Below are 45913 nucleotides of genomic sequence, written 5' to 3'. Positions count from 1 at the left end.
CCGACTTGGTCCGACCCACCGGTCGCCGGGCCGACCGGGTCCGGGCCGGCGCTCGTCGCGGGCCGCGCCGGGGCGACGGGGTCCGGGTGGGCGCTCGCCGCGGGCCGCGCGGGGCCGACCGGGTCCGGGACGAGGGACGGCCGGCCGGCCACCGGCAGGTCGGTCTCGGCGGCCAGCGCCGCCCGCAGCAGCGGCTCCGCCTCGGCGGCGGTGAGCCGCCGCCACGGGTCGCGCTGCAACAGGCCGTTCAGCACCGGGCCCAGCGGCCCGGCCCGGCGCACCGGGTCGGGCGGCTCGGTGGCCAGCGCGCTCAGCGTCGCCATCGCGGTCGCCCGCGCGTACGGGGCGCGCCCCTCGACGGCCGCGTAGAGCGTCGCGCCCAGCGACCACAGGTCGGTGCGCGGGTTCGAGACGCCGTCGCGGGCCCGCTCCGGGGCGACGAACTGCGGCGAGCCGAGCACCAGGCCCGGCCCGGTCATCAGCCCGTCGCCGCCGTCGAAGGTGGCCAGCCCGAAGTCGGTCAGCACCACCCGCCCGTCCTCGGCGACCAGCACGTTGGGCGGCTTGACGTCGCGGTGCAGCACCCCGGCGGCGTGCGCGGCGCGCAGCGCGGCCAGCACCGCCAGGCCGATCCGCGCGACCGGCCCCGGCTCCAGCGGCCCGTCCGTGGTGAGGATCTGCTGCACCGACCGGGAGGGGACGTACTCCATCACGATCCACGGGCTGTCCCGGTCGTGCACCACGTCGTAGATGCGGACCACGTTGGGGTGGTTGAGCCGGGCCGCCGTCCGGGCCTCGCGCAGCGTCCGCAGCCGCAACTCGTCGCGTTCGGACTCGGCCAGCCAGTTGGGCGGGACGATCTCCTTGACCGCGACGTCGCGGTGCAGCATCTCGTCGCGGGCCAGCCAGACCCGGCCCATCCCGCCGGTGCCCACCAGGTCGAGCAGCCGGTACCGTCCGGCGACCAGCAGCTGCTGCACGGCGTTCCCCCTCGGCTACCCCAGGTACACGATATCGAGCCGGGGGTCGTTTCTCAGCCGTGGCGGGACGTGGCGGGCGGGCGGCGGTTCAGGTCGGGGCGACCTGCTCCGACCCGGTGCCGCGGAAGCTCTTCCGGGCCACCTCGAACTGCCCGGCTGCGGCCGACCAGTCGTGGTCGGCGGCGCTCCAGCCGAGCAGCGCACCACCGGCGCCGCGCCCCGGCAGCAGGCGCAGCGCGTGGGCGCGCTCCTGGAACGGGGTGGTCCACCGGCACTCCCACCGGGCGCCCCCGCCGTCCACCGTGGCGAGCCGCACCTGGTCGTAGCCGGGGAGGGTGCCGGCGGCGAGCTGCCGGCGCTCCTCGGCCCGCAGGTACGCGGAGGGATCGCCGACGTCGGCGAGGAGGGGCTCGACGCTCAGCGTCCGGCGGCTGCCCGGGTCGCGGAAGCAGTCGACCACACCCTCCCGGGCCCGCAGCCAGCCGACCGGCACGGCGACCCGGTAGCGCTCGGAGACGTACCAGGTCCACCCCGACGGTGGCCGGAAGCCGTCGTCCTCGGTGGCGGGGCGGATGGTGACCGGCTCGCCGACCGGGTCCGGCCGCAGGCACGGGAACGGGGGCGGGATCACGCCGGGACCGCCGAGGGGTGGGCCGGGCCGGTTCGGGTCGTAGCCCGGGGGCGGTTCCGGGCGGGCCACCCGGGGATCGCCGGTCGCCGCCACCTGCGGCTCGGAGCCGTCGGGCCGGGTCACCGCGAGCGCGGTGCCGACGCCGGCCGCCACCGCCACCACCAGCGCCGCGCCCGCCAGTGCCCACCGCCGGGCGCCGCCGCCGAGGTCGCGCAGCGTACGCGCCGCGCGCGTGCCGAAACCACCTCGACCCGGGCCGGCCACCCCGGCGCCGCCGGACGCGGTGTCGAGGTCGACGAGGCCATCGTCGTCGACGGCCCGGCCGGCGTCGGGTCGACCGGGCGGGCCCCAGTCGAGGTCGGCGTCGCCGGCCCCGCCGGTCGGCCCGTACAGCGGCTCGGTCGCGGACCGGTGCCCGGTGCCGCCGGTCGATTCCGACCCGGTCGCGCGGCCGGGCCCGGAGGGCGACCGGCCCCCGGCGCCGGCCGCCGGGGCGTCGGTCCGGTCGATCCCGGCGGTGGTCGGAGAGGGGCCCGGCCAGGGCGGCGGCGGGGCGATCACGGCCGCCGGACGGACCGCCGACGGCAGCACCGCGGGCGGTTCCGGGGTCGGCCGGGTGACCGCTGTCAGCAGCCGCTCCGCCTCGTCGTGGCCGATCCGCTCCCGATGGTCACGCCGTAGCAGCCCCTCCAGCACCGGCCGCAGCGGCCCGGCGTGCGGCGCCGGGTCCGGCGGCGAGGAGCCGAGCGCGGCCAGGGTGGCCATCGCGGTGCTGCGGGCGTACGGGGAGCGCCCCTCGACGGCGGCGTGCAGGGTGGCGCCGAGCGACCAGAGGTCCGCCTCCACACTGGACACCCCATCGGCGGCCCGCTCCGGGGCGACGAACTGGGGCGAGCCGAGCACCAGGCCCGGGCCGGTCATCAGCCCGTCCCCACCGTCGAAGGTGGCCAGGCCGAAGTCGGTGAGCATCACCCGTCCGTCGTCGGCGACCAGCACGTTGTGCGGCTTGACGTCGCGGTGCAGCACCCCGGCGGCGTGCGCGGCGCGCAGCGCGGCCAGCAGCGCCAGGCCGATGTCGGCGGCGCGGCGCGGGTCGACCGGCCCGGTGGTGTCCAGCACGGCCTGCAGGGAGCGGGAGGAGACGTACTCCATCACGATCCAGGGGCGGTCGTCGACCCGGATGACGTCGTAGATGCGGACCACGTTGGGATGGTTGAGTCGGGCCGCGGTACGGGCCTCGCGCAGGGTGCGCAGCCGCAGCTCGTCGCGTTCGGCCTCGGCCAGCCACTGCGGCGGGACGACCTCCTTCACCGCGACCTCGCGGTGCAGCACCCCGTCGCGGGCCAGCCACACCCGACCCATCCCGCCCCGGCCCACGAGCTCCACCAGGCGGTACCGACCGGCGATCATCACCTGCTGCACTCTGCTCCTCACCATCGGCCGACGTACACCGTAGCCAATGGATCGGGGCGGACCTATCGGTTGCCGGGTGCCGATCGGTCAGCAGGCCGCGCCGTCCAGCGCCAGCAGGTTGCCCTCGGGGATGGCGATCCGGGTCCGTCCACCGACCAGCTGGGCGGCCGCCAGGCGGGCCTGGAACGAGCCGTGCTCCCGCCGGGCGGTGGCGTAGCTGCCGGCCGTGCGGGCGGCGATGGCCGACCAGCCGTACCGTCGGCTGACCATGGTGCGGGCGCGGCGGGCCACCCGGCGGGCGAAGACCTCGTCGCCGAGGAGCTGGTCGACCGCGCCGGCGAGGGCGTCCGGGTCGCTGTGCGGGAAGGTCACCCCGGTGACGCCGGGCTCCACGATCTCGGCGAGGCCGCCGGTGCGGGCCACCGCGAGCGGCGCGCCGGCCGCGGCGGCTTCGAGGGCCACCATGCCGAACGGCTCGTAGAGGCTGGGCACCACGGTCGCGTCGGTCGCGGCCAGCACCGCGGGCAGCTGGGTGGAGTCCATGAAGCCGGCGAAGCGGACGGTGTCGCCGAGGTCCAGCCGCCGCGACTGGTCGACCAGCTCCTCCCTGTACGGCCCGTCGCCGGCGATCACCACCCGCAGCCCGGGGTGCCGCTCCCGCAACCGCGGCACGGCGTGCACGAGGTGCTGGACGCCCTTCTCGTAGACCAGCCGGCCGGCGTACCCGACCAGCGGGCCGTCCCCGGCGTAGCGGGCGCGGGCGGAGGCGACTGCCCGGGGACGGGCGTGCCAGGCCCGGTCGTCGACGCCGTTGGGCACCACGTCCACCCGGGCCTCGGGCAGCTCGAAGAGCCGGGTGACCTGCTCCCGCATGTAGCCGGAGCAGGCGATGACCCGGGCCGAGGCGTTGCTGAGCCAGTGCTCGACGCCGTGGATGGTGCGGTTCATCTCCTCCGGCAGCCAGCCCTGGTGCCGGCCCGCCTCGGTGGCGTGGATCGTGGTGACCAGGGGCAGGTCGAGGTGCTCGGCGAGGGTGACGGCGGTGTGCGCGACGAGCCAGTCGTGGGCGTGGATGACGTCGTAGGCGCCGGAGGCGACGGCGCGCAGCGCGGTGCGGGTCAGGGTGTGGTTGAACGCCATGGTCCAGGCCAGCAGCGAGTTCGTGGCGAGCGGGAAGGTCACCGGGTCCTCGGCGGCGCGCAGGATCCGCACGCCGTCGGCGTACTCCTCCAGGGCGGCGCCCTCGGCGTGCCGGGTGACCACGGTGACCTCGTGCCCGGCGGCGGCCAGGGCGGCGGAGAGGGCGTGCACGTGCCGGCCGAGCCCACCGACCAGCACGGGGGGATATTCCCAGGAGAGCATCAGCACGCGCTGGTGCCGGGCGGGGTGGATGTCGATCACGTCGGCGTCAGGTGACATGAAGGCCCCCTCTGGGTGGTGTCCTGGGCGCACGGCGGTCGACACCGTGAGGGGTGCCCGTCGCGTGCCCGGGGTCGGGGCCAATCCTGCCGACCGCTGGATAACCAGCGGAGACGCCGTCGTTGCCAGTGTGTAACGCGTTCCTAGCGGGACCGCCGGACGCGGAGCAGCTCGGCCACCGACCAGGCCTGGAAGGGGCAGCCGGTGGCGGCGTGCGGCGCGGTGCCGTCGGCCGTCTCACTGACCGATCCTAGTCCGTAATCCCCCAAATGTCCGTCAAGTCCGACCAAAAGGTCATCGGTGGGTAGGCCGGCCTTCCGGTACGCCTCGACGAGCGGCCCGGTCAGCCACGGCCAGACGGTGCCCTGGTGGTAGGCGCCGTCCCGCTCGGCCGGCCCGCCCCGGTGCCGGCCAGTGAAGCCGGGCGAGTCGGGGGAGAGGCTGCGCGGGCCCAGCGGGGTCAGCAGCCCGGCCGCCACCCGGCGCAGCGCCGCCGGATCCGGCTCCAGCGGGGCGTACGGCAGCGACCAGGCCAGCAGCTGGTTGGGGCGGAGCAGGTCGTCGTCGTGGTGCGCCGCCCCGCCCAGCGGGTACGCCGGAGCCGGCCCGTCCACCACGTCGTGCAGCCAGCCGGTCGGCGCCGGGAAGCGCTTGCGGAACGCGTCCCGCGCCCGGCCGTGCAGCCGCCACAGCTCGCCGGCGTCCCGCCCGGCCAGCTCGGTCAGCTCGGCCAGGCCGGCCAGCCCGTTCACCCACAGCGCGTTGACCTCCACCGGCTTGCCGGTGCGCGGCGTCACCGGGGCCCCGTACACCCGGGCGTCCATCCAGGTCAGCGCGGTGCCCGGGGTGCCGCCCTGGGTGAGGAGCCCGTCCGCCGGGTCGACCGCGATGCCGTACCGGGTGCCGGCCACGTGCGCCTCGACCACCCCGTGCAGCGCCGGCAGCAGCTCGTCGCCGAGGTCGGTGTCGCCGGTGACCGTCACGTGCCGGCTCACCGCGTGCAGGAACCACAGCGTCGCGTCGACGGTGTTGTACTCCACCCGACCGGTGTCCGCGGTGTTCGCCAGCATCCCCTCCGACAGCGTCGCCGCGTACGACCGCAGCAGCTCCCGGCCCTCGTCGGCCCGGTGGGTGCAGAGAAAGAGCCCCTCGTAGGAGGTCATGGTGTCCCGCGACCAGGCGCCGAACCACGGGTAGCCGGCCACCACGTCCGGGCCGGTCGCGGTGCCCACCACGAAGGCGTCGGCGGCCAGGGCCAGCGTGGCCTCGACCGGGTCGGCCGGCTTCGCCGCCGCCACCACCGCCCGGTGCCGCCGCCGGGCCGCCGCCACCACCTCGGTCGCCGGTGGCGGCTCGACGGCCAGGTCGTCGGCCCAGGCGAGCACAGAGACCGTGTCGCCGGGGCGGTCCAGGGCGCCGGCGAAGTGCCCCGCGTACCAGAGGTCCTCGTCCGGGTGCAGCCCGCGGGCCGCCTCCTCCCGGTGGTGCACGCCGAGCCACCACTGCCCGGCCGGCGCCCAGTCCGGCCCGGCCAGCCGGAACGCGCCCTCCACCACCACCCCGTCGGCGACCGGCTCCATCCGCGGCTCCGGGCCGTCCGCGCGGCGCTCGCCGTGCGCGTCCCGCCAGGTGCAGGCCGCCGCCAGCTCCAGCCGGACCGGCCCGCCGGCCACCAGCCGGTGCACCACCGACACGAGGGGACGGCCGTGGGTCATCGCGATCTCCCGCTCGATCACCACGTCACCGATCCGCCAGCGCCAGCGCGGCAGCCCGTCGACCAGGTCGAAGCGCTCCAGCAGCTCGAAGCCGCGCGGGTCGACCACCCCCGAGGACCACTCGTGCGCGCCGAGCCGGACCCGCTCCCCGGACGGCCACGTCACCGCCGGGTCCAGGCTGACCAGCCCCACCGAACGCGACGCCGGCGTCTCGCCCGAGACCACCAGCAGTCCGTGGTACCGCCGGGTCCGCAGCCCGGCGACCGTGCCCATGGCGTACCCGCCGCGGCCGTCGGTGACCAGCCACTCCCGGGTCGCCCCAGCGGTCAGCTCACCGCAGACCTGGGGGCCGAAACCGATCTCGATCAACTACTTTCCTCCTGCGGCCGCGGGGTGGAACGCGCCACGACGACAATGGGCGCTGTGGTCAAGTACCCCGGCGGCGTCGAAGATGTGCACGTGTTCACCGACAGATCGCCCTCCGACGCACCGTCTCCCGACGCCGAACGGCTCCGGTTGGCCCAGGCCGACGCCGGGGAGCAGGACTGGCGCGCATGGGGTCCCTATCTGTCCGAGCGGGCATGGGGGACAGTCCGGGAGGACTACAGCGAACACGGTACGGCCTGGGACTACTTTCCCCACGACCACGCGCGGTCCAGAGCCTACCGGTGGAACGAGGACGGCATGGCGGGCGTCTGCGACGACCGGCAGACGTTCTGCTTCGCCCTGGCGCTCTGGAACGGCAGGGATCCGATCCTCAAGGAGCGGATGTTCGGCCTCGGCGGGGACGGTGGCAACCACGGCGAGGACGTCAAGGAGTACTGGTGGTACGAGGACTCCACCCCCACCCACTCCTGGATGCGCTGGCGCTACCACTACCCGCAGGCCGCCTTCCCGTACGACGAGCTGGTCGCCGTCAACGCCCTGCGCGGCCGGGACGAGACCGAGTACGAGCTGGTCGACACCGGGATCTTCGACGACGACCGGTACTGGGCGGTGACCGTCGACTACGCCAAGGCGTCCCCCACCGACCTGTGCGTGGTGGTGACGGTGGCCAACCGGGCCGCCGAGGCGGCCACCCTGCACGTGCTGCCGCACCTGTGGTTCCGCAACACCTGGGCCTGGGGGCCGCCCGGCGCGGACCGGGTGCCCCGGCTGGTGGGGGAGGGCTCCCGGCTGGTCGGTGAGCACGGGGTGCTCGGCCAGATCCTGCTGGAGGGCGACGGCGACCCGGTCCCGCTGCTCTGCGACAACGACACCAACGCCGAGCGGCTCTGGGGGCTGCCCGGCCGGTCGCCGTACCCGAAGGACGGCATCAACGACCACGTGGTGGCCGGCGCGGCGACCGTGAACCCGGACCGGGAGGGGACCAAGGGCGCGCTGCACTACGTCCTCGACGTGCCGGCCGGCGGGCAGCGGCAGATCCGGCTGCGGCTGACCCGCACCGCCCCGCCGCCGGCCGCCCCGCCGCCACCCCCGGCCGACCTCGGCGCCGGGTTCGACGCGGTGGTCTGGGCCCGGCGGGCCGAGGCGAACCGCTTCTTCGCCGGGGTCATCCCGCCGGCGGCCAGCGCGGACGAGGCACTGGTCGCCCGGCAGGCGATCGCCGGGCTGATGTGGGGCAAGCAGTTCTACCACTTCGACGTCAAGCGCTGGCTGGAAGGCGATCCCGGCTCGACGCCCCCGCCGGCCGGGCGGCGGCACGGGCGCAACAGCGCCTGGCGGCACATGAACAGCTTCGACGTGATCTCCATGCCGGACCCCTGGGAGTACCCCTGGTACGCGGCCTGGGACCTGGCCTTCCACTGCGTGAGCATCGCCCGGGTCGACCCGGGCTTCGCCAAGGACCAACTCCTGCTGCTGTTGCGCGAGTGGTACCTGCACCCCAACGGGCAGATCCCGGCGTACGAGTGGGCGTTCGGCGACGTGAACCCGCCCGTGCACGCCTGGGCGGCGCTGAAGGTCTTCGAGATCGACGGGAGCCGGGACCACCAGTTCCTCGCCCGGGTGATGCACAAGCTGCTGCTCAACTTCACGTGGTGGGTCAACCGCAAGGACACCGGCGGCAACAACGTCTTCGAGGGCGGCTTCCTCGGGCTGGACAACGTCGGCCCGTTCGACCGCTCCGCCGCGCTGCCCGTGGCGGGGGTGCTGGAGCAGTCCGACGGCACCGGCTGGATGGCGATGTACGCGCTCAACATGCTCGACATGGCCATCGTGCTGGCCGAGCACGACCACGCCTACGTCGACACCGCCACCAAGTTCTTCGAGCACTTCGCGTACATCGCGGCGGCGGCCTACGAGCAGGGGCTCTGGGACGCCGAGGACGCGTTCTTCTACGACGTGCTGCGGCTGGCCGACGGTAGTCAGGTGCCGCTGAAGGTGCGCTCGGTGGTGGGGCTGCTGCCGCTGGCGGCCACCACCCGGCTCACCGCGAAGACCCTCCGACGCCTGCCGGAGCTGGGGGCCCGGCTGCGCTGGTTCCTCACCCACCGCCCCGAGTACGCCGACGTCATCGGCGCCCGCCGGCTCGGCCCGGACGGCCGCCAGCAGCGGCTGCTCTCCATGGTGGGCCCGGAGCAGGTGGTCCGGTTGCTCGCCCGGATGCTCGACAGCGACGAGTTCCTCTCCGACTTCGGCCTGCGGACCCTGTCCCGGGCCCACCTGGACAAGCCGTTCGCGGTGACCCTGGGTGGGCAGGAGTTCTGCGTCGGCTACGAGCCGGCCGAGTCGACCAGCGGCCTCTTCGGCGGCAACTCCAACTGGCGCGGCCCGATCTGGATGCCGACGAACTTCCTGCTGATCAGCGCGTTGCGGGACTACGCCGCGTTCTTCGGTGACGACCTCCAGGTGGAGTACCCGACCCGCTCCGGGCGCAAGTGCACCCTGGACCAGATCGCCGACGACCTCTCGGCCCGGCTGATCTCGCTGTTCACCCGGGACGACTGGGGTCGGCGGCCGATCTACGGCGCCGCCCAGCTCTTCCAGACCCACCCGGACTGGCGGGACCTGATCTCCTTCCCGGAGTACTTCCACGGCGACAACGGCGCCGGGCTCGGGGCCTGGCACCAGACCGGGTGGACGGCGCTGGTCGCCGACCTGATCCTCACCCTGCGCCGCTGACGCCGCCCGCGCAGTCGCCAATCCGTCACCAGACGGATGCGGAAGGTGACGTTCACTAGCATCCACCAGGTGTCGTCAGCAGCCGAGGGAGACGCCGAACCGGCCGGGCCGGCCGGCGTCGTCGCCGCGGCCCGGCGGTTGGCCGAGGCCGAGGGGTGGTCGGCGGTGACCCACCGCCGGCTGGCCGAACGCACCGGCACCGAGATCGAGCTGCTGTACCGCCGCTTCCCGGGCCCGGCGTCGCTGCTGTCCGCGGTGGCGCTGCGCGGCTTCGCCGATCTGGCCGCCGCGCTCGCCACCGCCCGGGCGGGCGCCGGCGGCGGCGCCTGGCCGGCCGTGGTGACCACCTACCTGGACTTCGCCTACGCCAACCCCCAGGTGTACGACGCCATGCTCGCCCACACCTCCGACCTCACCCTCGGCCGTGACCCCGCGCCCGGGGCGCCCCGGGCCGCCTTCGCCCAGCTGCGCGCCGCGTTGGTGCCGCTGGCCGACGGCCGTGACCTGGACACCCTCGCCGAGGTCGGCTGGTCGCTGCTGCACGGCGTCGTCATGCTGACTCGGGGCGGGCGGCTGCGGCCGGACCGGCAGGAGCAGCGGGAGGAGATGATCGCGCTCGGGCTGCTCGCCGGCCCGGTCCCGCGACGCGGTGACGGCCGTCGCCGCCGTAACCCGGATGATCCCGCCGGCGGCGCGCAGTAGCGTGTCCCGAGCGAGACCGGGAGGGACCGATGGGGAAGCGTACGGACACCAGCGTGCTCATCTTCGACGCCGACGACACGCTCTGGGAGAACAACGTGGTCTTCGAGCGGGTGATCGACGACTTCCTGGAGTGGCTGGACCACCCCACCCTGGACCGCGCGCAGATCCGGGCCGTCCTGGACGACATCGAGCGGGCCAACGCCGTGGCCCACGGGTACGGCAGCAAGGTCTTCCTGCGCAGCCTCGGCGAGTGCCTCGAGCGGCTGCGGGAGCGGCCGGCCACCGAGCGGGAGCGCCGGGAGATCGACGAGCTGGCCACCGCCCTCGTCGCCCACCAGGTCGAGCTGATGCCCGGGGTGGCGCAGACGCTGGCCGCCCTCGCCGGCCGGTACGACCTGCTGCTGCTGACCAAGGGCGACCGCGAGGAGCAGCAGCGCAAGCTCGACGCCTGCGGGCTGCTGCCCCACTTCCGCGCCGCGCACATCGTGCCGGAGAAGGACGCCGACACCTACCGCTGGCTGGCCGGCGAGCACGGCTTCGACCCGGCCGCCGCCTGGATGATCGGCAACTCCCCGAAGTCGGACATCCTGCCGGCCCGGGCGGTGGGGATGCGCGCCGTCTTCATCCCCAATGACAACACCTGGATCCTCGAACACGACGACGTCGACCCGGACGACGAGGGCGTGCTCCGCCTGACGGAGTTCACCGACCTGCTCCGGCACTTCTGAGGGCCGCCGGGCGGGTAACGTCGCAGGCGTACCCGTGGTGGTTTCCGGCCCCCGAGCGCCCCGACCCGGCGACGGGCCGGCACCGGGCGCGGCCCGGGCCGTCGATCGACCGTCGGGCGAGAAGTCGTTCCGACAACGAACAGCGCCATCCCGGCGGCGCGTGTTACGCGGACATGCCGCAATTCATGATTGGTTTGAATCACATTCAGCCGGGCCCCGAAATGCTTGTCCCGCTCCGGCCGGGCTGCCTAATCTGGGCGCGCGTTCACGGCTCTTCGGGGTGAGTCGGGAACGCACCGAAGTCCGGTGGTGGGGCACCGTGGAGCTGAGTGCAAGCGGGCCGGCTCGCCGTGCTGGGCCGGCGTGAGCGGCGTGCCACGTCCCGCCGTGCCCGCGCAGGCGAATTCCGCTGCCACCCCGGACGGCTGGGGGTCAGGACCGGGGAGTTGCGGACCCGGTCCTGACCCGGCCAGCGAAATTGCCGGCCGGATCGGTTCCTCATCTCCAAATGATGTGAAGCGTCTCGTGCGCCATTTTCGTTACATGCCTGAGCCGTCATTCCCGTTACCGGTTCCGGTGCTGTTTCCCGGGCCGCCCGGCGGGGCCGCCCTCAGGAGACCTCGCGGACGATCGCGACCGCGACCCGGCAGAACTCGTCCATGTCCGGGTTGAAGCCGGCGGCGATGTCCGGGTGCAACCCGGACCGGGTCTCGTCGAGCAGTCGTTGGCAGACCTGCTCGACCGGTTCACCGGCGTAGCTGGCCCGGATCCGATCGGTGGCCGCCTGCAGGGCCGAGGTCAGCTGGTCCTCCAGCGGGCCGCGCAGCTTCTGCTGCACAGGGTCCAGCCCGCTCGGGTCGAGCGTGACATGTGGCTCCGACATCGGCGCTCCCTTCGTCGGCGTCCGCGGTACCCCACCACGGGCGTCGGTCAAACCACGGTCGGCAGGGCGGCCACCCGTACCTGGTAGGAGAAGTCCTCCGCGGGCTCCTCCCCGTACGACAGCCGGCGGATCTGCCGGTCGTCGCCGTAGAGCGCGACGTCGACCAGCACGCCGAGGTGGGCCAGGCCGATGTTGGCCACCCGCTTCTTGTCCTGGAGCACCGCGCACACCCCGCCCAGCAGGGTGCTGGCGTCGGAGGTGCGGTGCCCCGGCGGGCAACGCAGGGTCAGGTCGACCTCGATCGGCCCGGACAGCGGGGTCCAGCCGGTGCGCTGGGCCGCGGTACAGGCCGCCTGGAGCAGGGCGCGGACCCTCGTCGCCTGCCGATGCCCGGCGGCGAAGATGGACAGCGCCTCGGTCTTGACCGGTGGCAGGCCGCTCACCTCGAACGTCAGGGCGAGAGCGCGGGTGTCCTGCACCACGGAGCACCTCCTCCTTGGGGACGATCCTGCCCAACCGGCGATCCGGCAGAGGGGAGTTCGCGCGAGAACCAACCGATCGGGCGGGCTGGGGTCGGCCGGAGGCGTATCGACTTCGACGGCGACGCGCCGGCGGGGAGCCCCTCAGACGCTAGTCGACGCGGCGGGCGCAGGACAGTCCCGCCGCGTCCACCTCCTGGGACGCCTCCCTCAGGCCGCCCGGCGGGGGGCGAAGGCGCAGAACTCGTTGCCCTCGGGGTCGGCGAGGACCCACCAGTCGACGTCGGCGTCGGGCTCCCGCAGCAGGGTCGCCCCGGCGGCGATCAGCGCGGTGGCGTCCGGGCCGGTGAGGTCGACGTCCCAGTGCACCCGGTTCTTCACCCGCTTGCGGTCGGGCACCGGGTCGAAGACCCAGTCCTGCCAGGGGAAGCCCGCCGCGCCGACCACCGAGGCGTGACCCTCGTCCGAGGTCTCCACCCAGCCCCCGACCACCCCCGCCCACCAGGTCGCCTGCGCCACCGGGTCGGCGCAGTCGACCACCAGCTCGAACGGGCCCGGTCGGGTGCCCTCGCGGCCGGCGAAGGCGCAGAACTGGTTGCCCTCCGGGTCGGCGAGGACCCACCAGCTGATCTCCGAGTCCGGCTCGCGGACCAGCCGCGCCCCCGCGGCCAGCAGCACCGCCGGGTCGGCGCCGGCCAGGCGCAGGTCCAGGTGGACGCGGGTCTTGCCGGTACGCGACTCGGGCACCCGGTTCACCCAGATCGACTCCGGCCCGGCCCCACCCGGCCCCCGGTCGACCCGCACGTCGCCGTCGCCGGTGTCGACCACCTCCCCGCCGAGGATCCCGGCCCAGAAGTCTCCCAGGGCCCGGGGGTCGGCGGCGTCCATGCAGAGATCCTTGAAGCGCGCGATCATGCGGCCATCATGCCGGTCGCCCCTGACACCCCGCCTCCCCGACGCGGCGCGCGCCCGTCACGCCGCACGCTCGACGGCATGTCGCGCTCGCCCACGGGCGGGACACCCCGACCCACCGCACCGCGTGCGGCCGTGACGGCGAGCGGCGGGGCGGGGATCGGACGGGCCGCTCCGCGGTGATCTGCCGCATGTCCCCGGCCCGGCGCGCTGCTTCGACACGCCGAGGTTTCGCGGCGTGTCGGCTCGGGCACTGTGGGCGCACGAAACGCCCGGAGTTGGCGCGATTCCGCCGTCCCCATGCCGGGCCGTTCCGCCGTGCGCCGGGGCACGGGCCTTTCCCCGGTTCTCGCCGAAGAAAGGGGGAGGGCGATGACGACACACCCCGGAGCGACCCGACATCGACGCCGACCGGGCGTGCGGTTCGGTGCGGCCGCCGCCGCGTTGGCGCTGGTCGCTCCGCTGGCTGCCTGCGGCTCCGACGGCGGAGCCGGTGGCACGCCCACGATCAACCTGTACTACCCGCCCGAGCAGAACCTGCAGAAGGTGGTCGACGAGTGCAACGCCCAGGCGCAGGGGCGTTACCGGATCGCCTACCGGGTGCTGCCGCGGCAGGCCGACGAGCAGCGGGTGCAGATGGTCCGCCGGCTGGCCGCCGAGGACACCGGAATGGACGTGCTCGGTCTCGACGTCACCTGGACCCAGGAGTTCGCCAGCGCCGACTGGATCCGCGAGTGGACCGGCCAGGACCGGGCCGAGGTGGAGCAGGGCACCCTCGCCGGCCCGCTGGACACCGCCCGCTACGAGGACAAGCTCTACGCCGCGCCGAAGAACACCAACGTGCAGCTGCTGTGGTACCGCACCGACCTGACGCCGGAGGCGCCGCGGACCTGGGACGAGATGATCTCCGCGGCCCAGCAGCTGAAGCAGCAGGGCAAGCCGTACCAGGTGCTCACCATGGGCGCGCAGTACGAGGGCCTGGTCGTCCTCTACAACACCCTCGCCGAGAGCGCCGGCGGCCGGATCCTCAGCGACGACGGCACGCGGGCCGTGATGGACGAGGGCACCGTCAAGGCCCTCGACCAGCTCAAGCGGTTCGCCACGTCGGGCGTGACGTCGGCGTCGTTCAGCAACGCCACGGAGGACCCGGTGCGGCTGGAGTTCCAGTCCGGCGCCGGCGCCTTCCAGGTCAACTGGCCCTTCGTCTACCCGGCGTTGCAGGAGGCCGACCCGGAGCTGGCCAAGAAGGTCAAGTGGGCCCGGATCCCCGGGATCGACGCGAACACCCCGAGCAAGGTCACCATCGGCGGGGTGAACATGGCGGTCAGCGCCTACTCGGAGCACCCGACGGAGTCCTTCGAGGCCGCGAAGTGCATCCGCAACGAGAAGAACCAGAAGTCCTCCGCGATCAACGACGGCGTGCCGCCGACCATCGAGAAGGTCTACGACGACCCCGAGATGGCCGAGGCGTACCCGATGAAGGAGACCATCCTGGAGGAGCTCAAGGACCCGGCGGTCCGTCCGCTGACCCCGGCGTACCAGAGCATCTCCACGGTGATGTCGGCGATCCTGTCGCCGCCGTCGGCGATCGAGCCGGAGCGGACCGCCGACGAGCTGCGGGACGCCATCGCCGACGCCCTCGAGTCGAAGGGGGTCCTGCCGTGACCGCGCGGACCCACCGCCTCGGCGTGACGCCGTCACTCGTCGCCCAGCAGAGGGAGGTGACCGCATGAGCATCAACGCCACTCCCGCCGGCGCGGACGTCAGCGCCGACGAGACCGCGACCTCGTCGACCGGGCGGCACGCCGCCGTGCCGGCCCAGCGGGCCGGCCGGGGCAGGGCCCCGCTGAGTGAGAACAAGAAGGCCGAACGGAAGCTGGGCTGGCTGCTCTGCGCCCCGGCGGCCCTGGTCATGGTGCTGGTGACGGCGTACCCGATCCTCTACTCGGTCTGGTTGTCCCTCCAGCGCTTCGACCTGCGCTTCCCGGACCAGCGTGAGTTCATCGGGCTGGAGAACTACGCCACCGTGCTGACCAACGAGTTCTGGTGGACGGCGTTCGGAGTCACCATGCTCATCACGGTGGTCACCGTCGCCATCGAGCTGGTGCTCGGCATGGGCCTGGCGCTGATCATGCACCGGACGCTGGTCGGCCGGGGCATCGTCCGGACCGCCGCGCTCATCCCGTACGGCATCGTCACGGTGGTGGCCGCCTTCTCCTGGCGGTACGCCTGGACGCCCGGCACCGGTTACCTGGCCAACCTCCTCGACGGCAGCGCGCCGCTGACCGAGCGGGCCAGCTCGCTGGCGATCATCATGCTGGCGGAGATCTGGAAGACCACCCCGTTCATGGCGCTGCTGCTGATGGCCGGGCTGGCGCTCGTGCCGGAGGACCTGCTCAAGGCCGCCTCCACCGACGGTGCGACGGCCTGGCAGCGGTTCACCAAGGTGATGCTGCCGGTGATGAAGCCGGCGATCCTGGTCGCGCTGCTGTTCCGCACCCTCGACGCGTTCCGGGTCTTCGACAACATCTTCGTGCTCACCAACGGCGGCAACGAGACCTCCTCGGTGTCGATGCTCGCCTACAACAACCTGATCCGGGGTCTCAACCTCGGCATCGGCTCCACGATGTCGGTGCTGATCTTCATCACCGTGGCGATCATCGCCTTCGTCTTCGTGAAGCTGTTCGGCACCGCTGCCCCCGGCAGCGACGACGGGGAGAGGCGCTGACATGGCCGAAACCACCACGCGGGCGAAGCTGCGCTGGGGCCTGCTGGACGTCATCGTCGTCGTCTTCGCGCTCGTCCCGGTGCTCTGGATCGCCTCGCTGTCCTTCAAGACCCCGGCCACCATCACCGACGGGAAGTTCATCCCCCGGGAGTGGACCCTGGACAACTACCGGACGATCTTCGACACCGACCAGTTCGTCCGGGCCCTGGTCAACTCGATCGGCATCGCGCTGATCGCCACGCTGATCGCGGTGGTGCTCGGGGCGATGGCCGCGTACGCGATCTCCCGGCTGGACTTCCCCGGCAAGCGGCTGCTGGTCGGGGTCTCCCTGCTGATCGCGATGTTCCCACAGGTGTCGCTGGTGTCGCCGCTGTTCGAGATCGAGCGGCAGCTCGGCCTCTTCGACACCTGGCCGGGGCTGATCCTGCCGTACATCACCTTCGCCCTGCCGCTGGCGATCTACACGCTGTCGGCGTTCTTCAAGCAGATCCCGTGGGACCTGGAGAAGGCGGCGAAGATGGACGGCGCCACCCAGGGTCAGGCGTTCCGGCGGGTCATCGCCCCGCTCGCCGCGCCGGGCCTGTTCACCACGGCGATCCTGGTCTTCATCTTCTGCTGGAACGACTTCCTCTTCGCCATCACGCTCACCTCCACCGAGCGGGCCCGCACGGTGCCGGTGGCGCTGTCGTTCTTCACCGGCGAGTCGCAGTTCGAGGACCCCACCGGGGCGATCTGCGCCGCCGCCGTGGTGATCACCATTCCGATCATCCTGTTCGTGCTCTTCTTCCAGCGCCGCATCGTCTCCGGACTGACCTCCGGCGCAGTCAAGGGATAGGTGACAACAATGGCTGACATCGTGCTGGACAAGGTGAGCAAGCGGTTCCCGGACGGGACCATGGCGGTGCAGGACGTCGATCTGGAGATCGCCGACGGCGAGTTCGTCATCCTGGTCGGCCCCTCCGGCTGCGGGAAGTCCACCACCCTCAACATGATCGCCGGACTGGAGGACATCAGCTCCGGGGAGCTGCGCATCGCCGGGCAGCGGGTCAACGACAAGGCCCCCCGGGACCGGGACATCGCGATGGTGTTCCAGTCGTACGCGCTCTACCCGAACATGACCGTCCGGGAGAACATGGCCTTCCCGTTGCGGCTGGCGAAGATGGACAAGGACACCATCAACCAGAAGGTCGACGAGGCGGCCAAGGTACTGGAGCTGACCGCGCTGCTGGACCGCAAGCCGGCCAACCTCTCCGGCGGCCAGCGGCAGCGGGTGGCGATGGGACGCGCGATCGTCCGGCAGCCCAAGGCGTTCCTGATGGACGAGCCGCTGTCCAACCTGGACGCCAAGCTGCGGGTGCAGATGCGCACCGTGGTGTCGCGGCTGCAGAAGCAGCTCGGCACCACCACCGTCTACGTCACCCACGACCAGACCGAGGCGATGACCCTCGGCGACCGTGTGGTGATCATGCGGGGTGGCGCGGTGCAGCAGGTCGGCCCGCCGCAGGAGCTCTACGACCACCCGCGCAACCTCTTCGTCGCCGGCTTCATCGGCTCGCCGTCGATGAACTTCCTGCACGCGGCGGTGGAGGACGGCAAGCTCCGTACCGCCCTGGGCGACGTGCCGCTCGGCGAGCGGGTCCGCCGCCAGCTGGCGGGGGCCGACGCCCCGCGCGAGCTGATCCTCGGCATCCGTCCCGAGCACTTCGAGGACGCCGAGCTGGTCGACGACGACAGCCGCCGCCGGGGCATGGAGTTCGAGGCGCCGGTGGACATCGTCGAGTCGATGGGCTCCGACAAGTACGTCTACTTCAGCGTGGAGGGGGAGCGGGCCAGCGCCGCCGAGCTGGAGGAGCTGGCGGCCGACGCCGGGGCCGACTTCTCCGGTGGCGGAGCCAACCTGGTCACCCGCCTGTCGGCGGAGTCGCCGGTGACCGAGGGACACCACCGGCGGGTCTGGTTCAACCTGGAGAAGATCCACCTGTTCGACCCGTCCAGCGGGCGCAACCTGACCCTGCACGAGGGCCGGGCCGAGGGCGCGCTCGCCGGCTGAACCACCGCGGGCGGGAGCGGGGGCCGGTGGCGGTGCGCCGCCACCGGCCCCCGACGCGCGGGCGGCGTCACCAGGAGTGGCGAAGGGGCAGGTCGAGGAAGCGGGCGTACCCGCCCAGCGCCGTCTCGACCCGGGCCCGCACGTCGGCGTCGAGCGGGACCAGCGGCCGCACCGTCACGGTCACCGCCGTCCGGCCGATCGTGCGCTTCCAGGTGCCGACCACCCGGCCGCCGCGCACCACCGTCGACTGGAAGACGCCGTTGCCGCCGGGCACGACCGCCCGCCCGTGCGCCGGGTCGAGCATCAACGTCCGGTCCTTGAAACCGAGCAGGTACTCGTCGAAGCCGGGCAGCGCCAGCACGTCGTCGCGCGGGGTGCGGGGCGCGTCCAGCAGGGCCGGGTCGAGGTACGCCTCGACGCCGTCGACTCCGACCGCGGCCAGGTCGGCGCCGGCGACGGCGATGCCCCGCTTCGCGTCGGCGGCGGTCAGCCCCGTCCAGCCGGCGAAGTCCTGCCGGGTGGTCGGACCGTGGCCGCGGAAGTAGCGCCGGGCCAGGACGCCCAGCGCCTCGTCACGTTCCGGCCGGTGCGGCTCGGGCGCCCACTCGTCGAGCAGGGCGAAGGTCTGTTCGGTGCCGACGTGCGGGGCGATGCAGGTGACGCCCCGCTGACTGGCGTACCAGAGCAGGTGGTAGCCGCGTTGGCCGGTGGTGTCGATGCCGGCGGCGGCCAGGGCCTCCAGGCACTCGGCACGGGTGAGTCGCCCGCCGCCGGCCAGCGCCGCGCCGAGCACGTCGGCGGCCCGGTCGGCGTCGGCCTCGCTCAGCCCGAGGACCGCCCGTCGGGCCGCCGCCCCGGCCAGCGCGCGGACCCCGGTCACCGCCAGCATCCAGTGCGCGTCCCGGGCCGGCACCAGGTGCACGGTGCCCCGCATCGGCCAGGTGCGCAGCACCTCCCGCCGCTCCAGCGCGGCCCGCACGTCGGCGAGGGTCCGCCCGGGCAGCCGGACGCCCAGCGACCACATCGCGCTCGCCGCGTCCTGCGCCTGCATCGCGCCGAACCACTCCACCACACCGGCGACGTCCGTCGGCCCGCCGCGCGGGTGCGCCCGCAGCAGCAGGCTGGTCATCCGCAACGCCAGCGCCTCACCGCCGGTCAGCTCCGTCATGCCGCCGCCTTCCTACTGGTCCGCCGGTGAGCATAGGCGGACGCCCCGACATACCCGGGGAAGACGGCGCGTCCGCCGGTGGGCACCGGCGGACGCCCGACGTGCCGCGGAGACGACGGCGCCGGGCGGGGGGCTGTCGCCCACCCGCCCGGCGTCCACGGTCAGCGCCGTGGCGGCCGTGTCAGCGTCGCCGTCGTGCCGGCTCCGGCACCTCGGCGTCGACGCGCTCCCGGCGCACCTGCGCGTCGACCGGCTGCTCCTCGACCACCTCGTCCTTGGTCAGGCGCACCCGCTCCACCGGGACCTGCTCCTTGCCGACCACCGGTCGCTCGGCGCGCAGCTCCATCTCGCGCTGCTCCTCGCCGATCCGCGCCCGGGCGTCACCCCGGTTCGCCGCGGTGATCGGTTCGCGCACCACGCTCACCTCGTCGTGCTCGACGGGCACCGTGGTGTGCACGTCCTCGGTGACGACGTGCTTGCGCAGCCGGGCCGCGCCGGCCGGTTCGCTCTCGGTGCCGACTCGCAGCCGCTCCTCGGAGCGGACGAGGTCCGGCGCACCGGACGCCCGCGGCGGCGGGCCCGCCTGCTGCTCCAGCCGGTAGTGCCGGTAGAGCTGGGTGAGCTGCTCGTTGCTGAGCGGCTGCTGGGTGCCCGCCTCCACGCTCGGGGCGCTTCGCACGGTCGACTTGTCGTACGGCACCGTGAGCCGGCCCTCGTGCACGCCGGCTCCGGCGAGCGGGGCCATCGCCTCGTGGTGGCCCATCGTTCCCGTCGCGACACTGACCCAGGTGGGTTCGCCAGTGGCGTCGGCCCAGATCTGGCCGACGCTGCCGATCTTCGCGCCCGACCGGTCCTGGACGTCCTGCCCGTACAGAGCGGCGATCTGCTGCTCGGTCATACGCATGGTTCGTCCTTCCTCTTGCGGGTCACGACGCGGATACCCGACGGGCCCGAGCACATTCGTCCGGCCGCCGCCGGGGCTCCGGCGCGGGTGCGGGACAGCGTCGCGACGACGCATAGGTCCCCGGACAGTGGGAATGCGACGCCGTCCACCGTCGCGAGGAATGCGAGGTAACGCAATGACCGCGTCTCGAGAGCCCGCTGGGGGCCCCGGCAGGTCCGGTGTCCAGCCGGTGCAGACCGGCACCGCCGCCAAGACGAGCGCGGCGGCCACCTTCGCCCTGGTGTTCGGGGTGGCCGCCCTGCTGAGCGTGCTGACCGCGATCCTCGCCTGGGTCGGTCTGCCACTCGGCATCATCGGCGTCATCCTCGGTATCGTGGGCCTGAAGATGAGCCGCCGGCCCGGGGTGACCGGTCGGGGGGTGGCCATCGGCGGCCTGGTCCTCAGCGCGCTGGCCGTGCTGCTCGGACTGGCCCTCGCGGCCGGGATCTCCACCTTCGTCAACAACGAGGGCGCCGTGAACCGGCTCCAGCAGGGCGTCGACGACCTGCGCGACAAGCTCGACGACTGACGCCCGGCGCGGGCCGTCCGCCGGGCGCTGACTAGGGTGGGCGTCGTGCTCCGCCAGGTCACCGGAATCCGGTACGTCACCCCGTTGCGTGAGGGCGGCTCGCTGCCCGGCGTGGTGGAAGCCGACGACCTGGGCACCTACGTGGCGAAGTTCTCCGGCGCCGGGCAGGGGCCCAAGGCGCTGGTCGCGGAGGTGGTCAGCGGGGAGCTGGCCCGCCGGCTCGGGCTGGCCGTACCCCGGCTGGTGGTGCTCGACATCGATCCGGTGATCGGGCGGGCCGAGCCGGACCAGGAGGTGCAGGAGCTGCTGCGCAACAGCGGCGGGGCGAACCTGGGCATGGACTTCCTGCCCGGCGCGCTGGGCTACGACCCGGTGGCCCACCCGGTCGACGCCGCGCTCGCCTCCCGGGTGCTGTGGTTCGACGCGTACACCGAGAACGTGGACCGGAGCTGGCGCAACCCCAACCTGCTCGTCTGGCACCGGGAGCTCTGGCTGATCGACCACGGGGCGACGCTCTACTTCCACCACAACTGGCCGCGCGCCGAGGCGGCGGTGGGGCGCGCCTACCGGGCCGACGACCACGTGCTGGCCCCGTACGCCGGCGACCTGCCGTCCGCCGACGCCGAGCTGTCGCCCCGCATCACCCGGGAGCTGCTCACCGAGGTCCTCGCGTTGGTGCCGGACGTCTGGCTGGCCGGCCCGGACTTCCCCTCCGCCGACGCGGCCCGGGCCGCGTACGTCGATCACCTGGCCCGCCGGGTGGCCCGCTCCGCCGACTGGCTGCCGGGGGGCGCGGCATGAGGACCCCCTTCGAGTACGCGGTGATCCGGCTGGTGCCCCGGGTCGAGCGGGGCGAGCTGATCAACGTCGGTGTGCTGCTCTACTGCCAGCAGCGGGACTTCCTCGGCGCGCGTACCCATTTGGACGCGGCGCGGGCGCGCGCGCTGGCGCCCGACGTGGACCTGGAGGCGGTGGCGACGGTGCTCGGCTCCTGGGGCCGGACCTGCGGCGGTGACGGTCCGGCGAGCCGGATGAGCCTGGGCGAGCGGTTCCGGTGGCTGGCCGCGCCGCGCAGCACGATGATCCAGGCGGGGCCGGTGCACACCGGGCTGACCGCCGACCCCGGGGCGGAGCTGGACCGGTTGATGACGAGCCTGGTCGGCTGAGGCGTCCCCTGATCGCGCTACGCCAGCGCCGTTGCCGGCACAGCGCGATCCCCCGTTCAGGCGCCCGGCGCGGGGGCGGCTGCCCGGGTGCAGCCGGCGCCGGTTGCGATCAGGATCCCCTTCCGGTCCCGACCGGGGCACCGGCGTGACCCGGAACTTGCGCAAATCTTGAGCCGCCGCCGGGGTGGCCCACTGTCGGTGGGGCGCGGCACAATCCGCGCCGTGATCAACGATTCGAGCCTCTTCGCCGGCCTGGACGACGTCGACTGGGCCGCGCTGCACCACGCGTACGGGCCCGCGGTGGAGGTGCCCGAGCTGCTGCGCGGCCTCGTCGACGACGACCCGGCGGCCCGGGAGACCGCGCTGGACGGCATGTACGGGGCGGTGCACCACCAGGGCGACGTGTACGACTCCACCCTCGCCACCATCCCGTTCCTCCTGGACGCCGCGGCCCGCCCTCAGCTGCCCGGCCGGGGTCCCATCGTCGAACTGCTGGGCAGCTACGCCGGCGCGGAGTACGACGACGTCGACGAGGACGAGGACGACGAGTACGCCGACGAGGAGGAGGTCGCCCACCAGATGGCGGCGCGGGCGGCGATCGCCGACGCCCGGCCGGTGTTCCTGGCCCTGCTCGCCGACCCCGATCCAGAGATGCGCGCCGCCGCCGCCGGAGCGCTGATGGTCCGACCGGACGCCGGGATCAGCGCCGCCCTCTCCGACCGGCTCGCCGTCGAGGCCGACGAGGACGTCCGAAAGGCGCTGCTCGACCTGCTCGGGCGGCTGGGCCGGCTGGCCCGGACCGGGCGACTGACCGGGGTCGACCCGGCCGGGCTGTTGGCGCCGCTGGTGGAGACGCTCACCGCCGACGGGCCTCCCCAGCCGCGGCTGGCCGCCCTGGCCCAGCTCGTCGAGGCGGCGGAGCCACCCGGCGTCGACGTCGTCGCCACCGCGCTGGCACTGTTCGACGCGCTCTACGCGCGGGAGGCGCCGCCGCCGAGCCCGGCCGGGTTCACCACCGACACGCTGCGCGGCGCGGTACGGCAGCTGGGGGAGCGGGAGCTGGCCGGGCGGCCGTCCCCGCCGGCGGCGCCGCTGGTCCAGCAGCTCAGCGCGGCGCTGGGGGACCGGGTCGGCGAGCGGACGCGCCTGCTCACCGCGCTGCTGGACGCGCCCGAGTGGTACCGCCGCCACGACGCGATCGCCCCGGTGCAACGGCTCGTCGACGGCTGGCGGGGGCCGTACCGGGAGCTGGTCGCCCGGCTGGGCGAGCAGCTGCTCGACCCGGAGCCCCGACTCGCCGGCGCCGCCGCGTCGAGCCTGCGGCATCTGGACGTGCTGGCCGCGCCGGCCGCCGACGCGATGGTCCGCGCCCTGGACGCCGCGCCCCGGGAGGCGCGGCACGACCGCGGCGCCCCGCCCTGGGTCATCCGCTGGGGCGGCGGCGAGGCGGCTCTCGGTCCGGTGCCGGTGGCGCTGGCGGCCCTGGCGGACCGCCGGGTGCTGCCGGTGCTGCGCTGGGCCCTCGAACAGGACCAGCCGCCGGAGGACGTCGGCCAGGCGGTGGCCGCGCTCGGGCCCGCCGCCGCCGAGCTGGTGCCGCTGATCCGGGACCGGCTGCGCGACCTGCCCGACGCGCCCGAACGGTTCCGCTCCTCGCTGGTGTACGCGCTGGGGCGGATCGGCCCGGCCGCCGCCCCCTGCCTGCCGGAGCTGCTGGCCCGGCTGCCCGACGACGGAGCGGCCCGGGCGCTCGCCGCGCTCGGCCCGGCCGCCGTCGACGCGGTGCCGGCGCTGCGCCGCGCGACCGGCTCCGACGAGTGGCGCCAACGCCTGCCGGCCGCGTCGGCGCTCTGGCAGGTCACCGGCGACGCGGAGCTCGTCCTGCCGGTGCTGGCCCGGTCCCTCGAAGGGACGACGTTCGAGGCGCGCGACGCCGCGCGGGGGCTCGCCGAACTGGGCCCGGCCGCCGCGGGGACCGCGCCCCGGCTGCGCGAGCTGTGCGCCGCCGCCGACAGCACCGGTTGGCTGCCGCTGGCCGCCGCCGTGGCGCTGTGGCGGGTGACCGGCGACGCCGCCGCGACCCTGCCGACGCTGCTGTCGGCCTGGCGGGCCAACAGCTACACCGCCCGGGAGGTGGTCCGGCACCTGGCCGAGTTCGGTCCGCTCGCCGCCGACGCCGTGCCGCTGCTCCGCGCCGAGCTGGCCCGGGTACGCCGGCACAACGTCCGCGAGGCGACGTGGACGACCGACCAGGTCGCCGCCGACGAGGAGCTGCTCCGGTACTGCCGGGCCGCGCTGGACGCGATCGGCTGAGTCAGAGCCGCCGGTACATCACCAGCAGGTCGACGTACCCCTCGGTCGGGTGCCGGAAGCCCTCCGGCACCCGACCGACCACGTCGAAGCCGAGCGACCGCCACAGCCCGACCGCCCGGGAGTTCGTCGCCACCACCGCGTTGAACTGCATGGCCCGGTAGCCGTCGGCCCGGGCGAGGTCGAGCACGTGCCCGCCGAGCGCCCGGCCGATCCCCCGACCGGCGGCGGCCGGCGCGACCACGAAGCTGGCGTTGGCGACGTGGTCGCCGGGACCGGGCTGGTTGGGCACCAGCTTCGCCGAGCCGAGGATCGTGCCGTCCGGGTCCACCGTGACCACCGTGCGTCCCGGCGGTGGCACCAACCAGAGCCGGCGGGCCTGCTCCTCGGTGACGTCGCGCGGCCAGGTGTACGTCTCACCAGCGGCGACGATGTCGCGCAGGAAGGGCCAGATGCCGGGCCAGTCCGCGCTGGTGGCCGGCCTGATCTGCATGTCCGGATCATGCCACGGGGTGTGTTTGCCGGGGTGGTCAACGGGTAGTCGCCGGAGCTGATTCGGATCGAGGAGGAGCGTGACGATGGACGGCCAGGTCAAGGTAGCGGTGATCTACTACAGCGCGACCGGTATCACCTATCAGATGGCGCAGGCGGCCTGCGAGGCCGCCGGGGAGGCCGGCGCCGAGGTGCGGCTGCGCAAGGTCCGCGAGCTCGCCCCCGCCGAGGCGATCCGCTCCAACTCGGGGTGGCAGGCGCACCACCTGGAGACCCAGGACGTCCCCGAGGCCCAGATCGACGACATCGCCTGGGCCGACGCGGTGATCTTCGGCTCGCCCACCCGGTACGGCATGATCGCCGCGCAGCTCAAGCAGTTCATCGACACCACCGGCCCGCTCTGGGCCCAGGGCGCGCTGGTGGACAAGGTCTACAGCGGCTTCACCTCGACCGCCACCTCGAACGGCGGCCAGGAGTCGACCCTGCTGTCGCTGTTCACGATCATCTACCACTGGGGCGGCCTCGTGGTCACCCCCGGTTACACCGACCCGAGCCAGTTCACCGCCGGAAATCCGTACGGCGCCTCGCACACCAGCAACAACGGCGAGATCGCGCCGGACCACCTCGCGCTGGGCGCGACCGCGCTGACCGCGCGCCGGGCGGTGCAGATCGCCACCAGGTTGAAGAGGGGCTCGGCCGGCTGACGCGGGGCGGCGGCCGGTGACGGCGGACCGGACGACCGGTGGCCGGGCGGGGGCTCTCGACCCGTCCGGGCCACCGGTCGCCCTCACCCCTACCCCCGATCGGGCGAAGCATGCGCCGGCACCGGCCGGGCCGGGCGCTCCAGCAGGTGGCCGAGCAGGTCGGCCAGGACCGCCAGGCCGTCCCGGCTGAGCACCGACTCCGGGTGGAACTGCACCCCGGCGAAGCCGGGACCGCGCAGGGCGTGCACCGCGCCGTCCGCCGGGTCCCGGGAGATTTCCACCGGGCCGTGACCGGTGCGGACCCGGTCGGCGTCGGCCAGGGCGGTGAAGGTCGAGTAGAAGCCGACCCGGCGAGGGGTGCCGAAGACGGTCACGTCCCGCGGCAACCCCTGGTACGGCGCCGCGCGGCGGTGCAGCGGCAGCCCCAGCAGCCCGGCGAGCAGCTGGTGGCCGAGGCAGACCGCGAGGGTGGGCAGGCCGGCGTCCAGCCGCGCGGCCAGCAGCGCGCGCAGCGCCGCCATCTTCAGCTCGGTGAGGTTTCCCGGGTCGCCCGGGCCCGGGCCGACCACCACCAGGTCGTACCGGTCGACCGGGGCGGGGCGGTGCCACGGACGGACGTCGACCGTGAGGCCCAGCGCGCCGAGCTGGTGCGCGAGCATCCCGGTGAAGGTGTCCTCACCGTCCACGATCAACGCCCGGCGTCCGGCCAGCCCTGGCAGCGCGATCGCCCCGGGCACCCGCTGATCGAGCCAGAACCGCGCGAGGGCGTCGTTCCGCTCGGCGAGCACCGCCCGTACCTCGGGGTCGTCGGCGAGGGGCCGTTCCGGCCCGGGACGCGGCGCCGGACGCGCCGGGCCGGGACGGTCGGGGCGTACCACCGGCGCGGCGCCCGGGGCCGGCGCCTGCGGACCCAGCCCGAGCGCGGCGAGCACCCCGGCCGCCTTCGCGTGCGTCTCCGCGACCTCACCGGCCGCGGTGGAGTGCCGCACCAGGGTCGCCCCGACCGGCACCCGCAGCTCACCGGTGGGGGAGAGCTCCGCCGTGCGGATCAGGATCGGCGCGTCCAGGGTCTGCCGGCCGGCGGCGTCCCGACCCAGCAGGGCCAGCACCCCGGAGTAGTAGCGCCGCCCGGTGCGCTCGTGCCGGGCGATCACCCGGCAGGCGTTCTCCATCGGGCTGCCGGTGACGGTGGGCGCGAACATCGTCTCCCGCAGCACCTCCCGGACGTCCTTCGATCCCCGCCCGGCCAGCAGGTACTCGGTGTGGGTCAGGTGGGCCATCTCCTTCAGGTACGGCCCGACCACCTGGCCGCCGTGCTCGGCCACCGTGGCCATCATCTTCAGCTCCTCGTCGAGCACCATGTACAGCTCCTCGACCTCCTTGGGGTCGCGGAGGAAGCGCAGCAGGGCGTCCCGGTCGGCCGCCGCGCCGGTGTGCCGGAAGGTGCCGCTGATCGGGTTCATCATCACCAGTCCGTCGTCGACGCTGACGTGCCGCTCCGGGCTCGCGCCGACCAGGATCCGGGTCCCGGTGTGGACCAGGAACGTCCAGTACGCGCCCCGTTCCCCGCACAGCAGCCGGCGCAGCGCCGCCAGCCCGGCCCGCAGCGGGGACCCCTGCACGGTGGCGTGCAGGGTGCGGTGGATGACGAAGTTGGCGCCCTCCCCGCGGCCTATCTCCTCGGCGAGCACCCGCTCGACCGTCCGGGCGTACTCCTCGTCGGTGACGTCGAAGGCGGCGCCGTCGCTGACCACCGGCGCCTCGGGCAGCGCGGCCAGCGCGGAGGCCAGCGGGATCACGTGGTGCCCGTCGATGGCCAGGTACTCCAGCGGGGTGCCGTCGTCGACGCAGTCGAAGCCGCGCTCGGTGACCTGCCGGTACGGCACCAGCGCCAGGGTGTGCGCCCCGGCCGCCGCGTCGTCGGGCAGCGGCAGGTCGGCGAGCCGGTCGGCGACGTCCACCGTTCCGGTGAAGAGGTCGAGGTGGTCGGCGCCCTCGCGGCGGACGAGGGCGAACGGACCCGGGTCGACGCCGTCGGCGACGGCGGCGAGCAGGTCGTGCGGGCGGGTCATCGGGGTCTCCTCCAGGGCCGGTGCGCCACCCGTCGGGGCGGCCCGGGGGCCGGGGAGAGACCGGCGGCCGCCTCGTCGGGCGGCCGCGTGGAAAGCTACGCGCGGAAGGTGGCCGCCGGGTCGGCGGGCCACCAGCAGGACGACAGCGCGAGCATGCCGATCACCCTACGCGGCCCGCGCCCGGTCCGGAAGCGGTTGTCCGTGGCAGGACGCGCCCCCAGCGCCCGCCGATCTTCAGGTGACCGACCCGGGTGGCGGGTACCGTGACCGGCGATGAACATTCTCGCTCTCGACCTGGGTACCTCTTCGGTACGTGGACTCGTGCTGGACGGGGACGCCGATCCGTTGCCGGGCGCGTTGGCGCGGCGCAAGGTGCACCTGAGCGTCGGGGTCGACGGTGCCGGCACCCTCGACCCCGTCGGCTACCTCGCCTGCCTGGTCGAGTGTCTGGACGAGCTCGCCGACGGCGGGCACCTGCGGGACGTCGAACTGGTCGCGCTCTCCGCCCAGTGGCACTCGGTGGTCCCGCTCGACGGCGGCGGCACGCCACTCGGCCCGGTGCTCACCTGGCTGGACACCCGACCGGGGCCACCGGCCGGAGCCACCGGACCGGCCGACCCGCCGGAGTACCACCGGCGTACCGGCACGTGGTGGCACCGCTGCTACTGGTCGGTCCGGCTGCCCTGGTTGCGGCAGCGCGCCGGGAGCTCCGCCGTCCGCTTCGTCGGCCTGGTCGAGTACGTGCTCGGTGAGCTGCTCGAGGCGGCGCCGATGTCGATCTCGATGGCCTCCGGGACCGGTCTGCTCGACCTGGGCGCGGCGGACTGGGACGCCGAGGCGTGCCAGCTGGCCGGGGTCCGCGATGGCGAGCTGCCCGAACTGGCCCCGCTGGGCTGGCACGGCCGGCTCCGCCGGGAGCACGCCCGCCGGTGGCCGCAGCTGGCCGACGCGCGCTGGGCCGCCCCGGTCGGCGACGGGGCCGCCTCCAACGTCGGCTCCGGCTGTGTCGACCCGCGTCGCGTGGCGGTGACGGTGGGGACGTCCGCGGCGGCCCGCCTGGTGCAGCGGGTCCCGGTCGGGCAGGAGGCGCCACCCCTGCCGAACGAGCTCTGGCGCTACCGGGCCGACCACGAGTACGTGGTGACCGGGGCGGCGTACTCCAGCGGGGGCAACCTGTTCGCCTGGGCCAACCGGGAGCTGCGGCTGCCCGAGGGCGCCGGGCTGGAGGAGGCGCTGGCCCGGATCAAGCCGGACGGCGGCGTCGCCACCAACCCGAGGTTCGGCGGTGACCGGCCACCGGGCCTGGCTCCGGCCGGCGTCGGCGAGCTGCGTCGGCTCAGCTTCTCCACCACGGGAGTGGAGATCCTGGCCGGGCTGATGGCCGGGCTGTGCCGGCTCGTCGCCGACGACCTGGCCGTGCTGGAGTTCGGAGTCGACGCCCCGGTCGAGGTGGTGTTGGGCGGGGGAGCGGTGAGCGCCTCCCCGTGGTGGCGAGCGGCGTTCGCGACGGCGCTCGCCCCGCGGACGGTGCGGCACCGCTCCGAGCCGGAGATCGGCGCGATCGGCGCCGCGCTGGTCGCGACGGGCCGGATCGCCGAGGCGGAGCGGCTCGCCGGGGCGGGCCGGACGGTGGAGGTCGGGCGGTCGCTCGTGGCCGCTGCGCCGAACTCCTGAGCGCTGCCGCCCCTCCGGCCCGTTGACACAGCTCCCGGGCCTGGTTGGATGGAGCCCGCTCCCCGACGAGGGGGAGGCGGGGACCGAGGAGGCAGGTGTGGGCGTTGGTCCCGACCCGACCCAGGACGCGACGAAGCAGGACCGTCGACACGACAGCGAAGTCCGGCTCGTACCGCACCGGCGGCGGTCGCCGTTCCGGCTGCGCGACTGGCGGATGCGGACCAAGCTGGCCACCGTCCTGGTGATTCCCACGGTCGCCTTCCTGGTGCTGGCCGGGGTGCAGACCGTGGTGCTGGTCGGGCAGACCACCGCGTTGAGCGACTTCGCCCGGCAGGTCGGCATCGGACGGCAGATCACCACCGTGGTGGACCGGCTCCAGCAGGAGCGCGACCGCGCGGCGGGCGAGTTGGCGGAGCTGCGCCGCGACGGGGTCGACTCCGACCGGGCGGCGGCCGCCGCCGCGCTGCAACCGTTGCAGACCGCCACCGACCAGGCGGTCTCCGAGCTGCGCCGGGCCGCCGCGCCGCTCGCCGACTCCGACGCCGCCTGGCGCGTCGCGTACGCGGAGGTGCTGGAGGCCTACGACCAGGTGGTCTACATTCGAGCGGCGATCCCGCCGGCGGTGCTCAGCACCGACACCGTGCTGGGCAACTACCACCGGTGCGTCGAGGCGCTGCTCAACCTGCTGGCCGAGCCGTCACCGGGAGAGCCCCAGCCGGCCCTCACCGACGCCGTGCTGCGCTACGTGCAGCTGGCGCGGGTCAAGGAGTTGTCGTCGCGGATCCGGGGCCAGCTCTACGAGGCGGCCCGGGCCGGCCGGTACGGGCTGGACGACGAGGTGACCCTCACCGACCTGCGGGCCCAGCAGCTCGCCGCGCTCGGCGCGTTCCGGGTGGCCGCCACCACCGCCCAGATCGAGCTGTACGACCGGACCTCACGCGATCCCGCCTTCGTCACCGCCGCCCGGCTGGAGGAGAAGAGCCTGCCGGCCGGCGGGGCCCAGCCGGAGGTGCTGCCCGCCGCCCAGTGGTGGGCCGCGAGCGAGCAGCGCCAGGAGCTCTTCCGCCAGCTCGAGGTGCGGGTGCTCGACGACGCGGTGGCGCAGGCCGACGAGGTCAGCAGCGAACGGCTGCGCACCACCCTGCTGGTCGTCGGCGGCATCGTGGTGGTGCTCGGGCTCGCCGTGCTGCTGGCCCTGTTGATCGGTCGCTCCGTCGCGAACTCCATCCAGCTGCTGCGGGGGCAGGCGCTGCGGATCGCCCAGATCGACCTGCCGTACGCGCTGAACCGGCTCCGCACGGTCAGCGGTGGGGTGCCCACCATCGACGTGCCGCCCGCGGTGGTCCGGTCCTCCGACGAGATCGGCGAGCTGGCCGAGGCGTTCGTGGCGGTGCACCGCAGCGCGGTCAGCGTCGCCGTCGAACAGGCCGAGACGCGGCGCACGGTCAACGCGATGTTCGTGAACCTGGCCCGGCGCAGCCAGGTGCTGGTGGAGCGGCAGTTGGAGCTGCTCGACGACCTGGAGCGGGAGGAGGCCGACCCGGACCAGTTGGAGAACCTGTTCCGGCTGGACCACCTGGCCGCCCGCATGCGCCGTAACGACGAGAGCCTGCTGGTGCTGGCTGGCACCGAGTCCACCCGGCGGTGGAACCGTCCGGTCGGGCTCGGCGCGGTGCTGCTCGCCGCCAGCGCCGAGATCGAGCAGTACCAGCGGGTGCGGCACGACTCGGTGGCCGACCTGTACGTGGTGGGGCACGCCGTCGGGGAGTTGGTGCACCTGCTGGCCGAGCTGCTGGAGAACGCGACGGCCTTCTCCCGGCCCGACACCCTGGTCCGGGTGACCGCCCGGGCCGAGGGCGGCGGCGCGGTGGTGGAGATCGCCGACCAGGGGCTCGGGATGAGTCCGGCCGCGCTGGAGCAGGCGAACGCCGTGCTGGCCTCGCCGCCGACCGCCGACGTGGCCGCGGTCGAGCGGATGGGTCTCTTCGTGGTCAGCCACCTGGCCGCCCGGCACGCGGTGCGGGTGCGGCTCGCTGGCGGGGCGGAGGGGCTGGTGGCCCGGATCGTGCTGCCCGCCACGCTGCTGGCCGCGGCGTCGGCGGCAGAGCTGGACCCGCCCGCGTCGCCGCGGATGCTGACCACCGCGGTCGCCGGGGCCACCCGGCCCGGTGCGGCGCAGCTCGGCGGGCCGACGACGGAGCTGCCGGTGGCCGGTCGCCGTCCCGACTCGACCTCGGTGCCCGTCCCGGGCCGGCCGGTGCCGGTCCAGGGCCGGCCGGTGCCGGTGCCCGGTCGGCCGGTGCCGGTCCGGGCGGAGGACGTGCTGGCCCCGGCGGCGGGTGCCCCGGCGGGATCCGGTGGTGGCTGGTGGTCCCGCCAGGGCCCGGCCCCGGGGTCGACGCCGAGCACCGGGGGGAGCACGCCCGCGCCGCCCGCCACGCCGGTCACCGCCGGCACCACCGAACGCGGTCTGCCGGTACGGGTGCCGATGGCGCAGCTCGCCGCGGTCACCGAGTCGGCGCGGCCGGAGACCCCGGCGGTCCGGCACGACCCGGACCCGGAGGCGGTCGGCGGGATGCTGTCCCGGTACTACGGCGGCGTGCGCCGCGCGGAGGCCGAGGAGACCACGGAGATAATCTTGCCGCCGGCCGGTGTGCGCAGCGAAGGGGGACGACAGTGATGACGTTGAGCCAGGAGGCCCGTGACCTGAGCTGGCTGGTCAACGCGTTCGCGGAACGGGTGCCGGGGGTGGCCCACGCGGTGGTGGTCTCCTCCGACGGGTTGCTGGTGGCGATCTCCGCCAACCTGCCCCGCGATCACGCTGACAAGTTGGCGGCGGTGACGTCGGGTCTGATGAGCATCACCGCCGGTGCCGCGCAGATGTTCGACGGGGACGTGGTCAAGCAGACCGTCGTGGAGATGGGGCGCGGCTACTTCCTGGTCATGCAGATCCGTGACGGTTCGATCCTGGCCACCCTGGCCGGGGCGGACGCCGACATCGGGGTGGTGGGCTACGAGATGGCCCGGCTGGCCAAGCAGGCCGGCGAGATGCTCACCCCGGCGCTGCGCGCCGAGTTGCAGCAGGCGCTGCCCCGCTGACCGGGCCGGCGGCCCGGCCTCCGGTCGGGCGCCGGCCGGGTGGTGGCACGGCCGGACCGCGGGCGCGGTCCGGCCGTACCGGGTGCTGCCGAGCTAGAGGCCGTTGTCGCTGATCACCTGGCGGTACCAGTGGGCGCTGCGCTTGGGGATCCGACGCTGGGTGGGGTAGTCCACGTAGACGAGCCCCCAGCGTTGGTCGTACCCCTCGGCCCATTCGAAGTTGTCCAGCAGCGACCAGACGTGGTAGCTCTCCAGCGGCACCCCGGCGGCGATCGCCCGGTGCGCGGCGGCGAGGTGGTCGCGCAGGAAGGCGATCCGGCCGGCGTCGTCGACGGTGCCGTCCGCGCCCAGGGTGTCCGGGCAGGGCAGGCCGTTCTCGGTGACGGTGATCGGGATCCGCCCGTAGTCGCGGGTGACCCGGGTCAGGATGTCGTACATCCCCTCGGGGTGGATCTGCTGCCACTCGGCCTCGGAGGTGGGCAGGCGCCGCACGGTGTCGCCGTCGGCGGTGACGTAGATCGGCGTGTAGTACTGCACGGCCAGCAGGTCCACCGGGCTGGAGATGATCGCCAGGTCGCCGTCGCGGATGCCGCGGGCCATCCGGCTGTCCGCCCCGAGGTCGGCCAGGACGTCCTCGGGGTAGGCGCCGGTGAGGACGGGGTCCAGGTAGAGACGGTTCTCGTACCCGTCGTAGAGCCGGGTGGCCTCGGCCGCGGCCGGGGTGTCGTCGGCGGGGTAGCAGGGGTGCAGGTTGAGCGCGGGGCCGATCCGGGCGGTGGAGCCGGTGGCGCGCAGCGCGCGGACGGCGAGGCCGTGGGCGAGCTGGAGGTGGTGGGCGACGAGATACGCCGCGTCGGGGTCCTGCCGGCCGGGGGCGTGGTGGCCCGAGAGGTACCCGTTCTGCACCACGGTCTTCGGTTCGTTCACGGTCAGCCAGACCGGCACCTGGTCGCCGAGGCCGCGGAAGACCGCGTCGGCGTAGTCGGCGAAGCGCTCGGCGGTGTCCCGGTTCTCCCAGCCGCCGGTGTCCTGGAGGGCCTGCGGCAGGTCCCAGTGGAAGAGGGTGACCATCGGCGCGATGCCGCGCTCGTGCAGCCCGTCGACGAGCCGTCGGTAGAAGTCGAGGCCCCGCTGGTTGGGCCGGCCGGTGCCGTCGGGCTGGATCCGGGGCCAGGAGACGGAGAACCGGTAGCTGCGCAGGCCCAGGTCGCGCATCAGGTCGAGATCCGAGGCCCAGCGGTGGTAGTGGTCGGCGGCCACGTCCCCGGTGTCGCCGTTGCGGGTGCGTCCCGGCGTGCGGCTGAAGGTGTCCCAGATCGACTCGCCCCGGCCGTCCTCCTTGGCGGCGCCCTCGATCTGGTACGCCGAGGTGGCGGCGCCCCAGCCGAAGCCGGCCGGGAAGCGCAGCCCGGCGGGGGCGGGGCCGGCCGCCGGCTTCTCGCCCGGCGGGGCGTCGCAGCCGGTGGCCACGGCACCCGCCGCCGCCGTCAGGGCGGTGGCGACCGGCGCGGACAGCCCGGCGCCGGCCGTGGCGGTGGCGGAGAGCGCGGCGCGGCCGAGCAGGCGCCGTCGGGTGAACATCGACATGGGCATTCTCCTCAGGGTGCGGGCCACCCAACGACCGGGAGCGCTCCCAGCGCAGGCGTACGACGGTCCGGCCGTGAACGTGGGCGGACTGCCAGCCTAGAGGGCCGGACCCGAGCGGGCGGCCGGGGATGGGGTGCGGCAGCGGCGTCGCGGCGGGCGGCGCGCCCGGCGGGTGCCGACAGCAAGCGAGGCCGGCCGGGTGGCGCGCGGAGCGCCTGATCCCGTCGGCCTCTTTTCCCGTGGAGTACGGGGGCTTAGTGTGGGGACGGGGGAGGGCAACCCCCGTCCCCACCGTGGTGCACACGCGCACGGGTGGAATTGGCGTCCGCCGTGCGTGTCGCGCGGGAGCCGGGCCACGCGAGTGGCTCTGGTACCCACCTCCCTCCGTGCTGGTGAGGAGCCGGCTGGCGACGGCGTCCGGGCTGGCCCGTCGTCAGCCTCCTGGGTATTCCGTGGCCGGATGACCACGGTCGATCTGTTCGGTGGATCACCGTCGATGGAAGCGCTCCCATCGACGATGCTGCGACTGTAACGCCCGTCACGACTTTGTGAAAGCCCCCACACGAGATCGAAACATCGCTCTGGATGACTCGACGGTGGTTGTCGTGGGAGCGCTTCCATGGCACACTGGGCATCCAGTCGCGACGCGGAGCCAGCTCGCGCGAGCGCGGGTCGCCGAGGGCATCCGGGATCACCGGACGGCCACCCGAGGAGGCGGCACCCCTTGCCGCCTCACCGACCGACCACCATTCCCGGGCGCTTCCTTCCCCCCGCGCACCCCGTCGCGTGTGGAGGCGCCCCGCCGTGGGTCCGTACGGCCCCGGCCCGGTCCGAGGAGACACCGCGCACATGAGACTCATGGCAAGACGTCGCCGAACGGCGATCCTCGCCGCCACCGCGCTCGCGGTCGGTGGGGTGGCCCTGCCGGCCGGCGCCGCACAGGCCGCCCCGGCCTGCGACGTGGTCTACGCGACGAACGACTGGGGCAACGGCTTCACCGCCAACGTCACCATCAAGAACCTGGGCGACGCGCTCACCGCCTGGACGCTGAAGTTCGCCTTCCCCCACAGCAGCCAGCGGCTCACCCAGGGCTGGTCGGCGAAGTGGAGCCAGACCGGCGCCGAGGTGACCGCGACCAACGAGTCGTGGAACGGCAGCCTGGGCGCCGGCGCCTCCACCACCATCGGGTTCAACGGCGCGTACTCCGGCGCCAACCCGAAACCCACCGCGTTCACCCTCAACGGGGTGACCTGCAACGGGACCCCCGCCAACCAGCCACCGACGGTCTCCCTCGCCGTGCCGGCCGGGCCGTTCCAGGCGCCGGCGGACGTGCCGCTGACCGCCACCGCTGGCGACCCGGACGGGACCATCGCCAAGGTCGAGTTCTACCGCAACGGCCTGCTGGTCGAGACCGACACCACCGCCCCGTACGGCTACACCCTCCAGGACCTGCCGGCGGGCAGCTACACGGTGCAGGCCAAGGCGTACGACAACGCCAACGGCATCGCGGTGGCGGAGAAATCCTTCACCGTCGACCCCGCCACCGGCCCGACGCTGGTCGCCACCCCGGCCGCGGTCAGCGTGACCGAGGGCGGCAGCTCCCCGGTCAACCTGAAGCTCAGCGCCGCCCCGACGGCCGACGTCCCGGTGTCCCTCGCCCGCACCGGGGACACCGACATCACCGTCTCGCCGGCCTCGGTGACGCTGACCCCGACCAACTGGAACACCGGGGTGAACGTCGCGGTCGCCGCCGCGGAGGACGCCGACACCCTCGGCGGCACGGCCACCGTCACCGCCTCGGCCACCGGCTTCGCCCCCCTCACGATCACCGCCACGGAGATCGACAACGACACCCCCGGCGGGGACAACACCTACGTCAAGCGCTTCCTCGACCAGTACGGCAAGATCAAGAACTCCGGCTACTTCAGCCCGGAGGGCGTGCCGTACCACTCGGTGGAGACGCTCATCGTCGAGGCGCCCGACCACGGCCACGAGACCACCTCGGAAGCCTTCAGCTTCTGGCTGTGGCTGGAGGCGCAGTACGGCCGGGTCACCCAGAACTGGGCCCCGTTCAACAACGCGTGGACGGTGATGGAGAAGTACATCATCCCCAGCCACGCCGACCAGCCCAGCGCCGGCGCTCCGGGGACGCCGCAGTACGCGGCCGAGCACAACCTGCCCAGCCAGTACCCGTCGCAGCTGCAGCCCGCCGTCCCGGTCGGCCAGGACCCGCTGCGCGGCGAACTGCAGAGCACCTACGGCACCGGCGACATCTACGGCATGCACTGGCTGCTGGACGTCGACAACACCTACGGCTTCGGCCGCTGCGGCGACGGCACCACCCGGCCGGCGTACATCAACACCTTCCAGCGGGGCACCCAGGAGTCGGTGTGGGAGACCGTGCCGCAGCCGTCCTGCGACACCTTCAAGCACGGCGGCCAGTACGGCTACCTCGACCTGTTCATCAAAGAAGGCAGCGCCCCCGCCAAGCAGTGGAAGTACACCAACGCCCCGGACGCCGACGCCCGCGCCGTGCAGGCCGCGTACTGGGCGCTGACCTGGGCCAAGGCCCAGGGCAGGCAGGCCGACGTGGCGGCCACCGTGGCCAAGGCCGCCAAGATGGGCGACTACCTGCGCTACGCGATGTTCGACAAGTACTTCAAGAGGATCGGCAACTGCGTCGGGGCCACCACCTGCCCGGCCGGCACCGGCAAGGACTCCGCGCACTACCTGATGTCCTGGTACTACGCCTGGGGCGGCGCGTACGAGCCGAACCAGAACTGGTCCTGGCGGATCGGCTCCAGCCACAACCACTTCGGCTACCAGAACCCGTTCGCGGCCTGGGCGCTGACCAACGTGGCCGAGCTGAAGCCGAAGTCGCCGACCGCGACCGCGGACTGGCAGAAGAGCTTCGACCGGCAGCTGGAGTTCTACACCTGGCTCCAGTCCGCCGAGGGCGGCATCGCCGGTGGCGCCACCAACAGCTGGGACGGCAGCTACGCGCAGCCGCCGGCCGGCACCGCCACCTTCTACGGCATGTACTACGACGTCGACCCGGTCTACAACGACCCGCCGTCGAACCAGTGGTTCGGCATGCAGGCCTGGTCGATGCAACGGATCGCCGAGCTGTACCTGCAGACCGGCAACGCCAGGGCCAAGGCGCTGCTGGACAAGTGGGTGCCGTGGGCGATCGCCAACACCACGCTGGGCGCCAACTGGTCGATCCCGTCGGACATGAAGTGGACCGGCCAGCCCGCCAACTGGAACCCCACCAACCCCCAGCCCAACACCAACCTCCACGTCGAGGTGACGGTGAAGGGCCAGGACGTCGGCGTCGCCGCCGCCTACGCCCGGACCCTGATCGCGTACGCGGCGAAGTCCGGCAACGTGGCGGCCAAGAACACCGCCAAGGGCCTGCTCGACGCGCTCCACGCGGCCAGTGACGCCAAGGGCGTGTCGACCACCGAGAAGCGCGGCGACTACAAGCGCTTCGACGACGTCTACGACGCCGCCACCGGCCAGGGCCTCTACGTCCCGGCCGGGTGGACCGGGAAGATGCCCAACGGCGACGCCATCGCCGCGGGCCGGAGCTTCCTCGACATCCGGTCGTTCTACAAGAACGACCCGGACTGGCCGAAGGTCGACGCGTACCTGAAGGGCGGCCCCGAGCCGACCTTCAACTACCACCGGTTCTGGGCGCAGGCCGACGTCGCCATGGCGTACGCCGACTACGGCAACCTGTTCCCCAACGGATGAGGTGACCACCCCGGGTGGGCGGCGCGGCGCCGCCCACCCGGGGGCCGACCGGGCCCGGGGGAGCGGACCTCCCGGTCGGCGGGCGGCCCGATCACCACGGTCGGGCCGGGGGTGGGCCGGCCGTCCGGACGACGCAGCGGACCCGCCGGCCCACCCCGCCGCTCCCGGCCCGGGAAAACCGCGAAAAAAGAGGGCGTCGTGGGATCACGCGACGCCGCCGGACGGAGTACCGTGTTCCTCGGAGAGGCCGCTCCCCCCGTGGCGGCCTCTCCCTTTATCTTTCCGGGCTTCCCGCCACGGCACCGGGCTGTGCCGGCTCCACCGGATGCCGCAGCCCCGGATGCCCCGCCGGCAGCGACCGCCGGATCACCACCCAGCTCACCGTCAGCGCCGCCGCCACCAGCGGCCAGGTCAGCGCGGCCCGGGCCACGGTCAGCGCGACCACCTGATTGCCCAGCCACAGGGGCAGGAAGACCGCCACCCGCAGCGCGTAGGTCGCCGCCCACACCCAGCTGCCCCGCGCGTACGCCCGCAGCAGCGCCCGGTCGCGCCGCCACCGGCCGTGCTGCCGGAGCGCGACGCCGACCAGCACCCCGAGCAGGGGCCGGCGCAGCGCGATGCTCACCACCCACACCAGCGCGCTCGCCGCGTTGGAGAAGAGCTGGACCAGGAAGAAGTCGGCGGCCCGTCCGGTGTAGAGGGCGATCAGCGCGGCGACGCAGACGGCGAGCAGCCCGACCAGCACCGACCGTGGCCGCTCGCCCCGCCGCAGCCGCCAGAGCGCCACCGCCGTGCCCGCCACGACGGCCGCGGCGACCCCACCGCCGAGCGAGCGGTCGGTCAGCAGCCAGCCCACGGTGAACGCCACCGGCGGCAGGGTCGCGTCCACCGCCCCGCCACGTCCACCCAGCAGGTCCGCCAACGACTCCGGCCGGCCCGCCGGTCCGCCTCCGTGTTCCCGTCCGCCGCTCACCGTCACCTCCCGAGCTTCGGTGCCAACGTAGCGGGGACGGACCGGTGGGCCGCCGAGCGGCCCGCCGGCCCTGCCGCTACGGTGTGCGGGTGCGCGTGACGGCAAGGGGTTGGACCGCGGTCTGGATGGTCGTCCTGGGTCTGACCCAGGCGGCCGCTTTCGTCGTGCTGTGGCGCTTCGCCATGCACACCGGGACGGGGCAGTGGCTGGACACCGTCGCGCTGACCGGCAACCGGATCGGGCAGGACCGGATCGACGGTCTCGTCAACCGGGTCCTCAACGCGATGTCGGTGGTGTCGCTGCTGGCCGCCACCGCGACGATCGGCTTCATCGCGCTGATCCGCGGCCGCAAGGCGCTCGCCGTCGCCGCCACCCTCCTGATCGCCGGCGCCAACGTCACCACCCAACTGCTCAAGTACGGCCTCGGCCGGCCCGACTTCGGCATCGACCCGGACCGGGTCTACGCCGGCAACAGCCTGCCCAGCGGGCACACCACCGTCGCCGCCTCGGTGGCGGTGGCGCTGATCCTCGTACTGCCGGCCCGGGTCCGCGCGCTCGGCGCCTTCCTCGGCGCGGCGTACGCGGCCGTCGCGGGCGTGGCCACCCTCTCCGCCGGCTGGCACCGGCCCAGCGACGCGGTCGCCGCGTTCCTCGTCGTCGGCGGGTGGGCGGCGCTGGCCGGTTTCCTGCTCCTGGTCTTCCAGCGGGAGCAGGCGCAGGTCTCCAACGAGGAGGCGCACCGGGTGGCCGCCGCCGTGCTGGGCGTCGGCGGGCTGCTGGCCGTGCTCGCCTCCGGGCTGGCCCTGGCCTCGCTGCTCGACCAGCAGCAGGTCCCGGCCGACGAGCTGAGCCGGCGCCCGCTCTTCATCGGGTACGCGGGCAGCGCCGCCGGCATCGCCGGCACCATGGGCGTGGTCGCCGCGCTGGTGCTGGTCTCCGTGCACCGCCTGGTGCCCCGCTGGAAGGGCTGATCAGCGCCGGTACGTCCCGACCATGGTGCCGCTGGCGATGTCCCGACCCGCCAACGCCGCGTGCACGTCTGCGGCCTGCGGCGCGTCGGGCAGGTCCAGGGGACGTTCCAGCGCGTAGATGCGGAAGAAGTAGCGGTGCGCCTCCTCGCCCTTCGGCGGCTGCGGCCCACCCCAGCCGACGGTGCCGAACCCGTTGGGCCACTCCCGGCCACCCTCGGGCACCGTACCCTCCGCCACCCCGTCCGACGACGGGGAGATCCCGGTGACCAGCCAGTGCAGGAACGGACTGCGCCCGGCGTCCGGGTCCTCCACCAGCAGGAGCAGTTCGGTCGCCGTCTCCGGCACGTCCGACCACTCCAACGGCGGTGAGGCGTTCCCGCCCTCCCGGGAGAAGCGCCCCGGCAGTTGGTCGTGGTCGTTGAACGCGGTGCTCCGCAGCATGATGCCGGCCATCGGTCGCCCGCCCCCTCTCGTCGGCCCGGCGCGTACCCGGGACCGCTGCGCCGAAACCGGATGAGAGGGTGGGGCCGGCGGGACGGCGGGAGGCGCGATGGAGACGGCACGGACGGCGTTCCGGGACGAGTGCGCGCGGCTGGACGGGGTGCTCCGGTCGCTCTCCCCGGCGGACCTGGACCGCGCCACCCCCTGCCCGCCCTGGGCGGTACGCGACCTCGTCGCGCACGTGCGCGCCGGGGCCGGACGCCTGGCCGACATGCTCGCCGCGCCGGCCCCGAGCCGGGCCGAGGTGGACGCCGCCGGCTACTTCGGCGCGGCCAAGTTCACCCCGGAGGTGGACGCCGCGCGGATCGACAGCGCCCGGCGGGAGGCCCGCGAGCCGGCGGACGTGGCGGCGACCGCCGCCGGTTTCACCGCCGCCTGGCGGGCCACCGACGCCGCCGTCGGCGCGGCCCCGGCCGGTCGGCTGGTACGCACCCGCCACGGCGACGCGATGACGGCCGCCGAGTTCCTGCGGACGCGGGTGGTGGAGGTCGGCGTGCACGGCCTGGACCTGGCGGTGGCGCTGGACCGGGAGGCGTGGCTCACCCCGACCGCCGCCCAGGTGATCACCGGCCTGCTCACCTGTGGCCGGCCGGCGCCGGCGGGGCTCGGCTGGGATCCGCTCACGCTGATCGGCAAGACCACCGGCCGGACGCCGCTCAGCGACGCCGAGCGCGCCGTGATCGGCGCCGCCGGCTTCCGCTGGCTCTCCTTCGGCGGCTGACGCCCGGCTCGGTGACGTGAACGACCGACCGGCCGGGTCAGGTGCCGGTGCGGGGGGTGGGGATGGGGGCGACCGTGCGCCGCAGGTGCGCCAGGACGATCGGGTCGATCCGCCCCGGCACCAGCCGCTCCTCCAGGTTCTCCCAGCCCGCCCAGGACGCCAGGGCCTCCTCCAACGTCGTCCCGGTGACCGGCCGCACCTCGGCGGACAGGCCGGCGGCCGGGTGACCGGCGGCGACCAGCCCGCCGTCGCCGACCGGATGACCGGCGGCGGACAGCAGCGCGGCGACCTCGTCGGCGAGCGGGCCGGTCAGGTCCAGCAGGGTGGCCGGGTCGGGCCGGCCGAAGAGCATGGTGTGGATGTCGAGCAGCCGAGCCAGCTCGGTGATCGGGTCGAGGTGGTCGTCCACCCGCAGGTCGACCAGGTTGTCGCCGGTGCCGGCGTACCCGCCGCCACGCTGGACCACCAGGATGGCCGCGCTCTGCCGCCCACGCCGGTCGCCCCCGGCCTCCTCGCCGGCGCGCAGCGCGGCGAGCAGCCGCTGCGGGAACGGCAGCGCGGCGCCGCCGAGCCAGCCGTCCCGGATCGCGTCGATGACGTGCGGGCCGGCCAGGATGTTGCCCTGGGCCGCCCAACCGTCCCCGGCCTGGCCGCCGGCCCAGCCGCCGCAGCGCGGGCCGGTCCAGGTGGCGCCGGGACCGGTGACCCCGACCACTCCGAGCTGCCGGTCGTCGCGGCCCGGGTCGGCGGCGACCAGCCCGGCGACCACGTCGGCGGCGGCGGTCCCGCTGCGCAGCAGCGCCAGCCCCTGCGGCCGGTAGGCGAGGTTGGCGTGCGCCTGGGTGGCCAGCGCCCCCACCTCGGCCTCGGCGGCCGGCACCAGCGCACCGGCGGCGAGGAACCTGCTGGCCACGGCGATGCCGTGCAGGCGGCCGTCGGCGGAGCGGGCGACGAGGGAGAAAGTCACGGCAGAAGACTAGCGCGGTGACGCACGGTTGCCACCGTCCCGCAACGGCGCCCGCCGATGGGTGGCCCCGCCGGTCCCGCCCTTGTCCCGATCCGGTCGAACGGGCACGATCGACCGGATGACGAACCGATGGGGCATGACGGTGCCGCTGGGCGGCATCCCGCTCGCCGACCACGCCGCGGTCTACGCGGCCCTGGCGCGGGCCGGCTTCACCGACGTCTGGTCCTCGGAGGTCAACGGGGCGGACGCGTTCACCCCCCTCGCCCTGGCCGCCGCCTGGCAGCCCGGGCTGCGCCTCGGCACCGCCATCACCCCGGTCTTCACCCGGGGACCGGGGCTGCTGGCGATGAGCGCGGCGGCGCTCGCCGAGGCGGCGCCGGGCCGCTTCGCGCTCGGCATCGGCGCCTCCTCGCCGGTGCTGGTCCAGGACTGGAACGCGGTGCCGTTCACCGAGCCGTTCCGGCGGACCCGGGACGTCCTGCGGTTCCTGAGGGCCGCGCTGGCCGGGCAGACCGTCGACGGCGCGTTCGACACCTTCGCGGTACGCCGGTTCAGCCTGGAACGCCCGCCGGCCGTGCCGCCGCCGGTGCTGCTGGCCGCGCTGCGCCCCGGGATGCTCCGGCTCGCCGCGGCCGAGGCCGACGGGGTCATCCTCAACTGGCTCGCCGCCGACGACGTGCCGAAGGCCCTGGCCGAGCTCGGCGGGCGCGGTCCCGACTTCGACGTCGTCGCGCGGATCTTCGTCTGCCCCACCGAGGACGCCGGCTACGCCCGTACCCTCGGCCGCCGCCTGATCACCAGCTACCTGACCGTGCCCGCGTACGCGCAGTTCCACCGCTGGCTGGGCCGGGAGAGCGTGCTCGGCCCGATGTGGGCGGCCTGGGCGGCCGGGGACCGGCGGGGTGCCGGCGCGGCCGTGCCGGACGAGGTGGTCGACGCGCTGGTGCTGCACGGCACGCCCGAGCACTGCCGCGCTGAGGTGCGCCGGTACGCCGAGGCCGGGGTGGACGTGCCGGTGCTGGCGCTGCTGCCCACCCCGGAGCTGACCGGCGGGGGCGCGGCGGCGCTCGGTGAACTGATCGCCCGGCTGGGTGTGGCGGGGGAGGAGCGGGCGTGAACCTGACCGACCGGGTGGCGGTGGTCACCGGAGCGGCGGGCGGCATCGGCGCCGCGCTGGCCCGCCGGTTCGCCGCCGAGGGCGCGGCCGCGCTCGTCCTGGCCGACCTGGACGCCGCGGCGGTCGGCGCGGTCGCCGGCAGCATCGGCCCGGTCGCCCGGGCCGTGGGCGTCGACGTCACCGACGAGGACCAAGTCCGCGAACTCGTCGCCGACACCGAGCGGCGGTACGGCCGGATCGACCTGTTCTGCGCCAACGCGGGCGTGGCCACCGGGGCGGGCGTCGAGGCGGACGACGCGGTCTGGGACCGGGCCTGGCGGGTCAACGTCCTCTCCCACGTGTACGCCGCCCGCGCCGTCCTGCCGGCGATGCTCGAACGCGGCGAGGGCTACCTGCTGAACACCTGCTCGGCGGCGGGCGTGCTGACCGCGGTGGGGGACGCCCCGTACACCGCCACCAAGCACGCGGCGGTCGGCTTCGCCGAGTGGTTGGCGATCACCTACCGGGACCGGGGGATCCGGGTCAGCGCGCTCTGCCCGCAGGGCGTGGACACCCCGATGCTCGCCGACGGTCTCGCCGCCGGCCACCTGGGCGCCCGGGTGATCGCCGCCTCCGGTGCGGTGCTCACCCCCGACCAGGTCGCCGACGCGGCGATCGCCGGGCTGGCCGAGGAGCGTTTCCTGATCCTGCCGCACGCCGAGGTCGCCGGCTACGCGCTGCGCCGCGCCGAGGACCCGGACGGCTGGCAGGCGGGCCTGCGCAAACTCGTCCGCCGGCTCCAGCCCGGACCGACTCAGTCGCCCCCTCCGCCGCCGCCCCCGCCGCTGCTGCCGCCGCCCCCGCCGCTGCCACCGGCGGCGTCGCCGTAGGCGATGTTCTCCAGCAACCCGGCGGAGTAGCGGTCCCGGGGATCGTCGCCCCGCTCGAAGGTGTCCCGGTGCGGCCGGGGCGACGACCGGCGGAGCTGCCGGGCCGCCCGCGCGGCGGCGGCCAGTCGCTCCTGCCGGGTCGGGGGCCGACGTCGGCGGGCGCGGCGCAGGACGAGGACCACGGTGGCCGGCACGGACACGGCCACGACGGTCAGCGCGACGAGCAGCCAGACCGGAGGCATGCTCCGACGGTAACGGCCATCGGCAAGCGTCAGCGTCGCCAGCGCAGCGGGCCGGGCCGCACCGACCAGAGGACCCGGCGCCACCAGGGCCGGGCGTCGCGCAACGCGTCCACGTACGCCGTGGCCACCGCCGCCGCACGGGCGGCCTGCTCGCCGGACGCTGTGCCGGGGGCGAAGCCGACCTGGTTGAGCAGCCCCGCCAGCTCGTCGACGTCCGGCCCGTCCGGCGGGCCCACCGCGGCGGCGCCGCCGACCGTCCCAATCCGTCCCGCCGTCGGCTCACCGCCCGTCGGCTTACCGGCCGTCCCGGCGTGGGCCGGGGCGGTGTGGGCGGCGCGGGCCTCGGCCAGGGTGGCCCGGGCGCGCGCGGCCACCTCGGTGGCGGCCAGGTCGTCCCCGACCGGCCGGCCGGCCAGCCGCAGCGCGTCGGTGACCTGCCGCCAGGCGCCGGCGATGCGCTCGCCGGGGTCGCCCCGCTCCAGCCGCGCCCGGGCCTGCGCCCGGCGCATCCCGGCCAGCGCCACCAGCACCGCGCCCACCAGCAGCAGCAGGCCACCCGCCCCGCCGCCCACCAGCAACGGCACCGGCACACCCCGCTCGCCGGCCGCCCCGCCCGGCGCCGCCACCGCCGGTGGGGTCGCGGTCGGCTCCAGGGTCGGCTCCGGCACCTCCGACGGCGGCGGGTCCTCCGGCGTCGGGCGGAAGTCCTCCTCCACCGGGCGGGGCTCGTCGTCGGGGCGGGGCAACGGGTCGAACGGCACCCAACCCACCCCGGAGAAGAGCACCTCCGGCCAGGCGTACGCGTCGGCGGCCCGGACCGGCCCGTCACCCCGCGACTCGAAGCCCACCACCACCCGGGTGGGCAGCCCGGCCAGCCGGCCCAGCACGGCGAACGCCGCCGCGAACTGCTCCGACGTGCCCCGCTGCCCACCGCCGTTGCGCGGCCCGAACAGGAAGAAGCTGAGGTTCGGATAGGCGTGCCCGCTGGGCGCGTCCGCCACCACCCGGTAGTGCTCGGCGAGGAACCGCTCGATCGCCTCCGCCCGGGCGTACGGGGCGCCGTTCTCCTCGGCGAGCTGACCGGCGAGCCGGCGCACCGGCTCGGGCACCCCGTCGGCCACCCGCAGCACCCGGGCCACCTCGTCCCCGGCCGGTACGTCGGCGGTGGCGAGCAGGTCCACGTCCGGTCGTTCCCGCACCGAGTCGACCTCGTACCGCAGCCCCGGGGAGAGCCCCTCCGGCCGGATCAGCGTCCCGGTCGCCGGGTCGTAGGCCACCCGCGCGCCGCTGACCTCCCGTGGGGTGGCCACCGCCGGCAGCAGCCGTCCGGTCAGGTCCGCCACGGTGATCTCCTGCCGGACCGTGTCCAGCTGCCCGGGCCCGGGCGCCGCCGCCGGCAGGATCCGCCCCGCGTTGCGGTACGTCGCCCCGACCCGCCAGGTCACCCCGTCGTAGTCGCTGAGCACCGCCAACCGGATCCGGGTCTGCTCGCCGGCCGGCCCGCCGGAGGTCTCCGTCGCCACCTCCAGCAGCTTCTGGTCCGGGTTCAACGCCCACCCGGAGATCCGGATCAGCGGGTTCTCGTCCAGCGACTCCACCCGCGGCGGCTCGACGTAGCGGCGCGGGTCCACCGGCCGCCCGTCCACCCGGGCGGCGAGCACCGGGCCGAGCAGCGCGGTCAGCCCCACCACCACGGCCACGCCGAGGGCGGCGGTCGCCGCCAGGCGCGCCCGGACGGCCACCCGGACCGCCGGGGCCAACCCGGCGGTCGGGTCGGCGCCGGCCGGGCCGGACCGACCGCCCGGCGCGGCCAGGGCCAGCGCCACCACCGCGGCGAGGGCGACCGTCGGCCGGACCGCCGGGTCGGCGTTCGGCCCGACCACGTAGAGCGCGCCCGCGTAGAGCAGCGCCGGGGGCAGCAGCCCGAGCAGCACCCGCCCGGCCCGCAGCGCCACCTCCGCGCCGGCCAGGCCGGCCAGCCAGGCCGCCACCAGCGGCACCAGCACCGTGTCCGGTGCCGGCTCCACCGGGATCATCGCGGTGAGCAGCCGGGGGATGCCGTTGCGGGCCGCGTCGGCGACCACCTCGCCGAAGCCGCCGGGCAGCGCGGCGTGCCGGGCGGCCAGCCGCAGCGACCAGGCCGTCCAGCCGGCCATGACGACCACCGACACCGGCGCCACCAGCCAGGAGGGCAGCCGGCGGGCGGCCACGCTCACCACCACCGAGCCGACCGCCGCGCCCCACATCAGCACGGTCAGCAGGTTGCCCGCGTACACCCGGCCGAGCACC

36 protein-coding genes and 1 pseudogene (1 of these 37 only partly in view) are annotated in these 45913 nt (G+C 74.6%); 20 read left to right on the top strand and 17 right to left on the bottom strand.

All coding sequences use genetic code 11. The annotated features are described in order from the left end of the window. The 4 genes from V6U79_RS23905 to V6U79_RS23890 all read right to left on the bottom strand — a co-directional run. Positions 1-920 (bottom strand): serine/threonine-protein kinase (locus V6U79_RS23905; protein WP_442933815.1); only part of this gene is annotated, 920 nt, incomplete at its 3' end. 148 nt (positions 921-1068) lie between these two features. Further along, positions 1069-3048 carry a serine/threonine-protein kinase gene (locus V6U79_RS23900; RefSeq protein ID WP_334615881.1) on the bottom strand — a complete coding sequence of 660 codons (1980 nt, stop codon included), beginning with the start codon at positions 3046-3048 and terminating at the stop codon, positions 1069-1071. Positions 3049-3111: 63 nt separating this feature from the next. After that, positions 3112-4443 (bottom strand): glycosyltransferase family 4 protein, encoded by a 1332-nt coding sequence (locus tag V6U79_RS23895; RefSeq protein WP_334523608.1) that lies wholly within the window; start codon positions 4441-4443, stop codon positions 3112-3114. Positions 4444-4586: 143 nt separating this feature from the next. After that, the gene (locus tag V6U79_RS23890; RefSeq protein WP_334523611.1) at positions 4587-6527 is read right to left on the bottom strand and encodes an amylo-alpha-1,6-glucosidase; all 1941 of its coding nucleotides are present in this window, start codon (positions 6525-6527) and stop codon (positions 4587-4589) included. Positions 6528-6572: 45 nt separating this feature from the next. Between V6U79_RS23890 and V6U79_RS23885 the strand changes: the two genes are divergently transcribed. The 3 genes from V6U79_RS23885 (at position 6573) to V6U79_RS23875 (ending at position 10711) form a co-directional block, all read left to right on the top strand. After that, positions 6573-9281, top strand: coding sequence for an MGH1-like glycoside hydrolase domain-containing protein (locus tag V6U79_RS23885; RefSeq protein ID WP_334615880.1), 2709 nt, complete (start codon positions 6573-6575; stop codon positions 9279-9281). Between the two features lie 69 nt (positions 9282-9350). Then, a complete protein-coding gene (locus tag V6U79_RS23880; RefSeq protein ID WP_334615879.1) occupies positions 9351-9983 on the top strand; it encodes a TetR-like C-terminal domain-containing protein in 633 nt (210 codons plus the stop codon). A 29-nt stretch (positions 9984-10012) separates the two neighbouring features. Next, the gene (locus V6U79_RS23875; RefSeq protein ID WP_334615878.1) at positions 10013-10711 is read left to right on the top strand and encodes an HAD family hydrolase; all 699 of its coding nucleotides are present in this window, start codon (positions 10013-10015) and stop codon (positions 10709-10711) included. A gap of 610 nt (positions 10712-11321) precedes the next feature. On the opposite strand, the gene V6U79_RS23870 is transcribed toward V6U79_RS23875, so the two are convergent. The 3 genes from V6U79_RS23870 to V6U79_RS23860 all read right to left on the bottom strand — a co-directional run bounded on the left by V6U79_RS23870 (position 11322) and on the right by V6U79_RS23860 (position 12988). Beyond that, entirely contained in the window at positions 11322-11594 is a 273-nt protein-coding gene (locus V6U79_RS23870; RefSeq protein ID WP_334523623.1) for a hypothetical protein, read from the bottom strand. 47 nt (positions 11595-11641) lie between these two features. Further along, a complete protein-coding gene (locus V6U79_RS23865; RefSeq protein WP_334523673.1) occupies positions 11642-12073 on the bottom strand; it encodes a RusA family crossover junction endodeoxyribonuclease in 432 nt (143 codons plus the stop codon). A gap of 210 nt (positions 12074-12283) precedes the next feature. Next, entirely contained in the window at positions 12284-12988 is a 705-nt protein-coding gene (locus V6U79_RS23860; protein ID WP_334615877.1) for a VOC family protein, read from the bottom strand. A gap of 369 nt (positions 12989-13357) precedes the next feature. Here V6U79_RS23860 and V6U79_RS23855 point away from each other — a divergent pair, with 369 nt between their 5' ends. The 4 genes from V6U79_RS23855 (at position 13358) to V6U79_RS23840 (ending at position 17763) form a co-directional block, all read left to right on the top strand. Further along, positions 13358-14650 carry an ABC transporter substrate-binding protein gene (locus V6U79_RS23855; protein WP_334615876.1) on the top strand — a complete coding sequence of 431 codons (1293 nt, stop codon included), beginning with the start codon at positions 13358-13360 and terminating at the stop codon, positions 14648-14650. A gap of 64 nt (positions 14651-14714) precedes the next feature. Next, a complete protein-coding gene (locus V6U79_RS23850; RefSeq protein WP_334615875.1) occupies positions 14715-15713 on the top strand; it encodes a carbohydrate ABC transporter permease in 999 nt (332 codons plus the stop codon). A gap of 1 nt (position 15714) precedes the next feature. Then, the gene (locus tag V6U79_RS23845) at positions 15715-16548 is read left to right on the top strand and encodes a carbohydrate ABC transporter permease (protein ID WP_334523634.1); all 834 of its coding nucleotides are present in this window, start codon (positions 15715-15717) and stop codon (positions 16546-16548) included. A 9-nt stretch (positions 16549-16557) separates the two neighbouring features. After that, a complete protein-coding gene (locus tag V6U79_RS23840; RefSeq protein ID WP_334523637.1) occupies positions 16558-17763 on the top strand; it encodes an ABC transporter ATP-binding protein in 1206 nt (401 codons plus the stop codon). Positions 17764-17830: 67 nt separating this feature from the next. On the opposite strand, the gene V6U79_RS23835 is transcribed toward V6U79_RS23840, so the two are convergent. After that, positions 17831-18931: a winged helix DNA-binding domain-containing protein gene (locus tag V6U79_RS23835; RefSeq protein WP_334615874.1), complete on the bottom strand. Its 1101-nt coding sequence runs from the start codon at positions 18929-18931 to the stop codon at positions 17831-17833. A gap of 181 nt (positions 18932-19112) precedes the next feature. Further along, positions 19113-19835: a YsnF/AvaK domain-containing protein gene (locus tag V6U79_RS23830; protein WP_334523643.1), complete on the bottom strand. Its 723-nt coding sequence runs from the start codon at positions 19833-19835 to the stop codon at positions 19113-19115. 229 nt (positions 19836-20064) lie between these two features. On the opposite strand from V6U79_RS23830, the gene V6U79_RS23825 reads away from it, so the two are divergent. The 4 genes from V6U79_RS23825 to V6U79_RS23810 all read left to right on the top strand — a co-directional run bounded on the left by V6U79_RS23825 (position 20065) and on the right by V6U79_RS23810 (position 23882). After that, positions 20065-20403: a hypothetical protein gene (locus V6U79_RS23825; protein ID WP_334523646.1), complete on the top strand. Its 339-nt coding sequence runs from the start codon at positions 20065-20067 to the stop codon at positions 20401-20403. A 45-nt stretch (positions 20404-20448) separates the two neighbouring features. Further along, the gene (locus V6U79_RS23820; protein ID WP_334615873.1) at positions 20449-21204 is read left to right on the top strand and encodes a HipA family kinase; all 756 of its coding nucleotides are present in this window, start codon (positions 20449-20451) and stop codon (positions 21202-21204) included. Further along, a complete protein-coding gene (locus tag V6U79_RS23815; RefSeq protein ID WP_334523652.1) occupies positions 21201-21569 on the top strand; it encodes a DUF3037 domain-containing protein in 369 nt (122 codons plus the stop codon). The genes V6U79_RS23820 and V6U79_RS23815 overlap by 4 nt, the downstream gene beginning before the upstream one ends. 222 nt (positions 21570-21791) lie before the next feature. Next, positions 21792-23882, top strand: a complete 2091-nt coding sequence (locus V6U79_RS23810) for a hypothetical protein (protein WP_334615872.1) — start codon at positions 21792-21794, stop codon at positions 23880-23882. A 1-nt stretch (position 23883) separates the two neighbouring features. On the opposite strand, the gene V6U79_RS23805 is transcribed toward V6U79_RS23810, so the two are convergent. Beyond that, positions 23884-24372, bottom strand: coding sequence for a GNAT family N-acetyltransferase (locus V6U79_RS23805; RefSeq protein WP_334615871.1), 489 nt, complete (start codon positions 24370-24372; stop codon positions 23884-23886). Between the two features lie 85 nt (positions 24373-24457). On the opposite strand from V6U79_RS23805, the gene wrbA reads away from it, so the two are divergent. Then, the gene (gene wrbA, locus V6U79_RS23800) at positions 24458-25075 is read left to right on the top strand and encodes an NAD(P)H:quinone oxidoreductase (protein ID WP_334523677.1); all 618 of its coding nucleotides are present in this window, start codon (positions 24458-24460) and stop codon (positions 25073-25075) included. Between the two features lie 89 nt (positions 25076-25164). Here wrbA and V6U79_RS23795 read toward each other — a convergent pair whose 3' ends face one another. After that, complete coding sequence (locus V6U79_RS23795) at positions 25165-27147, bottom strand: chorismate-binding protein (protein ID WP_334615870.1); 1983 nt, start codon at positions 27145-27147, stop codon at positions 25165-25167. 273 nt (positions 27148-27420) lie between these two features. On the opposite strand from V6U79_RS23795, the gene V6U79_RS23790 reads away from it, so the two are divergent. From V6U79_RS23790 to V6U79_RS23780, 3 genes are all read left to right on the top strand, one after another. Next, positions 27421-28821 (top strand): FGGY family carbohydrate kinase, encoded by a 1401-nt coding sequence (locus V6U79_RS23790; protein WP_334523664.1) that lies wholly within the window; start codon positions 27421-27423, stop codon positions 28819-28821. A 97-nt stretch (positions 28822-28918) separates the two neighbouring features. Beyond that, the gene (locus tag V6U79_RS23785; RefSeq protein WP_334523667.1) at positions 28919-31501 is read left to right on the top strand and encodes a sensor histidine kinase; all 2583 of its coding nucleotides are present in this window, start codon (positions 28919-28921) and stop codon (positions 31499-31501) included. Next, positions 31501-31920 carry a roadblock/LC7 domain-containing protein gene (locus V6U79_RS23780; protein WP_442933300.1) on the top strand — a complete coding sequence of 140 codons (420 nt, stop codon included), beginning with the start codon at positions 31501-31503 and terminating at the stop codon, positions 31918-31920. The genes V6U79_RS23785 and V6U79_RS23780 overlap by 1 nt, the downstream gene beginning before the upstream one ends. Positions 31921-32013: 93 nt before the next feature. Here the strand turns inward: V6U79_RS23780 and V6U79_RS23775 are convergent, their stop codons facing one another. Then, positions 32014-33507: a GH1 family beta-glucosidase gene (locus V6U79_RS23775; protein ID WP_334615869.1), complete on the bottom strand. Its 1494-nt coding sequence runs from the start codon at positions 33505-33507 to the stop codon at positions 32014-32016. A gap of 858 nt (positions 33508-34365) precedes the next feature. On the opposite strand from V6U79_RS23775, the gene V6U79_RS23770 reads away from it, so the two are divergent. Continuing rightward, entirely contained in the window at positions 34366-37263 is a 2898-nt protein-coding gene (locus V6U79_RS23770; protein ID WP_334523918.1) for a glycoside hydrolase family 48 protein, read from the top strand. 274 nt (positions 37264-37537) lie between these two features. Here the strand turns inward: V6U79_RS23770 and V6U79_RS23765 are convergent, their stop codons facing one another. After that, the gene (locus tag V6U79_RS23765) at positions 37538-38236 is read right to left on the bottom strand and encodes a DUF3159 domain-containing protein (RefSeq protein WP_334523688.1); all 699 of its coding nucleotides are present in this window, start codon (positions 38234-38236) and stop codon (positions 37538-37540) included. Between the two features lie 83 nt (positions 38237-38319). Here V6U79_RS23765 and V6U79_RS23760 point away from each other — a divergent pair, with 83 nt between their 5' ends. Continuing rightward, positions 38320-39207: a phosphatase PAP2 family protein gene (locus tag V6U79_RS23760; protein ID WP_334615886.1), complete on the top strand. Its 888-nt coding sequence runs from the start codon at positions 38320-38322 to the stop codon at positions 39205-39207. On the opposite strand, the gene V6U79_RS23755 is transcribed toward V6U79_RS23760, so the two are convergent. Further along, a complete protein-coding gene (locus tag V6U79_RS23755) occupies positions 39208-39660 on the bottom strand; it encodes a YbhB/YbcL family Raf kinase inhibitor-like protein (RefSeq protein WP_334615868.1) in 453 nt (150 codons plus the stop codon). Between the two features lie 97 nt (positions 39661-39757). Here V6U79_RS23755 and V6U79_RS23750 point away from each other — a divergent pair, with 97 nt between their 5' ends. Beyond that, positions 39758-40429, top strand: a complete 672-nt coding sequence (locus V6U79_RS23750) for a maleylpyruvate isomerase N-terminal domain-containing protein (protein WP_334615867.1) — start codon at positions 39758-39760, stop codon at positions 40427-40429. A gap of 37 nt (positions 40430-40466) precedes the next feature. Here V6U79_RS23750 and V6U79_RS23745 read toward each other — a convergent pair whose 3' ends face one another. Beyond that, on the bottom strand, positions 40467-41396 hold the full coding sequence (locus V6U79_RS23745) for a DUF1028 domain-containing protein (RefSeq protein WP_334615866.1): 930 nt from the start codon (positions 41394-41396) through the stop codon (positions 40467-40469). A gap of 136 nt (positions 41397-41532) precedes the next feature. On the opposite strand from V6U79_RS23745, the gene V6U79_RS23740 reads away from it, so the two are divergent. Together V6U79_RS23740 and V6U79_RS23735 are read left to right on the top strand one after the other, a co-directional pair. Next, positions 41533-42513, top strand: a complete 981-nt coding sequence (locus V6U79_RS23740; RefSeq protein ID WP_334615885.1) for an LLM class F420-dependent oxidoreductase — start codon at positions 41533-41535, stop codon at positions 42511-42513. Beyond that, positions 42510-43292 (top strand): annotated as a pseudogene (locus V6U79_RS23735) (SDR family oxidoreductase); the annotation flags it as partial. The gene V6U79_RS23740 and the pseudogene V6U79_RS23735, both read left to right, overlap by 4 nt. Before the next feature lie 14 nt (positions 43293-43306). On the opposite strand, the gene V6U79_RS23730 reads toward V6U79_RS23735, so the two are convergent. Beyond that, positions 43307-43624: a hypothetical protein gene (locus V6U79_RS23730; RefSeq protein ID WP_334615864.1), complete on the bottom strand. Its 318-nt coding sequence runs from the start codon at positions 43622-43624 to the stop codon at positions 43307-43309. Positions 43625-43653: 29 nt separating this feature from the next. Further along, positions 43654-45913, bottom strand: the 3' portion of a protein-coding gene (locus V6U79_RS23725) for a transglutaminase TgpA family protein (protein ID WP_442933814.1). It continues 170 nt past the right edge of the window; only the last 2260 of its 2430 coding nucleotides appear in the window; the start codon falls outside the window, past its right edge; the stop codon is at positions 43654-43656.

The sequence above is a fragment of the Micromonospora psammae genome (assembly GCF_036902725.1).
Classification (GTDB): Bacteria; Actinomycetota; Actinomycetes; order Mycobacteriales; family Micromonosporaceae; genus Micromonospora.
The sequence above is the reverse complement of the archived record's forward strand: the minus strand, read 5'-3'. Positions and strand labels throughout refer to the sequence as shown.

Bases quoted from the DNA above. Each gene is read 5' to 3' on its own strand.
- V6U79_RS23900 (WP_334615881.1), bottom strand. From the start codon at position 3,048: ATGGTGAGGAGCAGAGTGCAGCAGGTGATGATCGCCGGTCGGTACCGC.
- V6U79_RS23895 (WP_334523608.1), bottom strand. From the start codon at position 4,443: ATGTCACCTGACGCCGACGTGATCGACATCCACCCCGCCCGGCACCAG.
- V6U79_RS23885 (WP_334615880.1), top strand. From the start codon at position 6,573: ATGGGCGCTGTGGTCAAGTACCCCGGCGGCGTCGAAGATGTGCACGTG.
- V6U79_RS23875 (WP_334615878.1), top strand. From the start codon at position 10,013: ATGGGGAAGCGTACGGACACCAGCGTGCTCATCTTCGACGCCGACGAC.
- V6U79_RS23870 (WP_334523623.1), bottom strand. From the start codon at position 11,594: ATGTCGGAGCCACATGTCACGCTCGACCCGAGCGGGCTGGACCCTGTG.
- V6U79_RS23860 (WP_334615877.1), bottom strand. From the start codon at position 12,988: ATGATCGCGCGCTTCAAGGATCTCTGCATGGACGCCGCCGACCCCCGG.
- V6U79_RS23855 (WP_334615876.1), top strand. From the start codon at position 13,358: ATGACGACACACCCCGGAGCGACCCGACATCGACGCCGACCGGGCGTG.
- V6U79_RS23850 (WP_334615875.1), top strand. From the start codon at position 14,715: ATGAGCATCAACGCCACTCCCGCCGGCGCGGACGTCAGCGCCGACGAG.
- V6U79_RS23845 (WP_334523634.1), top strand. From the start codon at position 15,715: ATGGCCGAAACCACCACGCGGGCGAAGCTGCGCTGGGGCCTGCTGGAC.
- V6U79_RS23840 (WP_334523637.1), top strand. From the start codon at position 16,558: ATGGCTGACATCGTGCTGGACAAGGTGAGCAAGCGGTTCCCGGACGGG.
- V6U79_RS23835 (WP_334615874.1), bottom strand. From the start codon at position 18,931: ATGACGGAGCTGACCGGCGGTGAGGCGCTGGCGTTGCGGATGACCAGC.
- V6U79_RS23830 (WP_334523643.1), bottom strand. From the start codon at position 19,835: ATGCGTATGACCGAGCAGCAGATCGCCGCTCTGTACGGGCAGGACGTC.
- V6U79_RS23815 (WP_334523652.1), top strand. From the start codon at position 21,201: ATGAGGACCCCCTTCGAGTACGCGGTGATCCGGCTGGTGCCCCGGGTC.
- V6U79_RS23805 (WP_334615871.1), bottom strand. From the start codon at position 24,372: ATGCAGATCAGGCCGGCCACCAGCGCGGACTGGCCCGGCATCTGGCCC.
- wrbA (WP_334523677.1), top strand. From the start codon at position 24,458: ATGGACGGCCAGGTCAAGGTAGCGGTGATCTACTACAGCGCGACCGGT.
- V6U79_RS23795 (WP_334615870.1), bottom strand. From the start codon at position 27,147: ATGACCCGCCCGCACGACCTGCTCGCCGCCGTCGCCGACGGCGTCGAC.
- V6U79_RS23790 (WP_334523664.1), top strand. From the start codon at position 27,421: ATGAACATTCTCGCTCTCGACCTGGGTACCTCTTCGGTACGTGGACTC.
- V6U79_RS23780 (WP_442933300.1), top strand. From the start codon at position 31,501: ATGACGTTGAGCCAGGAGGCCCGTGACCTGAGCTGGCTGGTCAACGCG.
- V6U79_RS23775 (WP_334615869.1), bottom strand. From the start codon at position 33,507: ATGTCGATGTTCACCCGACGGCGCCTGCTCGGCCGCGCCGCGCTCTCC.
- V6U79_RS23770 (WP_334523918.1), top strand. From the start codon at position 34,366: ATGGCAAGACGTCGCCGAACGGCGATCCTCGCCGCCACCGCGCTCGCG.
- V6U79_RS23755 (WP_334615868.1), bottom strand. From the start codon at position 39,660: ATGGCCGGCATCATGCTGCGGAGCACCGCGTTCAACGACCACGACCAA.
- V6U79_RS23750 (WP_334615867.1), top strand. From the start codon at position 39,758: ATGGAGACGGCACGGACGGCGTTCCGGGACGAGTGCGCGCGGCTGGAC.
- V6U79_RS23740 (WP_334615885.1), top strand. From the start codon at position 41,533: ATGACGGTGCCGCTGGGCGGCATCCCGCTCGCCGACCACGCCGCGGTC.
- V6U79_RS23730 (WP_334615864.1), bottom strand. From the start codon at position 43,624: ATGCCTCCGGTCTGGCTGCTCGTCGCGCTGACCGTCGTGGCCGTGTCC.